Below are 56,442 nucleotides of genomic sequence, written 5' to 3'. Positions count from 1 at the left end.
GGTATCGGCACCCTCGGGAACGACCACCTCCTCGCCCCACGGCTCGCCCGTGCGCCAGCCGGCGCGGGCCAGGTAGTTGGCGGTGGATGCCAACGCATCGGGCACGCTGCCGACCAAATCGCGGCGGCCATCGCCGTCGCCATCCACCGCGATGCGGCGATACGTCGTGGGCATGAACTGCGTCTGCCCGAAGGCGCCCGCCCATGAGCCGGTGGGTGCCACCGCCAGGTCGCCGTCCTGCAACAGCTGCAACAGGGCGAACAGCTCGCCGCGGAAGAACGGCTGGCGTCGCCCTTCGCACGACAACGTGGCCAGCGACACCAGAAGCGGTCGTTTTCCCGTCACCCGGCCGTAATCGCTTTCCACGCCCCACACGGCCACGACGGTTTCCGCGTCCACTCCATACTGCGCGGCGATGCCGTCGAGCAATCCCCGGTAGCGCGCGAGGAACGCCTTGCCATCCGCCACCCGCTCGTCGTCGACCAACGCGGCGAGGTAGTCCCAGAGCGGCGTGGTGAATTCGGGTTGGGCATCCAGCAAGGCCAGCACGCTGGGGTCGGCCTGCACGCCGGCCATGTGCTGGTCGAAGACGTCGAGGGTAATGCCCTGAGCCTGCGCGCCCGCCCGCAGCGTCGACAGGCAGCGCGCCCAGGTGGCATCGCCCGCGGCCGAGGCCGGTAGCGCTAACGCCAGGCCGGCGACCAGGCCGAGCCGCCCGGCCCAGCCCACTTCACGCCAGATCGCGGAAAACCTCCGGACGCCGCGCCAGTTCATCGGCCCGCTCCGGCCCGACCACCATCCGCCGCGCGGCCGAGCCACCGGGGGGGCGCCGAATCATCCAGGCCGCCAAGGCACCCGGCACCAGCACGCCGAATACCGCCACCGCGATCAACATCCATAACCAGAGACTGAGGTTGCCCATCGCCGTCCCTTTGCCGAACCACGGCCCTGCCTATCCCGGGGCCCAGCATAGCCAGCGCGCGCGAACGCGGCGTGCAGATCGCCGTCACGCCGGCCCGGCTCACACCGCGTCCAGGTAGTACCACTGGCCCTCCTCGCGGACGAAGCGGCTGTGTTCGGACATGCGCACCGCGCTGCCGCCACCGACCCGGTAACGCGCGCGGAATTCGACCTCGGCGGTGTCCGGGCCGGTCGACGCGGCACGCTGCACGTCCAGCCCCAGCCACACCGTTCGGGCGCCGGCCGGCGCTTCCAGCGACAGCTCAGCCGGGCGCGTGGATGCATGCCAGGTGCGCAGCAAATAATCCGCATCGCAGCGCACATAAGCGCTATAGCGCGAGCGCATCAGCGATTCGGCGTCCGGCGCGGGTTCGCCTGCATGGTAGCGCCCGCAACAGGCGGCGTAAGCCAGCGGGCGGCCGCAGGGACAGGGTTCGAGGGTCGGGCGGCGCGCGGCATTCATGGCCCGATTGTGCGGTTTGCACGCGGCCCGTGCACCCCTTGCCGGGCGCATGGGCAGCCCGCGGCACAGCGCGTATGCTGGCGCGCCCTCGCCTTCACCCTTCGCATCGTGCTCGACGTCCTGCCTCCTGAACTGCCCTGGCTGCTGTGCATCGCATTCGCCGCCGGCCTGGTCGATGCCGCCGTCGGCGGCGGCGGGTTGATCCAGCTGCCCGGCCTGTTCGCCACGCTGCCGCGCGAAGTACCGGCGGTGCTGTTGGGCACCAACAAGTTCAGTTCGATGTTCGGCACCGGCATGGCGACCTGGCGCTACGCGCGCAACGTGCGCTTCCCGTGGCGGCCCGTGCTGTATGCCGCCGCCACCGCCTTCGCGTTCTCCTTCCTCGGCGCCACCGCGGTGAGCCTGCTGCCGCGCGAGGCGGTCCGCCCGCTGATCCTGGTGCTGCTGCTGGCGATGCTGGCCTATACGTTGGTGAAGAAGGATTTCGGCGCCCTGCACCGCCCGCGCGCGATCGGCCGCAGGGAACTGGCGATGGCGCTGGCGATGGGCGCGGCCATCGGCTTCTACGATGGCTTCTTCGGCCCGGGGACCGGCAGCTTCCTGATCTTCCTGTTCATCCGTTTCTTCGGGCTGGATTTCCTGCGTGCCTCAGCCGCTTCCAAGGTCGTGAATCTGGCAACGAACGTCGCGGCGCTGGCGTTCTTCCTGCCGAGCGGAAAGATCCTGCTTGCCGCCGCCATCCCGATGGCGGCGGCGAACGTGGCCGGCGCGTTCACCGGCACGCGGCTGGCGCTGCGCGGCGGCACGCCGTTGATCCGCCAGCTGTTCCTGGTACTGGTGGTGGTGCTGATCGCCCGCATGGGCTGGGACACCCTGCGCGGCTGAGCAGGGCGCCACCGGCGCCCGCTGCCCTCAGCGTTTGGGCTTCGCTACGTTGGGCTTCGTCGCCTTGGCGGGCGTCGCGGGCTTCTTCGCGGTCTTCTTCGCGACCTTGGCCTTCGCGGGCTTGGCCGCCTTCGCCTTCTTCGCCGCTGCCGGCTTGGGCTTCGGCACGCTCGCGGCCTTGCGCGCGGCCGGCGTGTCACCCGGCAATTCCACAGCGTTGGCGGCCAGTGGCGGCGCGTGCTCCTCCACCTCGCGCGCGCCGGCCCGCGCGCGCTCGGGCAGCTTCAGCCGGTGGGCCTCGTCGTCGTATTCGACCAGCAACACACCGGAGGTATGCCGCCCGCTGATCTCCACGAAGCAGGCCCCGCCGATGAACGGCTCCAGCGTCATCACCGATTTCAGCGGCGTGGCCACGATCATCTGGAAGCCGAAGTTCTCGAAGATGTTCATCGCCAACGCGGTGAATTCGTTGTCGGCCTTGTCGAACGCCTCGTCCAGCACCACCGCGCAGTAGCGCGGCAGCTCGCCGTCCTCGCCGCCGAGCTGGTAGCGCAGCGCCGCGGCCAGGCAGGTGGTGGCCAGCTTCTGCCGCTGCCCGCCGGACTTGCCCGCGCCGCTGCGGTAGATCTCCACCTGCGCGCGCGTGCGTGCATCCAGCTCCACGCCGATGAACTCCACGTGCAGCCGCACGTCCAGCACCTGTTCGCGCCAGCGGCGCTGTTCGCCGTCGTCGGCGCCCAAGCGCGCAACCAGGCCGCGCAGCGTATCGAACTGCGCCTCGGCCATCGCACGGTCTTCGGTCTGCTGTTGCGCCAGCACCGAGCGCAGCTGCTGCTGGAACTCCTGCACCTCCGGCAGGCGCCGGTCGCTGACTTCGATGGTCAGCACGGTGTCGCGGTTGAACGGCACCTGCTCCAGGCTGGCATTGACCTCGTCCATGCGCTGGCGGATACCCTTGTGCGCCTCGGCGGCGTGGCGCTGCAAGGCGAGCAGGTTGTTCTTGCTCTGCGTCTGCAGCAGCTCGAAGAAGCGGTTCTCGTGGCGCGGCAGGCCATCGCTCTCCAGCCGGTCCAGGCGGGCGAGGAAGTCGTCGGCGCTGGCCACGCTCACCGTGAAGTCGCCGCTGTCCTCCGGCCACTGCTGGCAATACTTGCGGAAGCAGTCGACCAGCAACTGGCTCAACCGGCTGTCGCGGCCCTGGCTTTCGGCAAGTTGCTCGGCCAGCCCGCGCTCCACGACACGGAAGTGGGCTTCCAGGTTGTCCAGGCTCAGGGGCGGCAGTTCGGCCAGCCGCTGCTGCAGGCCCTGCAACTGGGTGGGCGTCAGCGAGCCCGGCCCGCGCCCCTGGCTGGCCTGCTGCAGGTGTTCCAGGCGCGCGCGCTCGCGGGCCAGCTGCGCGCGCTCCAGGCGCACGTCCTCGTAGGTGCGGCGGGCCTGGTCGCGCAGGCCGCGCGCGTGTTCCAGTGCCTGGCCGAGCGCGCGCAGGCCGGTGTCGCCCTCGCGCAGCTGGCGCAACTGCGCGTCGATATCCGCCAGCCGCTGCAGCTTCGGGGCGACGTCGATCTCCTCCCAGTCCCGCTCCACCAGCGTATGCGCGGCGAGCGTGCGCTCTTGCCCCTGTTCGCGCTGCGCGCGCAACGCGGCGACATCGGCGTCGCAGGCGGCGATGCGCTGGGCCAGTTGCTGGCCTTCGCGCTCGAACACCTTGAGCTTGTCGCGGTTGTCGTAGCCCAGCAGCCAACGCTTGCGGTCGCCGACGGCGTGGCGGTCGTCCTTTTCGTAGCGATCGCCAGGGTGCTTGACCTGCCCCTCGCGGGTGATCGCCTTGTCGGCATTGCGCAACGCCGTGGCGTTGTCCACGCAGTCGTAGTCGAAGCGCCGCGCCAGCTCGTGGCGCAGCCAGTCGGCATAGGCGTGATCGCGCAGCAACAGCTTGCCCGGCAAGCTGCGCGGATGCGCCTCGCGCGCCTGCAGGCCGTCGTTGCGGCGCACGCGGAAGTACACCAGCCGGGTACCGAGGTGGGTGCGGTTGACCCAATCGGCCACTTGCGCGTGGTGGCGTTCGTCCACCAGCAGCGATTGCGCGAAACCATGCAATACGCGCTCGATGGCACCACGCCAGGCGATCTGGTCCTCGCGTACCTGCAGCAGCTCGCCCACGAACGGCAACGCCGCCTCGCTCAGGCCGGTGTCCTCGCACAGGCGGGCGCGCAGTGCCTGCATCGGCGCGGGAATGCTGGAAGGTGCCTTCTTCAGCGCTTCGATCTCGGCGCGGATGGCGGCGAAGCGGCGCTCGTCCTCGCGCCGTTCGGCCATGCGCTCGGCGATCGCTTCGTCCACCGAGCCGGCCTGTTCGCGGTTGCCGGCCAGCAGTTCGCGCGCATGCGCGACCTGTTCCGCGAAACCCGTCGCGCTGCCGGCCAGGCCAGTGCCGAGCTGGCGGCACGCCTGCTCGATCTGGCTGCGCCGGCGCGAGCGCTCGTCGCGCTCGCGCTCGATGCGGATACGCTCGCGCTCCAGCGCCTCGATCTGCTCGCCGCCCTGCGCACGCTGCTCGCGCTCCAGCCCGGCAAGCTTTTCCTCGTGGTTGTCCAGGGCTTCGCGGCGCTGGCCTTCCTCGCCGGCGAGCCCGCGGTCCTGCGTATCCAGCTCCAGCCGCCGTGCCTGCAACAGCTCGGCGCGGCGCTGCTCGCGGTAGGCATCCACGCCCAGTTGCAGCTCGCGCAGTTCGCCCACGCTGCGACGCAGGGCCATCAGCGCGGCATGGTGTTCGCGTGCCGGGGCCAGGGTCTCGACCTGCCGCCGCGCGGTCACCACCGCCTGGTGCGCGCCGTCGAGCTCGGCGAAATCCTCCACCAGCCGGTCGGCCGCCTCGAACGTGCGGGGCTCGTCGAGCATGAAGCCGCGCAGGAACGCGTTGAGGTCGCCCAGGTTCTTGGCCGACTGCGTCTTGTGCAGCAGGCGCAGCGCCATCTCGTTGCCGATGCCCAGCAGCTCGCGGAAATGTTCGGCATAGCCGGCGAAGCTGTCGAAGTGCTGCACGTCATCGCCGAGCCGCGCGCGCAGGCGGCGCAGGTCCAGGTCGAATCCATCCAGTTCGCGGGCGATGTCGAACGGCCGCCGCGCCACCAGGTAATGCCGGCGCACGTCCGCCGCCGCGTTGCCGCTGCCGGCGATCCAGAACAGCCGGACCAGGCTGACCACCTCGCCCAGCGCGTTGTGGTACTCCAGCGCCAGCGCGGTCCACGTGGCACCGGTGCGCAGGTACTGGGTGGCGATCTCGCCGGAGTTGCTGTCCTGCTGGTCGGCCCAGGCGCCGCGCACATAGGAGACCAGATTGCGGTCGCGCCCGCTGCGCTCGGCCTCGCGCGCGGCGGCGTTGAAGTCCACGATGCTCGGCGGGGTCAGCATCGCCGACATCGCATCGAGCAGCGTGGACTTGCCCGAGCCGGAGCGGCCGACGAACAGGAAGCCGCGCTCGGCGATCGGCACGTCGGTCAAGCCACTGAACGTGCCCCAGTTGTGCACTTGCAGGCGGCGCATGCGGAACTGGCGCGCACGCGGGTCCAGCGTGGCGTCGTGGAACAGGCCGCGAGGTTGCAGCACAGGCGTGCCGGTCAGCTGGTTCATCGGCTCACTCCTCGTCGGCCGCGACGATGCTCAGGCCGGCGTGGCCTTCGCGTAGTTCACGGTAGGCCTGGGACAGCGCCTGCACTTCCTCTGCGGAGAACAACAGCTTCAGCACCGGCGAAACCTCGTAACGGTCCTCGCTGCCGCGCAAGCGCGCCAGCAGCTGGTTGTCGCGCATCTTGGCGATGGCGGTCAGCACGCGGCGCGCATAGCCGGCGCGGTCGGTGGACACATGGCGCTCGTAGACGGACATCGCCTCCACCAGCTGCGCTTCCTCCACTACGGCGCGCTCGCCGCGGGTATCGGCCTCGGCCAGGCGCTGGCGCAGGTGCAGCAGCAGCGCGGACTCGATGAAGGTCAGCGGCGCGGCGCGCAGCAGCGTGGGCGATTCCAGCTCGGCGGTGTCGGCCTGGCGGGTGAAGGCCACGCCGCCTTCGCGGTCGAGCACCAGTTCCAGGAACAGCTCGCACAGCACGCGGCGGATGTCCTCCTCGTGGCGCAGCAGGGCCGGCCACAGTGCGCCATGGCGTTGGGCGTCCACGCTGGGGCCGGCCAACAGCTGGCACAGCGCACGTCGGGCGGCGAACGGCAGCGTGCCGGTGTCGCCCAGGAACAGCGGCTTGCCGGCGGCGCTGGCGGCTTCGCCGAGCCGCAATGCCTGGTGTTCGCGGTCTTCCGCGTCGAGGTCTTCAGACCAGTTCATCTCGTTTCTCCTGGACGAAGCGCACCAGCGGGATGCGCGCGCGCCGCGCGCGTCCGTCCCCGCCCTGCCACGCCACGATTTCCCATTCGTTTTCGCTGAGCACGCCATGCCGCGTGCCCAGCGACAGGTAGCCAATCACGGTGCCCAGGCCCTGCGCCGCCGGGCGGTGGCGCAGCGCATCGCCAATGCTCAGGCGCCGGTGCTCGCCCAGCAGTTCGTGCAGGTCGCGGCGCAGGCCGCGCACGTCGATCTCCGATTGCGCCACCAGGTCGCCGACGCTTTCCAGCGAAATCGCCGCCACCTCGGCCGCATGCACGCGCCCGTCCACGCGCACGCTGCGCGGGTCGTGCAGCCGCCACTGCGCCAGCGAGCGCAGGCGGCTGCCGCTCAAGGGCAGCGTGTATCCGGTCTGCGTGGTGGCATGCAGCCGCTCGCGCAGCTGCAGCGCTTCGCCCTGCGCCTGCCGCAGCAACTGGTGCAGGCGGCGTTGTTCCAGGTAGCCGCGGCTCTGCACGAAGCCGCGCAAGCTGCGGGCGAAGTGCTGCATCACCGCGTGCACCTCGCCACCGCGTTCGAGCAGCGTGGCGGTGAGCCCGCGCAGGAAGGCGCGTTCGCCGCGCGCCAGCCGGCGGGCGAAGCCGCGCGCCAGCAGGGCGTCGAGCGCCTCGTCCAGGCGGCCACTTTGCTCGTGATCGTTGAGCAGGTTCCAGAACGCCTGGAAGCTGCGGCCGGCCTCGCTGTCGGCGATGACGTCCACGCCCTCGAACAGGCGTTCGAGCACGTCGCCGCGCGCGCCTTCGTCGTCGATGATGCGCTCGCGGAATTCGCGGTTGAGCCGCTCGAAGTCGTCGCGGACGCGGTGGAAGTCCTCGGCCAGTTCGTCGGTCAGGTGGATCAGGTCGCGAGTGCGTTCCAGCGCGCGCTTGCCGTCCAGCGCGGCGAGCTGGCCGGCCTGCACGCGGGCGATCTCCTCGTCCAGCCGTGCGCGCTCGGCCTGCAGGGCCGCCAGGCGGGCATCGGGATCCGACTCGGTCTGCCCGGCCAGCTGCACGAGTTGCTGGATCACCAGCGACAGGCGGCTCTCGGTCGCGCGGCCGGCCTGGCCATCGCCCTGCCCGGCGATGAAGCGGATCGCCTGGGCGGCGGCGCGGGAGAGTTCGTATTCCTCTTCCTCCGCGCCTTCCGGCAGCCGGCGCTCCAGCCAGCCCTGGGCCAGCCAGTGGGCGACATAGGCCTGCGCGGTGCGTGGCAGCTCGCGCGACAGCTCGTCGGCGCGCAGCGCGTCGAGCTGGCGCTGCAGGCGTTCGTGCAGCACGGCCGAAGGCAGCCGCCGCTCGTGGTCGAGCAGCAGGCCTTGCAACAGGCCGATCAGTTCCGGCGCATGGTCGGCCGCCAGCAGCTTCCACAGCGGGCGTTCGCGCAGCTGCCGGTAGGCGGCGATCCGTTCACGATGCTTCATGCAGGGCGGCGGTGCGCGTGCGGCGGCCTCAGCGCTTGCCGCCGACCTCGATGAAGCGCAGGAACTCGGCGCGGGTGCGCGCGTCCTCGCGGAAGGTACCCAGCATCTTGGAGGTCACCATGCTCACGCCGCGCTTGTGGATGCCGCGGGTGGTCATGCACTCGTGCGCGCCCTCCACCACCACGCCCACGCCACGCGGGCCCAGCACGTCCTGGATGCACTGGGCGATCTGCGCGGTCATCTTCTCCTGCACCTGGAAGCGGCGGGCGTAGGTTTCCACCACGCGCGCCAGCTTGCTGATGCCCACCACCTTGCCGTCCGGCAGGTAGCCGACGTGGACCTTGCCGATGATCGGCGCCATGTGGTGCTCGCAATGGCTTTCGTATTCGATATCGCGCAGCACGATCAGCTCGTCGTAGCCGGCCACTTCCTCGAAGGTGCGGGCCAGGTACTCGCGCGGATCGTCGCGGTAGCCGCTGAACCAGTCGCCGTAGGCCTCGGCCACGCGGCGCGGGGTGTCGAGCAGGCCTTCGCGGGCCGGGTCCTCGCCAGCCCAGCGCAGCAGGGTGCGCACGGCGTCTTCGGCCTGGGCCTGGGTGACATCGGAAGGGGGGGTGTTCTTGGAAGCGGACATGGGTACGGAGCGCCCGTGACGGGGCATGCATGGTACCCGAGGAGGGGGTTGCGCCCCTACCCGGCCGGCGCACCCCCGCCCGGGGGCGCGCCGGCCGCGCGGGCCGGTGTCAGCGGCGACCGGTGCCGTGCCGCTGGTGCATGACGTCCTCGTGGTCCAGCCAGTTGGAGCCTTTGTTGGTCAGGAAGAAGATGTAGACGAACAGGGACACCGCGATGACGGCCGTGGCGTAGATCACGAAGTCGTTGACGCGGTCCGAATGCAGCGCGGCCTGGTAGAGCAGCGGCGCGGTACCGCCGAAGGCCGAGTTCGCCAGCGCGTAGCCCAGGCCCACGCCCAGCGCGCGCACGTGGGTGGGGAACAGCTCGGCTTTCACCACCGCGTTGATCGACGTGTAGCCGGTGAGGATCACGAAGCCGATGGTCAGTATGGCGAACGCCACTCGCCAGTCGGTCTGCTGGGGCAGGTAGAGCACCAGGTACCAGGTGTAGAGCACGCCGCCGATGCCGAAGAACACCAGCAACGTCTTGCGGCCGATGATGTCCGACAGCCAGCCGCCCACCGGCTGCATCAACATCAGCACGATCAGCGCGGCCAGGTTGATCCACGTGCCTGCCATCACGTCGTCGCCGGCGAAGGCGGTCTGGATCATCTTCGGGCCGGTCACCGAGTAGGTGTAGAAGGCGATGGTGCCGCCGGCGGTGATCAGGAAGCACAGCAGCAGCGGGCGCCACTGGTTGACGAACAGCTCATGCAGCGAGCCGGAGGCGCGCGCCTTGCCTTCCTTGGCCGCGGCGATGGATTCCGAGCCCAGCGACTCGTCCATCGTGCGGCGCAGCCAGAACACCACCAGTGCGCCGACGCCGCCGAGGGCGAAGGCCACGCGCCAGCCCCATTCGGAGATGTGCTGCTTGTCCACGAGGTGCAGCATCACCAGCAGCACCGCCTGGGCGATGACGTGGCCACCCACCAGGGTGACGTAGTGGAAGGAGGAGAGGAAACCGCGCCGCCCGGTGATCGCCGCCTCGGACATGTAGGTGGCGCTGGTGCCGTACTCACCACCGGTGGCGAAGCCCTGCACCAGCCGCGCCAGCAGCAGGATGGCCGCCGCGGCCGCGCCGATGCTCGCCACCGTCGGGGTGATCGCCACCACGAACGAGCAGGCGGCCATCAGCGACACCGATACCGTCAGCGCCAGCCGGCGGCCGTAGCGGTCGGCGAAGCGGCCGAAGTACCAGGCGCCGATCGGGCGCATCAGGAACGTCACGGCGAAGATCGCCCACACGTACAAGGTGGCGTTCTTGTCCTCCTTGGAGAAGAACTGCGACTCGAAGTAGCTGGCGAACACCGAATAGACGTAGACGTCGTACCACTCGACGAGGTTGCCGGCCGAGCCCTTCAGCGTGTTGGAGATGGACCGGCGCAGCGCGCCGGGCGCCGGGCTGTCGGTGGCGAGCGGTGACGAGGGGGAAGCGCTCATTCAGGGCAAACCTTTTCGATGGACCTGCCCGGGAGTATAGGTGCCCGCCCGTGTGCACCCCGCTCACCTCGGGCACGGGCCGCCGCGCACCGCCGCGGCGCGGATTCGGGCAGCGCCTGCCAAACGCGCGCAGCCGCATACGCGCTACGATGCCGCTCCCCACTGCCGCACGCCATGCCGCTGTCCCATGAAGGCCTGCCACCTCGACGCATCCCCTTGGGCATGAGCAAGGCACCGCAGCGCGCCGAGGGCCGCACCGAGCCCAGGATCGACCGCCTGCAACCGTGGATCGCCGCGCTCATCAGCGCGCTGCTGCACGTGTTGCTGCTGCTGGTGCTGCTGTTCTCCTCCAAGCCCACGGTGACCACGCCCCAGGGCGCCAGCGGTGGCAGCCGCATGAAGGTGGATTTCCTCGGCGAGCCGCGCGAGACCCAGCCAGCCCCCCCCAGTCCGCCACCGCCGGCCGCGCCCGTGCGCAAGCGCCGGGCGACCTCGCAGGTGCGCACGACGCTGGTCGCCACTTCGGCCGACCCGGTGCCGCCGGAAGCCCCACCCGAGCCGGAGCCGCAACGCGAGATGCCGCAACCGCCGCAGCCCAGCCCGTCGGACGACGACTGGTCGCGGCTGACGCGCCGCCCGGCGGCCAGCCCGCCCGCGCCGCGGCGCACCCAGGCCTGGACGGGCCATCCGCCCGGGTGGGCGCCGCAGGACACCGCGCCGGACAACCAGGGCATGGAGAGCGGCCCCGGCTATTCGCAAGGCCGCGGCAACGAGGCCGGCGGCCCTCCCAGCATGGAAGTGGGTGGCTACCAGGTGTACTACGACCTGCGCAGCGAGACCCTGCTGCGGACCTGGAAGGCGCAGGGCATGAAGGAACTGGCGATCCCGCTGCCGGGCACCTCCTATCGCATGGTGTGCGAGCTGGACATCGCCATCCGGCGCGGCTCGGGCAAGTGCCGCCTGCTCGACCCCGGCTCGCCGGAAATGCAGTCCATCGGCGATGGCCGCGAGGTCATCAACATGATCCAGGTCTACAAGCAGGGCGAGATCGTGTGGCGCGGCCCTGGCCCGTACCGCTGACGACGGCCTAGAACAAGGTGCCCTGCTCCGGCGGCGAGGCGGGCGCGGTGTCCACCGGCGCGGCGGGCGCCGGCGCGCCCAGCCGCCACGCCAGGCCGGAAATCCGCTGTGCGTGCCGGGCCAGCGCGGTGCGCAGCACCGCCTCGCTGCCGGCCAGGTGCAGCCGGCGGCGCGCGCGGGTGAGCCCGGTGTAGACCAGCTCGCGGCTGAGCACGCGAGCCTCGCGGGCCGGCAGCTGCAGCCACACCTCGTCGAACTCCGAACCCTGCGCCTTGTGTACGGTCATCGCGAACGCGCTTTCGTGCGCCGGCAGCGCGGCGGGATGGAAGCCGCGTACCGGCGCGTCGCCTTCGCCGGCGAACCACGCCACCAGCGTGCCCTGGGCATCGCGCAGGCAGATGCCGACATCGCCATTGAACAGGCCGTGGCGATAGCTGTTCTCGGTGACTAGCAGCAGCCGGCCCTGGAACCACGGCGAGGCGCCGCCCAGGCGACGCGCGCCCGAGCCGCTCTCGGCCAGCAGCTGTTCGATGCGCGCATTGAGCGTGCGTGCGCCCTGCGGGCCGGCGCGCACCGCGGTGAGCAGGCGCAGGCGCCCGGCCTCGCGCAGCGCCTGCGCGGGGTCGGCCGCGGTGGCCAGTGCGCGCCAGTGCGAGAGCAAGGCGTCGCCGTGCGCCTGCAGGGGGTCGTCCACGTCCTCGTGGAATTGCACGCCCTCCAGCGTGCCGCCTCGCAACCAGGCCAGTGCCGTGTCGGCGTCGCCGGTACGCACGGCGTCGGCCAGCGGTGCGAGGGCAAACCCTTCGGCCTGGCGGTAGCCGCGCAGCAGGTGCACGCGATGCCCGGCCAGGCCACCCGCCTCGCCCGGCGGCGCTTCGGCACCGCCGCCAATCAACGGCGCCAGCGCGCGGGCATCCTGCGGTTCCGGCGCATCGCCGGGGCCGGTGGCTTGCAGGATGGCCGCGAGCACGTCGCCCGCTTCCACCGAGGGCAGCTGGTCGGCGTCGCCCAGCAGGATCAGCTGCGCGCCGTCGGCCACGGCTTCCACCAGCTTGCACATCAGCGGCAGGTCCACCATCGAGGCTTCGTCGACCACCACCAGGTCGAACGGCAACGGGTTGTCGGCATCGTGGCGGAACCGCGGCAGGCCGGGAATGACCCCGAGCAGGCGGTGCAGCGTGCTGGCCCCGGCCGGCAAGGCCGCGGCGACGGCGGGATCGATTCCTTCGGCCACCGCCTGCGCCACGGCGGCGCGCAGGCTTTCGGCCATGCGCTCGGCGGCGCGGCCGGTGGGGGCCGCCAGCGCCACGCGCGGCACGGCGGCGCCGGCGGCCAGCGCCTGCGCGATGCGCAGCAACAACAGGCGCGCGATGGTGGTGGTCTTGCCGGTACCGGGCCCGCCGGTAACCAGCAACAGCGCACGCCGCAGCGCCAGCGCGGCGGCCAACGCCTGCCGGTCGCTACCCGTGGCCGCGGCGGGGAAAAGCTGCGCGAACAGCGGCGCCAGGCCGCCCGCGTCCAGGGACGGCATCGGTTGCGCGGCGATGCGGCGCAGGCCGGCCGCCAGCAGACGCTCGTACTCGCGATAGCGGCGCAGGTAGAGCAGGCCCGCTTCCAGCACCAGCGGCCGATCCGCGGCGGCGGCTTCGTCCGCGTCGGGTTGCGCTACCCAGGAAGAGGCGGCCAGCGCGCGCGCCCATGCCTGCGGTTCGGGCAACGGGGGCGGCGAGCCCTCGCGGGTCTCGACCAGCACGCTTGCGCGCGCCGGATCGAACCCGGCATGGCCGCTGGCCACCGCCAACGACGCCAGCGCCGCGCCGGCTAGCGTGGCCTCGTCGGTATCGGGCGCATGCCGTTGCAGGGTCTGCGCCAGCGACAGGTCCAGCGTGCGCAGTGCGCCGGCGCGATACAGGGCGTCGAGCAGGCTCATGCGAGGGCCTCCGGCAGGGCCTGCCCGGCGAACAAGGCGTCGATGCCTTCCACCAGCCGGGGATCGAAGCGCCAGGCACGCACGCCGGGCGAGGGATCGCGCGTGGCGTCCAGGCCGCGGCAGAACAGGTAGCGCACGCCGCCGAAATCGCGCGCGTAGTCGTAGTCCTCGCCCAGCCGGAAGCGCAGCCAGCGATGCAAGGCCACGGTGTAGATCAGCGCCTGCAGGTCGTACTCGCTGTGCGCCATGGCCGCGTCCATCGAGGCGGGGTCGTAGGCCGGCAGCCGGTTGGATTTGTAATCCAGCACGTACCAGCGGCCCTCGTGCTGGTAGGTCAGGTCGATCAGGCCGGTCATCAGGCCTTCCAGCCGGTGCCGCGCGCCGAAGGCCTGGCGCGCGGGCAGCAGGCCGTGGCGATGCAACAGGCCCAGCAGCGCGTCCACCCGGGTCGGGCGCATCGCGAAGTGGAACTCCATTTCGTTGCGCCGCGCCGTCGCCGGCACGCTGGCCAGGGGGCTCCCCTCGGGCAGGCGCACCGTCAGCGTCTGGCCCACCAGCATCGTGAGCATGGCCACGCCATCGGCCCATGCGTCCTGCGCGTAGCCGCCGCGTTGCAGGCACTGCAGGATCACCGCGGCTTCGCCCGCCGGCGCGGGCTGGCCGGGCTTCCATTCGCGCCACGCGGCGAAGTCGCAGGCTTCCAGCACTTCGTGCATCACCACACCAAAGCGGTTGCCGGCAAAGCGCGGGTCGAACGGTTCGGACTCGACCGGTGCCACTGGCGTGTCGGTGGCGGGCGGCTCGTCGCCGCCGCCCGTGCTTTCCACCGTGGCGCTGGCCATCGGGTCGTGGGCGAGGCCGGCATCGGCATTGGCCAGCTGGGTGAAGCTGTAGACCCACCAGTCCGGGGCCACGGCCCGCTGCGGCACGCGCGCGGGCGGCACCTGGCGCTCCTCGGCGGCGGGCAGGCGCGGCAAGGCGGCCGGCGGCGGCGTGCGGTCGATGGCGATTACGCCGTTACCGGTGGCGGCCTGCAGGGCGCCAACGTCGGCCACCATGCCGCGCAAGGCGGTGCGCTCGTGGCCGTGGAAGCAGCCGGTCGCAATCCACAAGGCATGCTCGGCGCGGGTAAGGCCGACATAGAGCAGGCGCGCGTCCTCGGCGCGTTGTTCCTCGCGCCAGGCGGCCTCGGCGGCGCTCCAGTCCGGATCGTCCTTGCCGACATTCCAGTGCAGCACGCGGTGTGCGTCCTGGCCGGGGACGATGCAGTAGTTGCCCGGGCCCGCGGCGCGGCGGCCGATGCCCACGTAGGGCAGGAACACCAGCGGATATTCCAGGCCCTTGCTCTTGTGCAGGGTGACGATCTGCACGCGGTGCGCATCCGATTCCAGGCGCAGCTGCTGGGCTTCGTCGCCATCGTCGGCATTGGCGATGCGGCGCGCCAGCCAGTCGACCAGGCCATGCGGGCCCAGCGCGCGCGCATCGGCTTCCTGCAGCAGCTCGGCCAGCTGCAGGTAGTTGGTGAGGCGGCGCTCGCCGTCCAGCAGCGCCAGCAGGCGGGGGCCTTGTTCGGCGCCGATGTCCCCCACCAGCGCCAGCGGCCCGCCGCGTTGCCAGCGCTCGCGCCAGTCCAGCGCGCGCTGCTGCCAGCGGCGATGGCGTTCGCCGTCGTGTTCCAGCGCGGCGATCGCCGCGGCGTCCTCGCCCACCAGCACGGTGGCCAGCGCGGCGCGCAGCCGCGCGTCGTCGCCCGGATCGAGCAGCGCCTGCAGCAGCGCGAGCAGTTCGTGGGCCTCGGCGGTGGCGAACAGGCTGCGGCGGCCGGCGGCGACGGCGGGAATTCCCGCCGCGCCCAGCGCCTGCTGGATGCGGCTGGCCTGCCGGTGGTCGCGCACCAGCACAGCGATATCGCCGGCCTGCACGGTGCGGTCGCCGACCGTGGCGGTGCCGGCACGCGCGGCGGCGAGCCAGCCGTGGATGGCCGCCACGCACGCCGCCGTGCACAGGTCCGCCGCAGGTCCGGCGTTGAAAGGCTTGGGCTTGCCCTTGCTGTCGAAGGCGGTGGGCTCCGGTGCCTGCCAGAGCGTCAATGCCGGCGCGGGCGCGCCATCGCGTTGCAGGTCGGCGTCGGCGCGCTGCGTACCCGCCTGGACCGGCTGGAAGGCGATGCCCTCGGTGACGAAGGCCGCCTCGTAGCCGGCCTGCGCGTACATCGCATCGATTGCCGCGAGCAGGCCGGGCCGCGAGCGGAAGTTGTGCGCCAGCGGCGGCGCGCGCACGGCGGTGCCGGCGGCGGCGAGGTAGGTCCGCACGTCGCCGCCGCGGAAACCGTAGATGGCCTGCTTGGGATCACCGATCAGCAGCAGCGCCGGCACGAGCCCGGCCTCGCGCGCCAACGGCCCCTCGCCGAACACGTTGGAGAAGATCGTCCACTGGCGAGGGTCGGTGTCCTGGAATTCGTCGACCAGCGCGATGGCGTACTGCGCCCGCAGGCGCTGCGCCAGCGTGGCGCCCTGCGGCCCTTGCAGCGCTTGCGCCACGCCTTCGACGAGGTCGTCATAGGTCTGCACCCGGCGCTGGCGCTTGAGCAGCGCCAGCCGCGCGATGGCGTCCCGGCGCAGGGCGTGCAACAGGCGGATGCGGCGGCGTCCGCGCCATTCCTCGATACGCGCCCGCGCGGCGAGGTAGCCGTCGATCTCGTGGCTCAGCGGCGAGGCGGGGGTGCGCCCGGCGGAATTCTTGTTGGTACCGCGCGCCAATTCGTCCACGACGAGCTTGGCCAGCTTGGGATGCGGCGGCGGCGCGCTGCCGGGCGGCATGGCGGCGAAGCCCTCGAACCAGTGCCACAACGAGGTGAGCCAATCGGCCTTGTAGCTCACCTTGCTGAGCACGCCGCCTTCGATGGCGGCGAACACGGCTTCGAAGAACGCGGTGCCGTGCGCACGGAACGATGCGCCCAGCGCGGCGGCGGCGTCGAGCGACGCCTGCACGAGCGCGACGCCATCGGCATCGGCCTGCGGTGCGGGCTCTGCGGGCAGCAGCGCCGGGTGGCGCACCAGGTCGGCGAGGTCGCGCGCCAGCGCATCCGGCCCGCCCGGCCACAGCGAAATAAGGTCTTCGGCCATTGCCGGATCCACCGCACGGGCACGCCACAGGTCGGCGGCGGCTTCGGCGAGGAGCTCGCGGTCATTGGGCAGCAGTTCCGGCGCGGCCAGGACCTGCCCGCTTTCCAGTGCGTATTCGCGCAGCACGCGGGCGCAGAACCCATGGATGGTGAAGATCGCGGCCAGGTCGATCTCCTCGACCGCCTGTTGCAGCCGCCGGCGAAGGCGCGACGGTGCCTCGGTCCCTTGGGCCAGATGCGCGCGCAGCAGCTCGGCGGTCAGCCGCGCGTCGGGCGCGTCGGGCAGGTCCGCAACGGTCGCCTCGTCCGGGACCAGTTGCAGCGCCAGCACCAGCCGCTCGCGGATGCGGCGGCGCAGCTCCTGGGTGGCGGCCTCGGTGAAGGTCACCGACAGGATCTGGCCGATGCGCAACCCGCGCTCGACCACGAGCCGGGTGAAGAGCGTGGCCAGAGTGAAGGTCTTGCCGGTACCGGCGCTGGCCTCGATCAGCTGCACGCCGGCCAAGGGCAGATCGAGATAGGGATCGCGGGTGGCGGGCGCGCTCACTCGGCGTCCTCCTGCGTGCCGCGCCAGGCGCGCCAGCGCTCGGCCAGCTCGGCCGGGTCCACCGGCGCGCCGGAGTGGCCGGTTTCCAGCAGGGCGTAGAGGCGGTGGCTGGTATCGGCGAAGTCGATGAAGTCGTGCACGTCGGCGAACGGATCGCGGCCACGGTTCACCAGCGCGATGGCGGCACCGGAAGATTCGCCCCAGCCGTGGTTACCCTGCCATTGGGCGGCGGCCTCGCGAATCGCCTTGTCGTAGTCGCCCGTGCGCGCGGCGCGGTAGTACTTCCAACTGGTGTAAGGCGCGAAAGCCAGCGGCACCTGCACGCCCCGGCGGTACAGCGCGAGCAGCTGCGAAAGGGCGGCGCGCGCCTGCGCCGGCGGCAGCGGCTCGATATCCATCGGGTGCGGCCCCACGCCTTCCTCGCCCTCGAAGAAGCGCTGGAAAGGCGCCTGTTCGCCGGCCGCGCGCAGCAGCAACCATTCCAGGCCGTGGCGGATGGCCGCGCGCCCGGTGAGCGGGCCCAGGTTCACCCGGCCGACGCCCGCCGGATACCACGCGTGCAGGCGGCCATGCAGCGGCACGCCGTCGATCTCCACCTGCAGCCGCCGCGACTGCGCCGCGCCGGCGCCGCCCCACTGCTTGAATGCCTGCACGTAGGGCAGCAGTGCGTGCAGCTGCTGTTCGAGGTCACGACGGCCCAAAGGCCCGGACGGCAGCAGCGCGCGCGCGCGCAGGCGTTCGTAAAGACCGTCCACCTCGCCGGCGAGCGCGGCGGCGAACACTTCCTGCTGCAAGGCGTATTGCGTCAGGCCGCCACTGGCCGGGCGCAGCGGTTCCAGGTCGCGGTCGATCTCGCCGGGCGCGGGCAGCCGCAGGCCGAGGCGATGACGCAGGAACTGGCCCGCCGGATCGCCGAAGAGCCGGCGCAGGTCGTCGATGGCGAGGCTGTCGGGCGGCGCGTGGGCCTCGGTGGAAAGGTCCGCATCGACCCACGGCGCGAGCAGCTCGCGTTGCCCGGCCAGGCTGTCCACGGCCGGGCGCCAGGCGGCGCGGTAACTGAAGCGGCGCGGGTCGGGTGCGCCTTCCTCGGCCGCGCCGAAGGCGGTGGCGGCGAAGGGTTGCAGCGGGTGGCGCACGATGAGCGCGTCCCTGGCGGCCTGCGGATCGGCATGCGCCTGCGCGGCGCTGGCCAGCAGTTCGCTGACCAGCACGGAAGGTTCGCGGGCGCTGCCGTCGCGCGGGTCGGCGCCGAGATAGCTGAGGTAGAACACGTCCTGCGCGGAGGCAAACAGCTGCAGGAACAGGAAGCGGTCGTCCTCGCGGGTGGACCGGTCGCCGATGCGGCGGCGCTGCGTGCCGAGCTCGGCGGTGAGGCGGTTGAGCCCGGCGGCCGGGTCGCGGCGCGGGAAGTCGCCGTCGTTCATGCCGAGCAGGCAGATGACCCGGAACGGCAGCAGGCGCATTGGCACCATGCGCCCGAAGCTGATGCCGCCAGTCAGCAGCGGGGCGCGGGTATCGGCCTGGGCCAGCACGGCGGCGAAATGCGCGCGCACCACTTCCGGCGCCATCGGTGCGGTGAAGCCGGCACGTTCCGCGCTGCGGGCGAAATCGTCGATCAGGCCGCGCAGGCGCTCCAGCGCGCGCTGGGCGCGCGGCGCAGCGGGATTCACCGGCACCAGCGCGGCAAGCAATTCGAGCAGGCGTTCGCGGGCGAGCGCCGGCGGCATCGGTTCGGCCAGCGCCAGCTGCTGGCGTTCGAGTACGCGCAACAGGCGCAGCAAGGTGTCCAGCGCATCGAGCGCGCTGCCTTCCAGGTGCGGCCACGGCGCGATGCCGTCGATGTCGTGCTCCTCGCCGGACGCATGGCCCAGCAGCAGGCGATCGAGCGCGAAGCGCCACGTATACGCGTCGTCGGCGGGCGCCTGGTGCCGGGCGCGGTGCGCCGCGTCGATGCCCCAGCGGGCACCGGCGGCGTGCAGCCACTCGCGCAGCCGTTCGAGCGCGGCTTCGTCCAGCGCGGCGGCCTCGGCGATCGGCGCACTGGCGAGCAGGTCCAGGATCTCGTGCAGGCCGAAGCGCGACACCGGCAGCGCGAGCAGGGAAAGAAATACGTCGGCGAGCGGCTCGCTCGCCAGCGGGCTGGTGTCGGCCAGGGCGTAGGGCAAGGCGCCTTCGCCGGCGTGGCCGCCGAACACCGCGTCCAGGTAAGGCACGTAGGGGTCGATGTCCGGCGCCAGCACCGCGATCTGGCGCGGTTCCAGCGGCGGATCGAAACGCGGGTCTTCCAGCAGTGCGCGCAACTGGTCCTGCAGCACCTGCAACTCGCGCAGGCGGGTGTGGCAGGCGTGCACCTGCAGGCTGGGATCGTGCCGGTCGACCTGCGCGCGCGGCGGCGCGGCGGGCAGCGCGCGGCGATGGAACAGGTCGCCCTGCAGGCGCTGCAACAGGCCGGGCGCACCCTGCGCGCCTTGTTCGGGGTCCGCGTAGGCGGGGAAATCGCCGGTGGGGTGGACGACCTCGTAGCTGCCCAGCAGCGCGGCGAAGTCCCGTCCCGCCGCGCCCCAGGCCTGCAGCAGGGGGTTGTCGGCCACATCCGCTTCCCCGCCCGCGCCGCGCAGCTCGCCGCGGGTCTGCAGGTCGCCCCAGTAGGTGCGCGTGGGGCTGGGCATATAGAAGTGCAGCGTGCCGACCCGCGCCTGGGTGGCGAGCACGCGCAGCACGTCGGGGGAGATGTTCAACGTGGCGAAGGCGAACAGCCGCGGCGGCAACCCGCGCGGCAGCGCCGCCGCGCCCTCGCCGAAGCGGCCCAGGTACTCGTGGATGCGCCGGGCGCGATAACCGTGGCCTTCGGCCACGCGCCGCCACAGGATCGCCTGGGGGTCTTCCGGATCGGCGCCGGCTTCCCAGCGCAGCAGCCAGTCGCGGCGCCAGGCCTGGTACTTCTCGAACACCTCGCCCAGTTCGGCGGCCAGCGCCCAGGCCTTGAGCGGGTCGTCGCCGGCGAGATAGTCGGCCAGCGCGCGCATCGGCGGGCGCGCCATCAGGCGGGCATCGCGCAGGGCGGCGTATAGATGCCAGTGCAGGGTGTCGGCGTCCAGATCGTCCGCGCCGCCCTCGACATTGGCGTCCAGCGCGCGCGAGACGAACTCGCCGGGGGTGAGGAATTCGAGGTTGGCCGCCACGCCGTGCTCTGCCGCGAGCGAGGCCTGCAGCCAGCGCCGCATCGCCACCTGCGGGATCAGCACCAGGTCCGGCACCAGCAGCGATTGTCCCGGCGCCGGGCGTCGCAGCTGCTCGGCCAGCAATCCGGCGAGGACTTCCAGCGAGTTGGAGTGGTACAGGCGGAAGTCGGGAACGGCCAGCGTCATCCCGTCATCTTGCCCCAGCGGCCAGGAGCGGACGAGCCCCGGCCGTCGGTGCCCGTTGCCTGTGGCACATGCGATTGGCCCGCACGAGGGACACGGTGTTTCGGCCTGGATGCGCCTTCGGCCTTTGTGCCGGCCGGAAGCGGATGCGACAATACTGCACGGTCCAGTTCGGTTAAGTTCAGCCGCCGCGACCAATTCTTCCGCGAATCCCTGTGTCCAAGAAATGTCGGTGAACGATACCCCTGTCGTCCAGTTGTCCGGTGTGCGCATCGATCGTGGCGGCCGGGCGATCCTGCGCGACGTTTCGCTCGACGTGCCGCGCGGCAGCATCACGGCGGTGCTGGGCCCCTCGGGCAGCGGCAAGTCGACGCTGCTGGCTGCGCTCACTGGCGAGCTGCACCCGGTGGCCGGCAGCCTGCGCCTGTTCGGCGAGCCGGTGCCGCGCGATTCGCGTGCGCTGCTGCAGATGCGCCGCAACATCGGCGTGCTGCTGCAGGGCAATGGGCTGCTCACCGACCTCACCGTGGCCGAGAACGTGGCGCTGCCGCTGCGCACGCATACCCGGCTGCCGGCGCCGGTGCTGCGCCGCCTGGTGGAGATGAAGCTGCAGGCGGTCGGCCTGCTGGCCACCGCCGATGCGTGGCCGCGCGAGCTGTCCGGCGGCATGGCCCGGCGCGTGGCGCTGGCCCGCGCGCTGGCGCTGGACCCGCCGCTGATGATCTACGACGAACCGCTGACCGGGCTGGACCCGATCGCCAGCGGCGTGATCATGAGCCTGATCCACCGCCTCAACGAGAGCCTGGGCCTGACCAGCGTGATCGTGAGCCACCACGTCCACGAGACCTTGCCGATCTGCGACCAGGCGGTGGTGATCGCCAATGGCGGCATCGTCTTCGCCGGCACGCCCGCGCAGTTGCGCGAGAGTACCGACCCGCTGGTGCTGCAGTTCCTGCACGGCCAGCCGGATGGTCCGATCCCCTTCGACGCCGTGCCGCGCACGCCCCAGCGGAGCGCCGCCTGATGCCCGTCGTGTCCTCCATCCAGTCGCTGGGCCGCGCCGGCCTGTTCTCGCTGAGCGTGCTGCGCCGTTCGGTGCCCACGGCGGACTTCTTCGCCGAGCTGACGCGCGAGATCTACAAGGTGGGCGCGCGCTCGCTGCCGATCATCGCGGTGGGCGGTGCCTTCGTGGGGCTGGTGCTGACCCTGCAGGGTTATCGCACGCTCACCACGTACGGCGCGTCCGACGCGCTGTCCACGCTGCTGGGCCTGTCGCTGTACCGCGAGCTGGCGCCGGTGCTGACCGCGCTGCTGTTCATCGGCCGCGCCGGCAGCTCGATCGCCGCCGAGCTGGGCCTGATGCGCGCCACCGACCAGATCAAGGCGCTGGAGCTGATGGCCATCGACCCGGTGGCCAAGGCGGTGGCGCCGCGCTTCTGGGCCGCCGTGCTCACGGTGCCGTTGCTCACCGCGGTGTTCTGCTCGCTGGCGATCAGCGGCGGCTACTTCGAGGCGGTGCACGTGCTGGGCATCGACAACGGCACGTTCTGGTCCGGGCTGCGCGGCAGCGTCGACCTATGGGACGACTTCGGCGTGGCGCTGCTCAAGTCGGCGATCTTCGGCGGCACCGCCGCGCTGGTGGCCGCCTACGTCGGTTTCCATGCCGAACCCACCATCGAAGGTACCTCGGTGGCGACCACCCGCGCGGTGGTGAACGCCTCGCTGCTGGTGCTGATGTTCAACTTCGTCCTTTCCGCGATGCTGTTCCAATGAGCATGCGGAAGGCTCCCGACCTGTCAGGACTGTAATGGCCATGCGTGGACCCAGACTCGAATTTTCCGTTGGCGCGTTCCTGCTGCTGACCTTGGCCTCGCTGCTGGTGCTGGCGGTGGCCTCCACCAACCAGCGCCTGGGCTTTGGCCACAGCGAATACACGTTGATGGCGCGCTTCACCCAGATCGGCCAGCTGCGCCCGCAGGCGCCGGTGCGCATCGGCGGCGTCAATGTCGGCCGCGTGTCGGACATCAGCCTGGACCCGAAGACCTTCGAGTCGGTGGTGACGCTGGCGCTGGACGACCGCTACAAGGACCTGCCGGCCGATACCTCGGCGGGCATCTTCACCAGTGGCCTGCTGGGCGAGAGCTATATCGGCCTGCAGCCGGGCGGCGACCCGGACGTGCTCAAGCCCGGCGAGGAAATCGCCTTCACCCAGCCGGCGGTGGACCTGCTCCAGCTGGTCGGCAAGTACATGTTCAGCGGTGGCGGCACCGGCGGCGGCGAGAAAGCCGCGCCCGAAGACGCCACCCCATCCCCCGCCTCCACGGAACCGCAACCATGAAGATCCGACTGACCACCTCCCTCCTGGCCGTCGCCCTGGCCGCGGCCACCCCCGCCCTGGCCCTGGCGCAGAACGCGCCGGCCGCGGCCGCCACCTCCAACGGCGCGGCCACCCGCACCGTGATCGACACCAGCACGCGCATCCTGACCACGCTGGAACAGCGCCGCGCCGAGTTCCGCAAGAACCCGACCGCGCTGCGCCAGTTCATCGACGGCGAGCTCAACAAGTCCTTCGACCGCGACTACGCCGCCCGCCTGGTGCTGGGCCTGCACGGCCGCGGCGCCTCGGACGCGGACATCAAGCTGTTCGCCGATGCGATGGCCGACAACCTGATGCAGCGCTACGGCGATGCGCTGCTGGAGTTCGAGGGCAAGCCGACTTTCCGCGGCAAGTCCGAGAGCGCGCTGCCGGGCAACCGCGGCGTAGTGGTGGCGACCGAATTGCTGCGCCCGGGCAACGACCCCACGCCGGTGGACTACCTGATGCGCAATGTGGATGGCGTCTGGAAGATCTTCGATGTGCGCATCGAAGGCATTTCCTACGTGCAGACCTTCAAGACCCAGTTCGACGCCCCGCTGCGCCAGAAGGGCATCGCCGAGGTCGCCAAGGAACTGCGCGACGGCACCTTGCAGGCCGGCCAGCAGGCGGGCGGCAAGAGCAGTGGCAAGTAACGCCGCCCTGCGTCGTAACGGCGATGCGCTGGTGCTGACCGGCGCGCTCGACCGTGCCGCGGCCACCGCGCTGTGGCCCTCCGCCAGCACGTCGCTGGCCGGCGTGCGCACGTTGGACCTGCGCGGCGTCGAGCGCGTGGACAGCGCGGGCGTGGCATTGTTGGCCGAGCTGGCCGCGCGCCTGCGCGCGAGCGGCGGCGAGCCGGCGCTGCTGGGCGAACCCGCCGGGCTGGCCGAGCTGATCGCCGCGTATCGTTTGACCCCTTCTCTGGATTTCCAGGCGTCCCCTCCGCCTGTCGCGAGCTGACATGAACGTCCTTCGCCTTCCGCTTCTTGCCGCGATCGTCCTGCTGGCGGCCTGTGCCAGCCAGGGTTCCCGCACTGCGTCCGCGCCCTCGCCCGGCACGCCGGTGCCTGCGACGGCCGTCCCTCCGACGCCCGCCGCCGACGCCGCGCCCCCGCCGCCGCCCGCGGACAACGCGCCGCCCACCGCCCCGGTGGAAGACACCGCGGCGAGCGCATCGGTGCCGCCGGCCACGGACGCCGGCCCCTCTTCGGCGGCCCCGACGCAGGCCGAAGACGATTTCGCGGCGCTGTACGGCGGCCCCGCGCCGGCGGCCGGCGACACGGCCGCGAGCGGGGGTGCCAACGCGGCCGCCTACGACCCATGGGAGGGCTACAACCGCAAGATGCACCGCTTCAACCTGGCCATCGACCGCGGCATCGCCCGCCCGCTGGCGAACGCCTACGTCAACGTCACCCCGCAGCCGGTGCGCCTGGGCGTGAGCAACTTCTTCGAGAACCTGCGTTCGCCGCTGACGATGGTCAACCAGCTGCTGCAGGGCCACCCGGTGTTCGCGTTGCAGACGCTCGGCCGCTTCGTGATGAACTCCACGCTGGGCATCGGCGGCCTGATGGACCCGGCCAGCGCGGCGAAGATTCCGCGCCGCACCGAGGACTTCGGCCAGACGCTGGGCGTGTGGGGCTGGAGCAACTCGCGCTATTTCGAGCTGCCGCTGTTCGGCCCGCGCACCGTGCGCGATACCTTCGGCCTGGCCGGCGATGCGCCGCTCTCGCCGCTGCGCCAGGTGGACGACAGCGCCGTGCGTTTCGGCCTGCAGGGCCTGCAGCTGGTCAACACCCGCTCGCAGCTGCTGGCGGTGGACGCGCTGCGCGACCAGGCGGTGGACGAGTACGCGCTGACCCGCGATGCGTGGCTGCAGCGGCGCAACTACCAGATCCAGAGCGATCGCCGCGGCAGCCGCGACGCGCAGGACGACGGCCGGGATACCACCGTGCCGGTGGATGCGATGCCGATCCCCAACTTCGGCAACTGAGCGCCGCCAAGGCATGCGAAAAGGCCCGGGTCTCCCCGGGCCTTTTCTTTTGCGCCGCGGTGCGGCGCGATGCGGTGGCGTCTGAAACCGCGCGCCGGCTCAGGCCGCCAGTGCGCGGTCGATCGCGGCCAGCAGGCCGGCGTCGTCGGGCTTGGTGTTCGGCGCGAAGCGCGCGATCACCTCGCCGTCGCGGCCGACCAGGAACTTCTCGAAATTCCACACCACGCCGGGCGCGGGATTCGGGTCGATGCCGTAGCCCACCAGCTGCTGGCGCATGGCCGCATCGCCCACGGACTCGGGCTGCGCGGCGATCAGCGCGCGGTACAGCGGGTGCGTGCCGGCGCCGGTGACTTCGATCTTGGAGAACATCGGGAAGCTCACGTCGTAGGTGAGCTGGCAGAACTGCTGGATTTCCGCGTCGCTGCCGGGCTCCTGGCCCTTGAAGTCGTTGGCCGGGAAGCCGAGCACTTCCAGGCCCGCCTCGCGCTTGGCGCGATACAGCTGCTCCAGGCCCTCGTACTGCGGGGTGAGGCCGCACTTGGAGGCGACGTTGACCACCAGCAGCACCTTGCCGCGGTAGTCGCCGAGCTGGGCCGGCTGGCCATCGATGGTGTTCAGGGGGATGTCGTAGAGCGACGTGGCCATGCGGAAAACTGCTCCTCGTTGCGGGGTGCCGCGCGGGGGGAAACGCCAGCGCGCCCGCGGGGCGGTCGGCCGCGGGCACGCCCTGGCACAGAAGGCCAGCAGGGAGGTCAAAAATCAGTCGGAATCGTCGCCGTGCTCGATCTCGGGCGCGCCGAGCGCGTCGAGTGCGGCGTCTTCGAACAGTTCGCGCGAGTCCTCCACCGACAACGATTCCACGCCGCGCAGGCGGCGCTCGATGGTGCGGGTCTTGCGGCCGGCCTCGCCCAGGCTCTTGCCGACGGTGGCGATCTGCTTCTCGGCCTTTTCCAGGATGCCGGCGAACTTGCCGAACTCGCTCTTCACCGCACCCAGCAGGCTCCACACCTCGCTGGAGCGCTTCTCGATGGCCAGCGTGCGGAAGCCCATCTGCAGGCTGTTGAGCAGGGCGGTGACCGTGGTCGGGCCAGCGATCACCACGCGGTGCTCGCGCTGCAGAAGGTCCACCAGCCCGGGGCGACGGATGACTTCCGCGTACAGGCCTTCGGTGGGCAGGAACATCACGGCGAAATCGGTGGTGTGCGGCGGCACGATGTACTTGTCGCCGATCGACTTGGCCTGGATGCGGATCGCCCGCTCCAGCTGGGTGCCGGTGGATAGCACCAGTTCCTGGTCGCCCTGCTCCTGCGCATCGAGCAGGCGCTCGTAGTCCTCGCGCGGGAACTTGCAGTCGATCGGCAGCCATACCGGCGCATCGTCCTGGGCGCGGCCGGGCAGGCGGATGGCGAAATCCACCGCTTCGGCGCTATCGGGGCGCACGCGCACGCTGCGCGCGTACTGCTCCTGGATCAAGGTCTGCTCGAGGATGTTGTCCAGCTGCACCTCGCCCCAGCCGCCGCGCGTCTTGACGTTGGTCAGCACGCGCTTGAGGTCGCCCACGCCGGTGGCCAGTTGCTGCATCTCGCCCAGCCCGCGCTGCACCTGTTCCAGCCGCTCGGACACCAGCTTGAACGAAGCGTCCAGGCGGGTGTTGAGCGTGGTCTGCAACTTCTCGTCCACGGTGGCGCGCATCTGTTCCAGCTTGGCGGCGTTGTCGGCCTGCAGGGACTGCAACTGCTGGTCGAGCGTGGCGCGCATCTCGGCAATGCGCTGTTCGTTGCGCTGGGTCAGCTCGGACAACCGCTGGCCGAGCTGTTCGGCGAAACGCTGCTGGGACTGCGCGCCTTCCACGCGCCCGGTGCGCGCATCCTCGGCCAGCGACTGGCGCAGCGCCTGCAGCTGGGTGTCGGTACGCGCGGTGAATTCGGCCAGCTGCTGGCCGAATGCATGGATGCGCGCCTCCTGCTGCTGGCCGAAGTGTTCGAGCTGCGCGCGCACCTCCCCCAGCCGCTGGGCCTGCATCTCGGCGGCACGCTGTTGCGCTTGGCCGCCTTCTTCGCGGGCGCGACGGGCTTCTTCGCCGAGCGTGTCGCGTAGCTGGTCCAGGCGCTGCTCGGTGCGGGTGGAGAGATCGGCCAGCTGCTCGCGCAGTTCGCCACGGCCCTGGCGCTGTTCCTCGCGCAGGGTCTGTTCGAGGGGGCCATGGGACGGGCGGCGGAACAGTGCGGCCAGCTGCAGCGCGATGACTGCGCAAAGCAGGCCGGCAAGAACGAGGGTTTCGGCGGACATGGGCACAGTGTAGCCGGCTGCGTCTCACCGGCTGCGTCGGCGCTAAGCTGGCGGCTGCTTTCCGGGTGTCCCCACCATGCTCGAACTGTTCGGCAAGGCGTCCTCGATCAACGTGCGCAAGGTGCTATGGACGCTGGACGAGCTCGGCCTGGACTACCGGCGCCACGACGTCGGCAGCGGTTTCGCCTCCCCCGACACGCCCCCGTTCCGCGCGCTGAACCCGAATGCGCTGGTGCCGGTGCTGCGCGACGGCGATGTCGTGCTGTGGGAGTCCAACACCATCTGCCGCTACCTGGCCGGGAGCGCGCGGCGCGAAGACCTGCTCCCGGCTGCGCCGCCGGCGCGAGCGCGGGTGGAGCAGTGGATGGACTGGCAGGCGACCGAGCTCAACACCGCGTGGCGTTACGCCTTCATGGCGCGGGTGCGGCACAGCCCACGGCATGCGGACCCGGCCGCCCTCGCCGAGAGCGTCGCCCAATGGAACCGCCTGATGGGCATCCTGGATGCGCGGCTGGTGGCCACCGGCGCCTACGTCGCCGGTGCCGACTTCACGCTGGCCGACGTGGTGGTCGGCCTGTCGGTGCAGCGTTGGCGGCAGACGCCCATCGAACATGCCACCCTGCCGGCGGTGGCGGACTACTTCGCGCGCTTGCAGGCGCGCGAAGCCTTCCGCCGGCATGGCGACAACGGCCTGCCTTGAGACGCTACAGCCAGGTGAAGACCTGGCCGCGCGGCAGGCGCGACTTGGGCAACGTAGCGTTGAAGTCACCCGCCCCGCGATGGCCGAGCGCCACCAGCACCACGCTGCCCAGTCCCTGCGCCGGCAGGCCGAGCGCGTTGTCCAGCACCGCCGGGTCGAAGCCTTCCATCGGCGTGGCGTCGATCCCCATCGCGCCGGCGGCAAACAGCAGCCCGCCCAGCGCCAGGTAGACCTGCTTCTCCATCCAGTGGCGGGCGTCGTGCAGCTGCGACCGATGCAGCTCGACGAACCCGGCGCAGCTCTGCGCGCGTTGCGCCCGCGCCTCCTCGCTGGCGAAGCGGCCATCGGCCTGCTCCTGGTCGAGCACGGCGGCGATATGGTCGTCGGTCATCTCGCGGCGGGCCGCCAGCACCAGGACCAGCGATGCGCCGCGAACCTTGGGTGCGTTGTAGGCGTAAGCGCCTTGCGTGCCTTCAGCGACGCGCGCACGCGCCTGCGCGTCGGCGGCGATGAGGAAGTGCCACGGCTGGGAGTTGATGGACGAGGGCGAGAGGTACAGCACGTCCAGCAGTTCTTCGACCTGGGTGGCGGTCAGCGGGCGCGCGGGGTCGTAGGCCTTGGTGGTGTAGCGGGCGCGGGCGATCTGCCCAGGCGTGCGGGTGATGGACATGTCCATGCTCAGAAGCCCTCCAGCACGATCTTGCCGCGCGCGCCGTGCGCTTCCAGCGCAGCGTGGGCGCGGCGCAGGTTGGCGGCGTCGATGCGGCCGTAGTGCTCGCCCAGGGTGGTCTTGAGCACGCCCTGCTCCACCAGGTCGGCCACCCGCCGCAGCAGGTCGTGCTGGGCCTGCATGTCCGGCGTGCCGAACAGCGGCCGGGTGAACATGAATTCCCAGTGCAGCGACAGCGACTTGCGCTTGAGCGGCACGGCGTCCAGCGTGGCCGGGTCGTCGATGAGGGCGAGGTGGCCCTGCGGCGCCAGCACCTCGACCAGCTGCGCGTAGTGCTGCTCGGTGTGGGTCAGGCTGGCGACGTGGGTGACGGCCTCGATGCCCAGGGCCTGCAACTGCGGCGCCAAGGGCGCGTGGTGATCGATGACATGGTGCGCGCCCTGCGCCAGCACCCACTCGCGCGTTTCGGGCCGCGAAGCGGTGCCGACCACCGTCAGCCCGGTGAGCCTTCGCGCCAGCTGGACCAGGATCGAACCCACGCCGCCGGCCGCCCCCATGACCAGCAGCGTTTGCCCGGCGCCGCCGCCTTCGGGCACGCCGAGGCGGTCGAACAGCAGTTCCCACGCGGTGATCGCGGTCAGGGGAAGCGCGGCGGCCTCGGCGGCGGACAGGGTGCGGGGGGCCACCGCCGCGATGCGCTCGTCGACCAGCGTGTATTCGGCATAGCTGCCCGGGCGGTTGATCGCGCCAGCGAACCAGACGGTCTCGCCGGGGCGGAACAAGGTGACCTCGCTGCCCACCGCGTCCACCACGCCGACCGCATCCCAGCCCAGCACGCGCGGGCCTTCGGTGGGGGAATTCATGCGGACCTTGGTGTCGGCCGGGTTGACCGCGATGGCCTGGACGCGCACGCGCAGGTCGCGCGGGCCGGGCTGCGGCTGGGGCAGTTCGATGTCCTGCAGCGCGCGCGGATCTTCCGCGGGCAGGCCGTGCTGGAGATAGGCGATGGCTTTCATGGCATCCGGTGGCGGGGAAAGGAGCAGGCATCCTGCGCTGGCGCCGGATTCCCGGAAAGCGGCAAAATCGGTCAACACTTTCTTCCCGGAAGGGAAAATGATCCGCCTCGAAGATCTCGCCCTGTTCGTGCGTACCGCGGCGCTGGGCAGCTTTTCCGCCACCGCGCGCGAAACCGGGCAGACGCCAGGACAGGTGAGCGCAGCGGTGGCGCGGCTGGAGCACACGCTGGACCTGCGCCTGTTCGCGCGCACCACGCGCAGCCTGCGGCTCAGCGCCGAGGGCGAGCGCTACTTGCCCTATGCGCAATCGGTGCTGGCAACGCTGCGCGAAGGCGAGGAAGCCTTGCACGGCGCCGAGTCGGCGCTGCAGGGCCGCCTGCAGATCGCCGCGCCGTCGGACCTGGGGCGGCACGCGCTGCTGGGCTGGCTGGCGGAGTTCCGGCAACTGCATCCGCGGCTGGAGTGGCGCTTGCTGCTGTCCGACCAGGTCGCCGACCTGTTCCGCGATCCGGTGGACGTGGCGATCCGGCTCGGGCGGCTCGACGACGCGGACTACGTGGCGCTGCCCTTGGCCAGCGAGAATCGCCGCGTGCTGGTGGCTGCGCCGTCCTACCTGGCGCGGCGCGGCACGCCGGCGTCGCTGGATGCGCTGCGCGAGCATGATTGCCTGCTCTACCAGCTGGGCCGGCGCGCGCATGACCGTTGGGCGTTCCAGGTCGACGGGCGCCGGCAGGTGGTGACGGTACGCGGCACGCTGGTCTGCGACGACGCCGAGGTGGTGCGACGCTGGGCCGTGGCCGGCGAGGGCATCACCTACAAGTCCTGGCTGGACGTGAGCGACGACGTGGACGCGGGCCGGCTGGTGCCGCTGTTCCCGCAGCACGGCGAATCGCTGCCCCTGCAACTGGCGTGCCCGCATCGCAAGCAGTTCTCGGCGGTGGTGCGCGAATTGCACGCCTTCCTCGCCGAACGCTGCGCGGCTCGCGCGGCCAGATTGCAGCGCCATCTGCGCTCGCCTTGAACCCCGCGGTGCCGGACAATGGCGCCCCTCTCGCACGTGGAACCGGCGTCATGCCGTGGATGGGCATCCAGGATGTAGGCGCTTTCGTGGCCGCGGTGCTGGTGTTCCTGGCATTGCCCGGCCCCGGCACGTTCACCCTGTTGACCGCCAGTGGGCGTAGCGGCATCCGCGGCGGCTACACCGCGCTGGCCGGGCTGCTGGTGGGCGACCAGGTCCTGATGTGGCTGGCGGTGGCCGGCGTGGCCGCGTTGCTGCAGGCCAACCCCCTGTTGTTCCGCGGCGTGCAGTACCTGGGGGCGGCGTACTTGGTGTGGGTCGGCATCGGGCTGTTGCGCACCCCGCAGGCGCGCGGCGCCAGCCACATCACGCTGCGTCCCGGGCACTACTTCCGCCAGGGTGTGTTGATCACGCTGCTCAACCCGAAGGCGATCATCTTCTACATGGCGTTCTTCCCGTTGTTCATCGACCCGGCGCGGCATCAGGGCCTGGCGACATTCGCCACGATGGCCGCGCTGATCGCCCTGCTCGGGGTGGCGTACTGCTCGATGCTGATCTTCATTGGCCACGCGATGGCGCGCAGGCTGGCGCAGCACCCGCGGACCGGCGTGTGGCTGCGGCGCTGCGCGGGCGTGGGCTTGATCGGCTTCGGTGCGCGGCTGGGCGCGGGCTGATTCGCCCAAAAAAGTGGGGGGCCGCCCCCCACGAGCGGCCCCCCGGGTGGTCCGGCTAACGCCGGTCCTGAGTGGTCTGCAGGCCGCTGCCGCGTTGCGACACCCGTGTTCCTGCAGTGGGGTCACTGTAGGCCGCGTGACATTCCCGCGATATGCGACAAATCAAATTCGAAGATGGATGTGGGGCGGATCACCCCACGGCATACTGCGGGCATGGAGATCCGTCCCGGCGACCTCGACCATCCCGCGGTGATCGGCCTGCTCGAAGCGCACCTGCGCGACATGCAGGCGATCACCCCGGCCGAAAGCGTGCACGCGCTCGACCTCTCCGGCCTGCGGGCGGGGGACGTGCGCTTCTGGTCGGCGTGGATCGGCGAGGAGGCGGTGGGCTGCGGCGCGCTGCGCGACCTGGGGCAGGGCCACGGCGAATTGAAGTCGATGCGCACCTCCAACGCGCACCGCAACCAGGGCGTGGGCAGCGCGATGCTGGCGCACCTGCTGGCGACGGCGCGGGCGGGCGGCTACCGGCAACTGTGGCTGGAAACGGGGGCGAGCGCGCCGTTCTTCCCGGCCCACCGGCTCTACGAACGCGCCGGCTTCACAGCCTGCGGCCCGTTCGGCGATTACACCGACGATCCGCACAGCGTGTTCATGACCCTGCGCCTCTGACCGGCAAGGGGGTACTTCCGGGCGTGGCTTTGCTGCACCGCGTTCGGCGAAACTCGGGGTTTCCTTACGCATCCACGAGGTCCGCATGCAGTCCTGGCTCCGGCGCAAGCCATTGGATCTGGTCACCGTCCACGAGGAAGGGCGGCGGCTGGTCCCTACCCTGAGTTGGCCGCATCTGGTCGCCCTGGGCATCGGCGCGATCGTCGGTACCGGTATCTACACGCTGATCGGCGTGGGCGCGGACAAGGCCGGCCCGGCCGTGCTGCTGTCGTTCGTGGCCGCAGGCATCGTCTGCGCCTGCGCGGCGTTGGCCTATGCCGAGATGGCCACGATGATGCCCGCCGCCGGCAGCGCCTATACCTATAGCTACGCGGCCCTGGGCGAGACCATCGCCTGGGTGGTGGGCTGGAGCCTGATCCTGGAGTACTCGCTGGTCGTCAGCACGGTGGCGGTGGGCTGGTCGGGCTATTTCGTCGGCTTCCTGCAATGGGTGCAGCAGCAGACCGGTTGGAACGTGACGCTTCCCGCGGCACTGGCCGCCGGCCCGCACGCGGGTGGCATCGTCAACCTGCCGGCGGTGGTGATCACCTTCGTGGTCGCCGGCGCGCTGATCGCCGGCACCCGCGAGAGCGCGACGATCAACGCGTTCCTGGTGGTGTTCAAGCTCATCGCGCTGGGCATCTTCATCGCCGTGGCGCTGCCGGCGTTCAATGCCGATAACCTGCATCCGTTCATGCCGTACGGCTTCTCCAAGGCGGTGGGCCCGGATGGCGTGGAGCGTGGCGTGATGGCCGCCGCGGCCATCATCTTCTTCGCCTTCTATGGCTTCGATGCGATCTCCACCGCGGCCGAGGAAACCAAGAATCCCGGGCGCGACCTGTCGATCGGCATCGTCGGCTCGATGATCGGCTGCACGATCATCTACGTGCTGGTCGCACTGGCCGCGGTGGGCGCGATGAGCTTCACCGTGTTCGCCAAGAGCGCCGAGCCGCTGGCGTTGATCATGCGCGAGCTGGGCCATGGCACCGCGGCGCTGGCCATCGGCGTGGTGGCGATCATTGCCTTGCCGACCGTGTTGCTGGCGTTCTTCTACGGGCAGAGCCGCATCTTCTTCGTGATGTCGCGCGATGGCTTGCTGCCGCGCGGCCTGTCCAAGGTCAGCCCGCGCACCGGCACGCCGGTGACGATCACCGTGTTCACCGCGGTGCTGGTGGCGGCGCTGGCGGGCGTGGCGCGCCTGGACGAGATCGCCGCACTGGCCAACGCCGGCACGCTGGCCGCGTTCACTGCGGTGGCGGCGTGCCTGCTGGTGCTGCGCAAGCGCGAGCCGAACCGCGAGCGCAAGTTCCGCACGCCGCTGGCGTGGCTCGTGGGGCCGCTGGCGATCGTTGGCTGCATCTACCTGTTCTGGAGCCTGCCCACGCGCACGCAGTTGTGGTTCGCCGCGTGGAATGTGTTCGGACTGGTGGTGTACGTGCTCTACAGCCGCGGCCGTGCGGTGCTGGCCAGGCAGGGCTGAGGACTCGGCGCGCCGCCGGCATGGGCCGGTGGCGCGTGGGGCAATGCGCGCGCGACCCGTGCGCGCGGCTCCAGGCGCGACCGGTGGCTACTTGCACCGATGGATGCCTGGGCCCGGATCGTCACCGCGTCGCGGCTGAAGCCGCTCCTGCAACGATCCGATCTGATCCGGTTCGGGCATCACGGCGGCGCTCAGGGCGCAGCGCCGCCCCGCTTCTTCGCGTAGTCCTCGGCCTGCCGCAGCACGCGCATCACGTTGCCGCCCCAGATATCGGCGATCTGCTTTTCGCTGTACCCACGCCGCAGCAGCCACGCGGTGATCTTCGGCAGCTGGCTGACGTCCTCCATGCCCTGCACACCGCCGCCGCCATCCCAATCCATGCCGATGCCGGTGTGTTCCGGCCCGACGAGGTCGAGGATGTGGCGAAGGTGGGCGAAGAAGTCGTCCAGCGTGGCCTGCTTCACCGGATAGCGCGCATCCAGCGCCTTCAACGCGTCGCCATAGGCCTGTGCCTGCGCCATGCTCATGGCGTCGTACTCGCCGAAGCGCGCTTCCAGGGCCTGCTCCGCGGCCTGCCGCTCGGGCGACTTCTGGATCTCGGTGAGGTAGCCGCCATAGGCGTTTACCTGGATCACTCCGCCTTTCGCCGCGAGCTTGCGCAGGCGCGCGTCGTCGAGGTTGCGCGGGTGGTCAAACACCGCGCGCGCACCACTGTGCGAGAGGATGAAAGGCACCTTGGAGGCGACGAGCAGATCGTCGAACACCGCATCGGAGGCATGCGACTCGTCGATCAGGATGCCGCGCGTGTTGGCGTCCTCGACCAACCGGCGGCCCGCCGGGCTCAGGCCCTTCCACTCCGGCCCCTTGGGGTCGGTTGCCGAATCGGCGAATTCGTTGTTCTTGAAGTGCGCCAGGCTGAGCATGCGCAGGCCCGCGCGCTGGTAGAAGCTGAGCAGGCTGGGGTCGGCCACCAGCGGGCTGGCGTTCTCCATGCTGATGAACACCACGCGCCGGCCGCTGTCCTTGACGCGCCGGGCATCGTCGGCGGTCAGCGCCAGGCCGAAGCGGTCCGGGTGTGCGGCGATCATCGCGCGGATGTCGAGCAAGCGTTCCAGCCCCGCATCGCGGTCGCGCAGGTGCGCGGCTTCGCTGCGGTCGCCCTGGCCGGTGTAGATCGCCCAGAAACCGCCGTCCAGCGCGCCTTCGACCATGCGCGGATAGTCCACCTCCGATACCGCGCTGCCGCTGTGCCGCTGCAGGATGTCGAACCCTTCGCGGGGCAGGTTGGCGGGCGTATCGAGGTGGGTATCGAGGGTGAGCAGGCGCTGCTGCAGGGCCTTGGCGCGCGCCAGCTCCTCGGCGCTGAAATCGACCGCGGCCGCCGAGAGCGGCCACGCGAGCAACAGGGAAACCAGCAACGGCAGGGTGCGACGCTTCATCGGATCTCGCCTTGGAAGACTCACCGCACCCTAGCGCCCGGGAGGGCGCGCGGCCAGTGCTTCAGTCGAGCACCCGGCAGAACACCGCCTTGAGGTAGCGCGATTCCTGCACGTGGGCCATGAACGGATGATCCGGGCCGGCTCCGGCGACCTTGAGGATCTGGATCGTGCGGCCGGAGTAGAACGAGGCGCGGCGCAGCATGTCCAGGAACTCCTGCTCGGACACCAGGCCGGTGCAGGAGAACGTGGCGAACAGGCCGCCGGGCTTCACCACGCCCAGCGCGAGCTTGTTCATGTCCAGGTACTTCTTCAGCGCGGTGATGACCTGGTCGCGGTCGCGGGTCATCTTGGCCGGATCGAGGATCACCACGTCGTACTGCTCGCCGCGGTTGGCGGCATCGCGCAGCCACGGGAAGATGTCGGCCTGCACGAACTTGGGCCGCACGTTGTTGAGCTTGGCGTTGCCCTTGGCGATCTGGATGACGTCCTGGTCGATGTCCACGCCGAGCACTTCCTCGGCGCCGCGCGCGGCGGCGTACACGGCAAAGCCGCCGGTGTTGCAGCACAGGTCGAGCACGGACTTGCCCGCCACCTGCTCGCTCAGCCACTGCCGGTTCTCGCGCTGGTCGGCGAAGAAGCCGGTCTTGTGGGCCCCGGCCGGATCTGCGCGGAAGCGGATGCCGTGCTCGGTGATCACCGCTGCCTCGGTGCCGGTGGTGTTGTGGAAATCGAAGCTCTCCTGCTTCTGCACGTGCTCGTCGGCGAAACTGTGGAAGCGGCAGCCCGGGAACTGCTCGCGCAGCGCCTCGTAGATCCATTCGCGGTGGCGGAACATGCCGGCGGCGAAGAACTCGACCACCACCAGGTCGCCATAGCGATCCACGACCAGGCCGGACAGGCCGTCGCCTTCGCTGTGGACCACGCGCCAGGCGTCGGAGACCTGGTCCAGCTTCAGCACGTCACGGCGCAGCTCCACGGCCTCGGCGATCTTCCGCGAGAACCAGCCGGCGTCCACCGGCACTTCCTGCCGGGTTTCCAGGATGCGCACGGCGATACGTGAATGGCCGTTGTAGAAACCGCGGCCGATCCATTCCCCATCCACGCCGACCACTTCGACGATGCTGCCCGGCTTGGGCCGGGCGGCCGGCTTCTCCACCAGCTTCTGGAAGATCCACGGGTGGCTGGAGCGCCAGGCGTTCTTGAGGCGTACGACGGGGTTGGGGGTATTCATCCGCCTATTGTACCGGCGGTTTGACGCCCTCCCCGGCTGTCGGCAGAATGGCCGCCAAGAAGGGGAGTAGCTCCCAAGCGTTGTCGCCGTCAATTCGAGCCCAGGCCATTCGGCCGCCGGCTCCGGTGCAACGGCAGCCGGTTCGCCGGCTGTGAGCGAGACCTTCGCCGCGATGGCGAAGGTCTGTATTCCCGGAGAAGGATTCCGTGTGCAGCGCCTCGACCATCCGGTTCGAGGCGTTTTCACTTTCTCACCGGGACTCTCTCATGCAAACCATCGGCAACATCTGGCTCTGGAGCGGCTTTGCGATCGTCGTGATCGTGGCGCTCCTGGCCGACCTCGTCCTCATGCGCCACGGCGGCCCGCACAAGGTCACCTTCAAGGAAGCGTTGTGGTGGAGCGTCGGCTGGATCGCCCTGGCCCTGGTCTTCAACGCCGGCCTGTGGTGGTACCTGCACGAAACCGCCGGCAGCGTGCTGGCCAACCGCATCGGCCTGGAATTCCTCACCGGTTACCTGGTGGAGAAGTCGCTGGCGGTGGACAACATCTTCGTGTTCCTGATGGTGATGACCTATTTCGCCGTGCCCGAGGAGCAGCGCCAGCGCGTGCTGGTGATCGGCGTGCTGGGCGCCATCGTGCTGCGCGCGATCATGATCTTCGCCGGCGCGGTGCTGCTGACCAAGTTCCACTGGCTGCTCTACGTGTTCGGCGCGTTCCTGCTGCTGACCGGCATCAAAATGTGGTTCTCCGCCGGCAAGGAACCGGACCTGGAGGCCAACCCGGTGTTGCGCTGGATGCGCGGCCATCTGCGCATCAGCCCGCAGTACGACGGCAACCGCCTGACGGTGCAGAAGCAAGGCGTGCGCTGGTTCACGCCGCTGTTCGTGGTGCTGATCCTGATCGCGGTCACCGACGTGATCTTCGCGGTGGACAGCATCCCGGCGATTTTCGCCATCACCACCGACCCGTTCATCGTGCTGACCTCCAACGTGTTCGCGGTGCTGGGCCTGCGCGCGATGTTCTTCCTGCTCGCCGGCATGGCCGACCGCTTCCACCTGTTGCCGTATGGCCTGGCGGTGGTGCTGGTCTTCATCGGCGTGAAGATGCTGGCCATCGACCTGGTGAAGCTGCCGGTGTGGGTCTCGCTGGCGGCGGTGGCGCTGATCATCGGCACGACCGTGGTGCTGAGCCTGGTGCGCCCGGCCAAGCCCAAGCTGTCTTGATATTCGGCCGGCCCGGCGGGATTGTCCCGCCGGGCCGCTGCATTCTCCCGAGACGCGGGGCCTTGCAATCGTCGGCCGCGCCGCCATCCGCTGCTTATGGACCTTTCGCTCCCTCCTTCCGATCCCGCCACCGAGGCGCGCGAACAGCGCGGCCGCGTGGTGCGCGCGTTCAACCTGAGCTTCGGCGCGGTGCTGGTGATGGTGGCCGTGCTCGCCAGCCAGGCCGGCTTCGACTGGCGCCCGTTCGCGGTACGCCCGCACGAGTGGGTGGGCCTGTGGGGCCTGCTCACCGCGCCCCTGCTGCATGGGTCGCTGGAACACCTCGGCGCCAACGCCTTCGCGATCCTCATCCTCGGCACGCTGGCCGGCAGCGTGTACCCGAAGGCGACGCTGCGCTCGCTGCCGCTGATGTGGCTGGGCTCGGGCCTGGGTGCGTGGTGGCTGGGCGACGTGGGCACGTTCCACCTGGGCGCCAGCGGCGTGACCCACGGATTGATGTTCCTGCTGTTCGTGCTCGGGCTGATCCGCCGCGATCGCGCGGCCATTGCCACGAGCATGATCGCGTTCCTGTTCTACGGCGGCATGCTGCTGGCGATCCTGCCGCGCGAGCCCGGCATTTCCTGGCAGTCCCACATGGGCGGCGCGATGGCCGGCGTGATCGGCGCGCTGTTGTTCCGGCACCTGGATCCGTTGCCGCCCCGCAAGCGCTATAGCTGGGAGGACGAAGAAGAAGAGGATGCGCTCGCGCCGGAAGAGGATGCTGACGGCAGGGAACCGCCGCGTCCGCGCGAGGTGCCGGTGCTGTGGCAGCCCGCACCGGACCCGAATGGCGTGGTGATCCGTTTCCGTCCGCGCGAGCCCTCGCAGGACTGAGCGCGGTTTGCACGCCGGCCAGGGAAGGACTAGAACTGGACGCCCTGCCTCTCCCGGCACGCGGACGGATGCCATGGAACCGCAATTCAGCGTCTTCGGCCATATCGGCCAACCCGTCGTACGGGTCTACGAGGCAGTCGCCGATCCTGACCAGCTCGCGCGCTATTTCACTACGGGGGGTGCCCGCGGGCGACTCGTCTCGGGCGCGACGGTGTGGTGGGATTTCCACGATTTCCCGGGCGAGTTCCCGGTACAGGTGATCGAGGCCACGCCGCCGGAGCGCATCGTGCTGGAGTGGGATTCCAACGAACCGGTGCCCGAGGGCGAGGCACCCCGCCGCACGCGGGTGACGTTCGCCTTCGACGCCACCGACGATGGTCGCACGCGCGTGGAAATCAGCGAGAGCGGCTGGGCCGGCACCGATACCGGTTTTCGCGCGTCTTACGGCAACTGCATGGGATGGTCGCAGATGCTGTGCGCGTTGAAGGCGTGGCTGGAGTACGGCATCAACCTGCGCGAAGGCATGTACCGCTGATCGTTAGCGGGAGTGGGAGTGCACGTTCGCCGGACAGCGCGAGGGCGCGGCACGCGCGCTATTTGCCGATGCAGAAACTGGAGAAGATCCGCCCGAGCAGGTCGTCGGCGGTCATCCGCCCGGTGATCTCGCCGAGCGCGTCGTGCGCCAGGCGCAGTTCCTCGGCGGCCAGCTCCAGCTGCTCGTGGTCGAGTTGCGCCTGCGCGGCGGCAAGGTGTTCGCCGCTGCGCGCCAGGGCATCGACATGCCGCGCGCGTGCGGTGAACTCGCCCTCCACGCTCTCGCCGGCATCGGCGCCGGCGATCTGCGCCAGGCGCTCATGCAGTTGGGCGAGCCCCGCGCCGGTCGCGGCGGATACCGCGATGGCATTCGGTGCCGCCGGGGCCGGCGTATCGCCGAGCAGATCGGCCTTGTTGTGAATCCACAGCGTGCGCGGCACCTGCGCCACGTCCGCCGCGACGGCGGCGTGGCCGGCCTCGGGATCGCGCGCGTCGATCACCACCAGCGCGAGGTCGGCACGCTGCAATTCGGCACGCGCTCGGCGCATGCCTTCGCGCTCGATCGCATCGCCGCTATCGCGCAAGCCCGCGGTGTCGACCAGGGTCAGTTCCAGGCCGTCGATACGGATGGTTTCGCGCAGCGTGTCGCGGGTGGTGCCGGCCACGTCGGTGACGATGGCGCGTTCGCTGCCGGCCAGCGCGTTGAGCAATGAACTCTTGCCTGCGTTCGGCGGCCCGATCAGCACGGCGTGCAAGCCATCGCGCAGCTTGCGGCCGCGTTCGGCATCGCGCTGCAGCTCGGCCAGCGTGGACTGCGCGGCCGCCAGGCCGGCGCGTACTTGCGCGCCGCCCAGCGTTTCGATCGGTTCGTCGGCGAAGTCGATGGCCGCTTCGATGTGGATGCGCAGCACGGTGACCTGCTCGCCCAGTTCCCCGACGCGACGCGAGAACACGCCGTCGAGCGAACGCCGTGCTGCGCGCGCGGCGCGCGTGTCGCCGGCGGCGATGAGGTCGGCGATGGCTTCGGCCTGGGCGAGATCGAGCTTGCCGTTGAGGAAGGCGCGTTCACTGAATTCCCCCGGCCGCGCCTGGCGCGCACCGAGCGCGATGCAACGGGAAAGCAGCTGGCGCAGCACCACGGCACCGCCATGGCCCTGCAACTCGACCACCTCCTCACCGGTAAAGCTGTTCGGCGCGGGGAACCACAACGCGAGGCCGTCGTCGATCACTTCACCGCCCGCATCGCGCCAGCGCGCGTAGTGGGCGTGGCGCGGCCGCAAGCGCGGCGTGCCAAGCGCGGCCGCGATGCGCGCGGCCTGGGGGCCTGACAGGCGGATGATGCCCACGCCACCGGCACCGGCGGCGGTGGCAATTGCGGCGATGGTGTCGGTCTGCGCCATGGGGACAGGTTACAGCGGCCAAAGCATGCGAAGCAGCCGTGCGTGGCCCGCCTGCATGCTGGGCGGAAAAGGAGATACCGGGTGCGTCAAAAGCGGAAGGCCCGCCGGGTGGCGGGCCTTCCATGCATCACTGGTTGTGCAGGTTGGACTGGACGATCTTGCTCGGCGATTCGCCGTGCTGCTTGATCATCCACCACTGGATCAGCAGGCCCAGGCCGCCGTTGACCACCCAGTACAGCACCAGGCCGGCCGGCATGAAGGCCATCATGACGCCGAACACCAGCGGCATGAACTGCATCATCTTCGCCTGCACCGGATCCATGCCCGGGGTGGGCGTCAGCTTCTGCGTCAGCCACATGATCACCATGTTGATGATCGGCAGGATGAAGTACGGGTCGCGCGCGGTGAGGTCCTGGATCCAGCCCAGCCACGGCGCCTGGCGCAGTTCGACCGACTCCACCAGCACCCAGTACAGCGCGAAGAAGATCGGCATCTGGATGAGGATCGGCAGGCAGCCGCCCATCGGGTTGATCTTTTCCTTCTTGAACAGCTCCATCATCGCCTGCTGGTACTTCTGGCGATCCTCGCCGTAGCGCTCCTTGAGCTGGGCCAGGCGCGGCTGGAACTTGCGCATCTTCGCGCCGGACTTGTACTGCGCCGCCGACAGCGGATACAGCGCCAGGCGCAGCAGCACCACCAGGCCGATGATCGACCAGCCCCAGTTGTGCAGCAGGGTGTACAGGTGGCTCAGCACCCAGAACAGGCCCTGGCCGATGATGGCCATCAGCGAGAAGCGGCTGTAGTCGACGACGCGATCCAGGCCCGGCACCTGCTCCTTGGCGATCAGGCTGACCAGCTTCGGGCCCACCCACAGGCGCGCTTCGGTGGTGGCCTTCTGGCCGGGCGCCACGGTGAAGCCGGGGCCGCGCAGTTCGAGCACGTCGGCGCCATTGGCTTGCGAGAGCTTGAGCAGGGAGCTGTTGTCCGGGCTCGGAATCCAGCCGGTGAAGAACTGGTGCTGCAGCATCGCGATCCAGCCGCCCTGGATGACGCGATCGACGCTGCCGTCCTTGAGGTAGTCCTGGAAGGCGCGGCGCTCGTAGCCGTTCTCGCTGGTGAACCAGGTGGCGCCGTTGAAGCTCAGGCTGTCCGGATTCATCATGCTGCGGCTGAGGATCGTCGGCACGCGGCTCAGCTTGCGATACACGTAGGCATTCCACGTGTTGCTGCCGGCGTTGGTGACTTCGTCGCGCACTTCGATGGCGTAGCGGCCACGCTCGAGCGTGAACGTGCGACGGATGGTGACACCGTCCGGGCTGGTCCACACGAACGGAACCACCAGCTTGTCCTGGCCCTTCGGCAGCGCGAACTCGGTGCCTGGCTGCTCCGGACGGAAACCGCCGTTACCGGGGACCGGGGCGCCCTTGTCGCTCGCCCAGCCACTCGCCGCGTTGTACGGGTGCGCCGGATCTTCGGTCAGCAGCTCGACCGGCGGTGCGCCTGCCTGCTTGGTCTGCGGGAACTGCAGCAACTCGGCGTCCAGCACGCTGCGGCCGTCCAGCTTCAGGCGCAGCACGTCGGTGGTGACCGTGACGACTTGCGCCGGTGCCGCCGGTGCGGTGACGGTCGGCTGCGCGGCGGCACCACCCGGCACGGCGGCCTGCGGGACCCCGTTGCCATCGGCGGACGGCACGGCCGTTTGCGCGGCGGGCGTCTGCGCGGGTTCGGGCACGGCCTTCTCACGGCCCCACTCCATCCACAGGAAGGCGGCCACCATCAGCCAGGCAAGCAACAGGATTACGCGGGTCTGGTTCATCAGGCAGCAACTCGGCTCAGTCGGAACGGCGTTCCGGCTCGGTCAATGGAGAGGATGAAGGGTGGGCATCCTGGCGCGGCGGCATTGTGACGCCCGCCGCAGGCACGGGCAATGCGCCCGCACGGTGCAACACGCGCAGGAAAGCATCACGCAGTTCGGAATGGCTGGCGCGCGCGGCCGCGGAACGGGCGACCACGACATAGTCCCCACCTGCCAGCGAAGCCGGCAGATGACGGAAGGTCTCGCGGAGCACGCGCTTGATGCGGTTGCGCCCGACCGCGCGCTTGTCCACCTTGCGCGACACGGCCATGCCGAGTCGGGCCGGGCCCTCGACGGGGCGCCAGTGCAGGCTCATGAGCGGGTCGGAGCAGCGGTGGCTGTTATCGAAGACGACAGCATATTCCGCGCGCGAACGAACCCGCGCAGAGCGAGGAAATCGCCTGCGCGGGTCGGAATCGATCACGGTCGGGATTGCCTGGGCCGCGTTCAGCGGCGCGGCAATCAAGCGCTCAGGCGCTTGCGGCCCTTGGCGCGGCGACGGGCCAGCACCTTGCGGCCGTCGGCCGTCTTCATGCGGGCACGGAAGCCGTGGTCGCGCTTGCGCTTGAGGTTGCTGGGCTGGTAGGTGCGCTTGGTGGCCATGGGGGCCTCTGTAGGTAAAGGGGTACGAAAGAACCGGAAATTCTAGAGGTGCCGCCCGGGCTTGGTCAAGTCGCGCCTTGCGCTCGCGTGTGGGAGCCTGTGGATGTGCCTGTGAATAAATATGGGAAAACCTGCCCCCCGGTGGTAGTCTGGCCCATCCGTTTTCTGCCTCCCGTGCCGATGCATGGCGGATGCCTGCGCGCCCGGAAGGCCCATGATGAATACACTTTGATGGATGCTTGGCCCCGTTGCCTGGAACGTCTTGAAGCGGAATTCCCGCCCGAAGATGTCCACACCTGGTTGAAACCCCTACAGGCCGACGAGCGCGCCGACAGCGTCGTGCTGTACGCCCCGAACGCCTTCATTGTCGAGCAGGTGCGCGAACGCTACCTGTCGCGCATCCGCGAGCTGGTGAGCCACTACGCCGGCAACAGCGAGGTCGCCCTGGCCGTGGGTTCGCGCCCGAAGCCCGTCGAGCCGCTGGCGCAGGCCGCCCCGCTGGCCGCCGCAGTGGCCCAGGCGGTCGCCCCGCAGGCCGCGCCGGTACCCTTCGCCGGCAACCTGGACACCCACTACACGTTCGACAACTTCGTCGAGGGCCGCAGCAACCAGCTGGGCCGCGCCGCCGCGCTGCAGGCGGCACAGAAGCCCGGCGACCGTGCCCACAACCCGCTGCTGCTGTACGGGAGCACCGGCCTGGGCAAGACCCACCTGATGTTCGCCGCCGGCAACGCGATGCGCCAGGCCAACCCGAACGCCAAGGTCATGTATCTGCGCTCGGAGCAGTTCTTCAGCGCGATGATCCGCGCGCTGCAGGACAAGGCGATGGACCAGTTCAAGCGCCAGTTCCAGCAGATCGATGCGCTGCTGATCGACGACATCCAGTTCTTCGCCGGCAAGGACCGCACGCAGGAGGAGTTCTTCCACACCTTCAACGCGCTGTTCGATGGGCGCCAGCAGATCATCCTGACCTGCGACCGCTACCCGCGCGAGGTCGAAGGCCTGGAGCCGCGGTTGAAGTCGCGCCTGGCCTGGGGCTTGTCGGTGGCGATCGACCCGCCGGACTTCGAAACGCGCGCGGCGATCGTGCTGGCCAAGGCGCGCGAACGCGGCGCGGAAATCCCGGACGATGTGGCCTTCCTCATCGCCAAGAAGATGCGCTCCAACGTGCGCGACCTGGAAGGTGCGCTCAACACGCTCACCGCACGCGCCAACTTCACCGGCCGCACCATCACCGTGGAGTTCGCCCAGGAGACGCTGCGCGACCTGCTGCGCGCCCAGCAGCAGGCCATCGGCATCCCGAACATCCAGAAGACCGTGGCCGACTACTACGGCCTGCAGATGAAGGACCTGCTGTCCAAGCGCCGCACCCGTTCGCTGGCCCGGCCGCGGCAGGTTGCCATGGCGTTGGCCAAGGAACTCACCGAACACAGCCTGCCGGAGATCGGCGATGCATTCGCCGGCCGCGACCACACCACCGTGCTGCACGCCTGCCGGCAGATCCGCACGCTGATGGAAACCGACGGCAAGCTGCGCGAGGACTGGGACAAGCTGATCCGCAAGTTGAGCGAGTAAGCCGAACGTAAGTGCCCGCGCGCATGCACAGGCGGGAAAATTCAGTGCATGATTTGCGCGCAAGGCCGGGAGAAACTGTGGATAAGATTCGTCGGGGACGAACCTGAAAATTTATCCACAGGTTTTACCCCAAGGGCCGGGGCAGTAATCCCAAGGGTTTCGAGCGCATTAAATCCTTACGGAACAACAGGTTAAGGTAGTTTTCCGCCAAAAGCGCGCCTACCATCACCACCAAGCTTTTGATTTATTCCACATCTTTAAAAGCATAGGGGCACGGAACCACATGCGTTTCACACTGCAGCGCGAAGCCTTCCTCAAGCCACTGGCCCAGGTGGTCAATGTGGTTGAACGCCGCCAGACACTGCCCGTGCTGGCCAACTTCCTCGTCCAGGTGCAGAACGGCCAGCTCTCGCTGACCGGCACGGATCTGGAGGTGGAGATGATCTCGCGCATCGCCGTGGAGGATGCGCAGGACGGCGAAACCACGATTCCGGCCCGTAAGTTGTTCGAAATCGTGCGTGCACTGCCCGACGGAAGCCGGGTCACGGTGTCGCAATCGGGCGAAAAGGTCACCGTGCAAGCGGGCCGCAGCCGTTTCACGCTGGCGACGCTGCCTGCGAACGACTTCCCGTCGGTGGACGAAGTGGAAGCCACCGAGCGCGTGGCGGTGCCCGAAGCCGCACTGAAGGAGCTCATCGAGCGCACCGCCTTCGCGATGGCGCAGCAGGACGTGCGCTATTACCTCAACGGTCTGCTGTTCGACCTGCGCGATTCGACGCTGCGCTGTGTCGCCACCGACGGCCATCGCCTGGCGCTGTGCGAGACCGCACTCGAAGGTAGCAGCGGCACCAAGCGCCAGATCATCGTGCCGCGCAAGGGCGTGACCGAGCTGCAGCGCCTGCTGGAAGGCGGCGATCGCGCGCTGGAACTGGAGGTGGGCCGCAGCCACGTGCGCGTGAAGCGCGACGATGTGACCTTCACTTCCAAGCTGATCGATGGCCGCTTCCCGGATTATGAGGCGGTGATTCCGATCGGCGCGGACCGTGAGGTCAAGGTGGACCGCGAGGCGTTGCGCGCATCGCTGCAGCGTGCGGCCATCTTGTCCAACGAGAAGTACCGCGGCGTTCGTGTCGAGGTCTCGCCGGGCCAGTTGAAGATCAGCGCCCACAACCCTGAGCAGGAAGAGGCGCAGGAAGAAATCGAGGCCGACACCAAGGTGTCCGACCTGGCAATCGGCTTCAATGTGAACTACTTGCTGGATGCGCTGTCTGCCCTGCGCGACGAGCACATCGTCATCCAGCTGCGCGATGCGAACTCGTCGGCACTGGTGCGTGAGGCAAGCAGCGAGAAGTCGCGGCATGTGGTGATGCCGCTGCGCCTCTGACGCGTGTTCCACGTGGAACTGAAGGGCCCGGGATCAAACCCGGGCCTTTTTCTTTTCGGCTGCCCCTTACCGCTTTAGAAGTAGATATAAATCAAGAGCTATGTGGTGCTTGGTAGGGCAAATTTCGTTGGAAAACCCATTAAGTGCATGATTTTTATGGAGAAAGTGGCATGGAAACCCCCTTAAAAAGTGGGCCTGAGGGTTGGGGATGGGCTGTGGACAGGTCTCCGCGCCGGGCGATTCGGTTGCTTTGTCCACAAGCTGTCCCCATGTTTGGCCAAGATCACGAAAAAGCGTCGGTCTCCCCTATGCTCGGCTCTCGCGTCTCGCCCTGCCTGTTTCAGCCGAACATTCCCCCATGTTGATCAGTCGAATCTCGCTCCATCGCTTCCGACGTTTCGACAGCGTGGAATGGCGACCCGGCCCGGGCTTGAACCTGGTAGTGGGAGAAAATGGGGCCGGCAAGACCAGCCTGCTGGAGGCCCTTCATCTGATGGCTTACGGCCGCAGCTTTCGGGGGCGCGTTCGCGACGGTCTCGTGCGCCAGGGCGCGGAAGACCTGGAAGTGTTCGTCGAATGGCTGGAGCACGGCGACCCTGCCCTGACCCGGAAGCGTCGCGCTGGCTTGCGTCACAGCGGCCAGGCGTGGAAGGGGAGGCTCGATGGCCAGGACGTGCAGCAGCTGGGCAATCTATGTGCCGCTATCGCCGTGGTGACATTCGAGCCGGGTAGCCATGCATTGATCAGTGGCGGCGGAGAGTCACGGCGCCGTTTCATGGATTGGGCGCTGTTCCACGTGGAACCGGATTTTCTCCCTCTTTGGCGGCGCTATTCGCGTGCATTGAAGCAACGCAATGCGCTGCTGAAGCAAGGGGGGAGCGGCGCCACGCTCGACGCGTGGGACCGGGAGCTGGGCGAATCAGGCGAGCTGCTGACCCTGCGGCGCCGTGCCTACCTGGAACGCTTGCAGGACAAGGCCATCCCACTGGCCGCGGATATCGCCCCGTCCCTCGGCATGGCCGCACTCGCCTTCCAGCCCGGCTGGCGCCGGCATGAAGTACCGCTTGCCGACGCGCTATTGCTGTCCCGCGAGCGGGACCGGCAGTACGGTTACACCTCCGTCGGGCCGCACCGCGCGGATTGGCAACCCGAATTCGATGGGCTTCCCGGTCCTCAAGCCCTCTCCCGTGGGCAGGCAAAGCTCACCGCCCTGGCTTGCCTCCTGGCGCAGGCGGAAGACTTCGCCGACCAACGCGGCGAATGGCCGGTCATCGCGCTGGACGACCTGGCGTCCGAGCTGGATCGCCAGCACCAGCATCGCATCCTGGCGCGGCTGCTCGACGGGCACGCCCAGGTCCTGATTACGGTCACGGAGGCGCCCACGCTGCTGGAGGCGTGGAGCCCCGCCCGGTTCCACGTGGAACACGGAGCCATCTCCCCCGCCGAATGAATGGGGAGTTGGCTATTCACCCGGTCCGGGCCCGCAAGGCCTGGCTGCTATAATTCACCCGCTATCCCCCTATTCCGGAGTGGCGCGCTCCCCGCGCCGCCCGCGCAGTGGAGCCTACGGCCAAGCGCATGACCGACGAACAGAACACCCCCGCCAACAATGGCAACTACGACGCCAACAGCATCACGGCCCTGGAAGGGCTGGAGGCTGTCCGCAAGCGTCCCGGCATGTACATCGGCGACGTCCACGACGGCACCGGTCTGCACCACATGGTGTTCGAGGTCGTCGACAACTCCATCGACGAAGCGTTGGCCGGCCACGCCGACAACGTGTCAGTGACGATCCACGCAGACGGTTCGGTTTCGGTCTCGGACAACGGCCGCGGTATCCCCGTGGGCAAGCACGAGCAGATGAGCCGGAAGCTGGACCGCGAGGTTTCCGCAGCCGAGGTCGTCATGACCGTGCTGCACGCGGGCGGCAAGTTCGACGACAACAGCTACAAGGTGTCCGGCGGCCTGCACGGCGTGGGCGTCAGTGTGGTCAACGCGCTGTCGGAGAAGCTGCTGCTGGATATCTTCCAGGGCGGTTTCCACTACCAGCAGGAATACAGCAACGGCGCGGCGGTCACCCCGCTCAAGCAGCTGCAAGCCAGCAGCAAGCGCGGCACCACCGTGCGCTTCTGGCCGTCGGTGAAGGCGTTCAACAACAACGTCGAATTCCACTACGAGATCCTGGCGCGTCGCCTGCGCGAGCTGTCGTTCCTCAATTCGGGCGTCAAGATCATCCTGGTGGACGAGCGCGGCGAAGGCCGTCGCGACGATTTCCACTACGAAGGCGGCATCCGCAGCTTCGTGGAGCATCTGGCGCAGTTGAAGAACCCGCTGCATCCGAACGTCATCGCGGTCAGCGGCGAGCACAACGGCATCACCGTCGAAGTGGCGCTGCAGTGGACCGACTCCTACCAGGAGACGATGTACTGCTTCACCAACAACATCCCGCAGAAGGACGGCGGCACGCACCTGGCCGGCTTCCGCGGCGCGCTGACGCGCGTGTTGAACAATTACATCGAGCAGAACGGCATTGCCAAGCAGGCCAAGATCACCCTGACCGGCGATGACATGCGCGAAGGCATGATCGCCGTGCTGTCGGTGAAGGTGCCCGACCCGAGCTTCTCCTCGCAGACCAAGGAAAAGCTGGTCAGCTCCGATGTGCGTCCCGCAGTGGAAAACGCCTTCGGCGCGCGCCTGGAAGAATTCCTGCAGGAAAACCCGAACGAAGCCCGTGCCATCGCCGGCAAGATCGTCGATGCCGCGCGCGCGCGCGAGGCGGCCCGCAAGGCGCGCGACCTCACCCGTCGCAAGGGCGCGCTGGACATTGCCGGCCTGCCCGGCAAGCTGGCCGATTGCCAGGAAAAGGATCCGGCGCTGTCCGAGCTGTTCATCGTCGAGGGTGACTCGGCAGGCGGCTCGGCCAAGCAAGGCCGCAACCGCAAGAACCAAGCGGTGCTGCCGCTGCGCGGCAAGATCCTCAACGTGGAACGCGCCCGCTTCGATCGCATGCTCGCCAGCGCCGAGGTCGGCACGCTGATCACCGCGCTGGGCACCGGCATCGGCAAGGACGAGTACAACCCGGACAAGCTGCGCTACCACCGCATCATCATCATGACCGACGCCGACGTCGACGGTTCGCACATCCGGACTCTGCTGCTGACGTTCTTCTACCGCCAGATGCCGGAGCTGATCGAACGCGGCCACGTCTACATCGGCCTGCCGCCGCTGTACAAGCTCAAGCAGGGCAAGAGCGAGCTGTACCTGAAGGACGATGCGGCACTCAATGTGTACCTCGCCAACAGCGCGGTGGAAGGTGCCTCGCTGGTGCCGGCGGCCGGCGAGCCGGCCATCGAGGGCGTGGCGCTGGAGAAGCTGCTGCTCGCGTATGCCAACGCGAAAGAAGCCATCGCCCGCAATGCGCATCGCTACGACACGCGCCTGCTCGATGCGTTGATCGACTACGCGCCGATGGACCTGGAGCACCTGCGCAATCCCGCGCCGGGCCAGGGCCTGGAAGCGCTGGCCAACAGCCTCAACCAGGGCAGCCTGGGCACGCCGCGCTACGTGATCACCCTGCAGGAGCCGAACGACCAGCGCCCGGCCGCGCTCGAAGTCGTGCGCCGCCACATGGGCGAGGAAGCGCGCATCTTCATTCCGCTGTCGGCGTTCGAGAGTGGCGAGCTGCGTCCGCTCAACGAGGCGGCCAAGCTGTTCCATGGCCTGATCCGCGAAGGCGCGCAGATCGTGCGCGGCAACAAGGCGCAGCCGGTGGAATCGTTCGCGCAGGCGCAAGCCTGGTTGCTGGACGAGGCCAAGAAGGGCCGGCAGATCCAGCGCTTCAAGGGCCTGGGCGAAATGAACCCCGAGCAGCTGTGGGAAACCACGGTCAATCCGGATACGCGCCGCATGCTGCAGGTTCGCATCGAAGACGCCGTGGCCGCCGACCAGATCTTCAGCACGCTGATGGGCGACGTGGTCGAGCCGCGCCGCGACTTCATCGAGGACAACGCGCTCAAGGTCGCCAACCTCGATATCTGACATCATCGGTGCAGCCGCCGCATCGGGGAGCGATGCGGCGGCCATCATCCCGCCGCGCAGGAAAGCGATGAACGATCTTCCCGTGTCCCCGCCGCCTGCCGCGGAGGGGCTGTCCGTGCATGCACCGGCCGCGCCCACCGCTGACCGCGCGCCCGTCCTCAACTTCTTCCTCGATGCCCTAATCGCCCTGGTGATCCTGCTGCTGGTCAGCATCGCCGCCGGGATGGCCTGGGGCGTGTTGCGCGGCTTCCAGCTGGTGTTCGAGGCGCGCGCCCGCGGCGTGGAGATCGATCCTTCGCAAGTCGCGCACCAGCTCGGCCAGCCCGGCGCGATGGCGCAGCTGTTGATGGCCCTGGTCAGCACCGGCACCGCGGCGCTGGTGGTGTACTTCTGGCGCCGCCGGGCCAGCCGTGCCGAACGGCAGCAATCCTGGGCCGCGCTGCGTGTCCCGCGCACATGGGGCCTGGCGAGCCTGGTCGCGGTGGGCGTGTTCTGCTTCAGCACCGCTACCGGCATGCTGGCCGAGCGCCTCGACATCAAGCCGGTGCCGACCAACCTTTCGCTGATGAGCGACCTGCTCGCGCAATGGCCGTGGTCGGCGGTGGTCTTCGCCGTGCTGCTGGCACCGGCGTACGAGGAATTGCTGTTCCGCCGCGTGTTGTTCGGGCGCCTGCTGGCCGCCGGCCGGCCGGTGCTGGGCATCGTGCTGAGCAGCGTGGCGTTCGCGTTGCTGCACGAAATCCCGGGCCTCAGCGGCAATGGCGTGCTGGCGATCTGCCAGCTGTGGCTGGTCTACGGCAGCATGGGGGCCGCCTTCGCCTGGCTGTACTGGCGCACCGGCTCGCTGTGGGCGGCGATCTTCGCCCACGGCCTCAACAATGCCATCGCCATCGCGGCGCTGTACTGGTTCGGTTTGCAGTAGTTTGCTTGACGAAAAGTTAAGCCGGGCCTGCCAGAATTCCTCCGAACCCCCGGGGGATCCACATGAAGAAACTCGTGACATTGGGCGTCGCCGCCGCACTGACGTTGTCGGCCTGCGCCACCACCACCTCGCCGACCGGGCGCAAGCAGATGGTCGGCGGCGTATCGCAGCAGCAGCTCGACCAGCTGGGTGCGCAGGCGTTCGCCGAAACCAAGTCCAAGGAAAAGATCAGCAGCGACGGCAAGCAGATCGCGTACGTGAAGTGCGTGGTCAATGCACTGGTGGCGCAGCTGCCGCCGCAATGGCGCAACACCGCGTGGGAAACCGCGGTCTTCGTTGACGACGAGCCCAACGCATTCGCGCTGCCGGGCGGCAAGGTCGGCGTCAACACCGGCATCTTCAAGGTCGCCAAGACCCAGGACCAGCTCGCCGCGGTGCTGGGGCACGAAATCGGCCATGTCATCTCGCGCCACCACGAGGAACGCATCACCCGCCAGCTGGGGGCGCAGACCGGGTTGTCGGTGATCGGGGCGCTGGCCGGCGCGGCCTATGGCGGCAATGCCGCCAGCGCGGTCAACCAGATCGGCGGCATGACCGCGCAGACCGCCTTCCTGCTGCCCGGCTCGCGTACCCAGGAGAGCGAGGCCGACATCGTGGGCCAACGCCTGATGGCCGATGCCGGCTTCGATCCCTCACAAGCGGTCAACCTGTGGCAGAACATGATGGCTGCGAGCGGAGCGCGTTCGCCGCAGTGGCTGTCCACGCACCCGGACCCCGCCAACCGGATCAGAGAACTGCAGCGGGATGCGCCGTCCTTGATGCCGGTCTATGAACAGGCCAAGCGCGAGGGCAGAAATCCCCGCTGCGGCTAGACGGTGGCGTATTGCTGCACCCCAGCATGGAAAGCGTTTTCTGTGCGTGAAAGTTTCTGCTAAGTTTGCCGGCTCGTTTTCTTGTACGGCCAGCGTTTCCTTCCAGCATCGCCCTGGCGATGCCCGACCGAGGTGATCATGAAACAGCCCTATCGCAACAAAGCTCTGCTGACCCTGCTCATTGCCGCTGCCTTGGGCGGTGCCGTTGTCACGGATGCGATGGCGCAATCGGATTCCGGTCGCAAGAATTCCCGCTCGGCGAAGGCCGAAGTGCTGTTCCCGAACGCCACGCGCGAGGAGCCGAAGGAAAAGACCTCGGCCAAGCTGGGCAGCAAGCTGCAGAAGCTGGTCGATGCCTTCAACAAGGGTGACGACTACGCCGCGGTGCGCGCCCAGGCTGACGAGATCCTGGCCAACCCGGCCGCGAACAACGCCGACAAGTCCATTGCCGCGCAGCTCGCCGCGCAGTCCGCCTACAACCTGGACGACACCGCCGGCGCGAAGACCTACCTGCAGCAGGCCATTACGCTCAACGGCCTGGACAACAACGGCCACTACCAGTCGATGCTAATGCTGGCCCAGCTGCAGTTGCAGGACAACCAGTACACCGAAGGCCTGGCCACGCTGGACAAGTATCTGGCCGAGACCAAGTCGCAGAAGCCGGAAGACCTGATCCTCAAGGGCCAGGCGCTGTACCAGGCCGAGCGCTACCAGGAAGCGATCCCGGTGCTGAAGCAGGCCATCGCCGCCTCGCCGGAGCCGAAGGACAACTGGAACCAGCTGCTGATGGCCGCCTATGCGGAAGCCGGCCAGACCGGCGAGGCCGTGGCCTCGGCCGAACAGCTGGCCGCCAAGAACCCGAACGACAAGAAGGCCCAGCTCAATCTGGCCAGCATGTACATGCAGGCCGACCAGATGGACAAGGCCGCCGCGGTCATGGACAAGCTGCGCGCCAGCGGCCAGTTGACCGACGAGCGCGAGTACAAGCAGCTGTACTCGATCTACGCGAACACGGACAACAAGGAAAAGGACGTCATCGCGGTCATCAACGAGGGTATCTCCAAGGGCATCCTCAAGCCGGACTACCAGACCTACCTGGCGCTGGCACAGTCGTACTACTACACCGACCAGCTGCCGCAGGCGATCGAGAACTGGCAGAAGGCCGCTCCCCTCTCCAAGGACGGCGAGACCTACCTGAACCTGGCCAAGGTCCTCAAGAACGAGGGGCGTACCGCCGAAGCCAAGCAGGCGGCCCAGCAGGCGCTGGCCAAGGGCGTGAAGAAGCCCGACGACGCCAAGAAGATCATCAACGGCAAGTAAGGTCGCAAAAAAACGCCCAGGTCCCTGTGTATAAGTGGTTACAGGGCCCGGGATTGGTATAAGCTTGGAGGTTCCTGCGGTGTCAGAGCCGCCCGATCAGGGGATCACGCCAGTGGTCCAGGCCCCCACAGATAGAGTCATTGGCGCATGACGGAACAATATGTTGTCCACAGGTATGACCAGGATACCGGGAACCAGGGTTTGAGCTGGCCCCGTATCGTTGGTATTGCCTTCGTAATCGCTTTGCATCTGGCTGCCCTGATGCTGCTGCTGATTCCCGCCGTCGCGCCCAAGGCCGTCGCCGAGAAGGAGCGCAACGTCATGGTGACGATCGTCGACGCTCCGCCGCCGCCGCCACCCCCGCCGCCGCCGCCGCCGCCGCAGGACAAGCCGCCGCCGCCGGTGAAGAACCTGGCGCCGCCGCGTCCGTCGCCGGTGCCGCCGCCGCCGGAAGCTCCGGTGGTCGACGTGCCGGAACCGCGCCCGTCGGACATCGTGACGCCGCCGTCGCCGCCGTCGCCGCCGCAGCCGTCTCAGGACATCGGCGCCAGCGTGGACATCTCGTCCAAGAACATGAATCCGCCCAAGTACCCGCCGGCCGCGTTCCGTGCAGGCGTGCAGGGTGAAGTGATCCTGATCGTGGACGTCGACGCGAGCGGCAACGTGACCAACGTGGCCGTCGAGAAGTCGAGCCGCAACCGCGATCTGGACCGTGCGGCCATGGATGCCGCCCGCAAGTGGCGCTTCAACCCGTCCGTCGTGAACGGGCAGAAGACTGCCGGCCGTGTCCGCGTGCCGGTCAACTTCGCGCTCAATTGATTGTCAGGGCCGGGCCTCCGGCCCGGTTCCCACTGTCGTTCTTAGCACCACCCTTCATCACCACACACAACAAAGGTAAGCGTCATGCTGCAGGATCTCTTCATCGCCGCCGCTGCCGGGGGCTCCAACCCGTCGGCTGCCCTCTCGCAGATGGGCTTTGAGCACCTGATCGGGGAAATGACCTCGCATCCGGGTGACTTCGCCGTCTCCTGGGTCGTTCTGGTGACCCTGATCGCCATGTCGGCCATGTCCTGGTACTGGACCGTCATCAACATCTTCCGTTCGGTCCGCCTGAAGAGCGCCGCCGATCGCGTGACCAGCCTGTTCTGGGAAGCCCCGAACGCGCAGGAAGCCATCCGTGCGATGGAAGAGCAGCCGGCTTCCGAGCCGTTCTCGAAGATCGCCCTGGACGCCGCCCAGGCTGCCGCCCACCACCAGCGCGCCGAAGGCAGCAACACCGGCCTGGGCGAGAACCTGAGCCGCTCGGAGTTCGTGGACCGCGCCCTGCGCCAGGCCGTGACCCGCGAGAGCACCCGCCTGCAGTCGGGCATGACCCTGCTGGCCACCGTCGGTGCGACCGCGCCGTTCGTCGGTCTGCTCGGCACCGTGTGGGGCATCTACGGCGCGCTGATCAAGATCGGTGCGACCGGTTCGGCCTCGATCGACGCCGTTGCCGGCCCGGTGGGTGAGGCGCTGATCATGACCGCCATCGGTCTGTTCGTCGCGATCCCGGCCGTGTTCGCCTTCAACTTCTTCTCGAAGGTCAACAGCTCGGTCATCGCGAAGTTCGATTCGTTCGCCCACGACCTGCACGACTTCTTCGCCACCGGTTCGCGCGTCAAGTAAGACGCGCCCCCGGGCATCGAACAAAGTCACCGCAACCGATTTAGACGGAGCCTGTTATGGCCTTCAGTAGTGGAAACAGCGGCGGCCCGATGGCCGACATCAACGTCACGCCCCTCGTGGACGTGATGCTGGTGCTGCTGATCATCTTCATCATCACGGCCCCGCTGATGTCCCACAAGGTCAAGGTGGAGCTGCCCGAGGCGAACCTGGCGCAGAAGCCGGACGAGCAGAACGAGCGCAAGGGCCCGATCACGCTGGCGGTCAAGGAAGACGGTTCGCTGTATTGGAACGACGAGCCGATCAGCAAGGAAAGCCTGGAATCGCGCCTGTCCACCGCCGCCCAGCAGACCCCCCAGCCGCCGATCAACCTGCGTGGTGACAAGACCACCAAGATGAGCACGATCAACGAGATCACCAAGATCGCGCAGAATCAGGGCATGCTGGACATCGGCTTCGTCGCGACCAAAGAGAAGGGGCAGTAAGCCATGGCTTTTTCAAGTGGTAGCGGCCGCGGCCCGATGGCCGACATCAACGTCACGCCCCTCGTGGACGTGATGCTGGTGCTGCTGATCATCTTCATCGTCACCGCGCCGATCATGACGTACCCGATCGCCGTGGATCTTCCGCAGCGCGTGCTCAACCCGCCGCCGGAGAACGTGGAACCGCCGCCGCCGATCGAACTGCGCATCGACGCCAGCAACCAGGTCTACTGGAACAACAGCCCGGTGGCGGTGAGCGAGCTGCAGCAGCGCATGGAGGAAGAGGTCCAGCGTGACCCGACCAACCAGCCGCAGCTGAAGATCGACGCCAACCCGGATTCCGAGTACGAGGTGATGGCCCGGGTGCTGGCCGCCGCCAAGAATGCTCAGATGAAGAAGATCGGCTTCGTCCAGTAAAGAAATACCGCAACACCGCAATACTCAGTCATGACGCGACTGGAAACGCCACCGGAGACGGTGGCGTTTTTTTATGCGTGATGCGGTGCCGAATCTGTGTGCCGATGCCCGCGCTTCAACTGCGGGGCGCAAGGAGGTCCAGGTACGCGCGCACGGTGTGGTCCAGGCCGTCGTAAAGCGCCTCGCCGATCAATGCGTGGCCGATCGACACTTCCAGCACTTCCGGCACGGTGGCCACGAACGCGCCGAGGTTGGCCTGCGACAAGTCGTGCCCGGCGTTGACGCCCAGTCCCAGCGCCTGCGCGCGACGTGCGGTATCGGCGAACAAGGCCAGCGCTTCGTCGGGCGTTCCGTTGGCGAATGCCTCCGCGTAAGGCCCGGTATACAGCTCGACCCGGTGCGCGCCGATGCGCGCCGCCTCCGCCAAGCCGGGACAGCCGGGGTCCACGAACAGACTCACCCGGCAGCCGATCTCCCGCAGCTCGGCGATCAGCGGCGCGAGCCGTTCGGCATCGCGGCCGAAGTCGAAGCCGTGGTCGGAAGTGAGCTGCCCATCGCCGTCGGGCACCAGCGTCGCCTGGGCCGGCCGGGTTTGCCGGCACAACGCAACGAAACCCGGATAGCCTTCGCGTGGCGGCGCGAACGGATTGCCCTCGATGTTGAACTCGACCCCGCGGCGGCGGGTCAGCGCCGACAGCGCGTAGACGTCGTCGGCGCGGATGTGCCGCTGGTCCGGGCGCGGATGCACGGTGATGCCGTGCGCGCCGGCGTCCAGGCAGGCTACCGCGGCGCGCACGACGTCCGGGTCCTGACCGCCGCGCGAGTTGCGCAGCACGGCGATCTTGTTGACGTTGACCGACAGCAGGGTGGGCACGCGCGCCTCAGGCGTCGGAAGGCGGCTGTTCGGCCGCGGCCGCCTTGCGCGCGGCGGCGAGGGTACGCAGGCGGTGCAGTTCGACCGGGTCCACGATATGCCCGGCCTCCTCCGCCTCGCCCATGCGCGAGACGTACCAGCCGCGCGCCCACGCCATCATCAGGGCGAGCGCGGCCAACAGGGAAAGCACCAGCAGCCACATGTAGGGCGTGCTGAACGCCAGGATCAGCGCACCCAGCGCCAGGAGCAGGAACAACCAATGCATGACGATCTCCCCAATAGTCCGGCGCAGTGTAGCGCCGCCTCCGGCCCCGGTTCCACGTGGGCCGGTCACGCAGCGGGGTTAGAGCAACGGCGAGGTAAGCCGTGCGACCGCCTCCGGCACCCGTGAGCGCCACAGGGGCCGGTGCCGGTTGAACTGCACCTCGCGGGCGGTGGCCATCTCCTGCGCCAGGTACTCGGCCAGCTGGCCGGTGAGCCGCTTGTCGCGGTACATCATCGACAACTCGAAGTTGAGGCGGAAGCTGCGGTTGTCGAAGTTGGCGCTGCCCACGATGCACAGCGCATCGTCGGCGAC

The 56,442-nt window shown here is 69.2% G+C and carries 50 protein-coding genes and 1 pseudogene (2 of these 51 running past the window's edge); 27 read left to right on the top strand and 24 right to left on the bottom strand.

The genetic code is table 11. The annotated features are described in order from the left end of the window. The 3 genes from P6166_RS01860 to P6166_RS01850 all read right to left on the bottom strand — a co-directional run. A protein-coding gene (locus P6166_RS01860; protein ID WP_277762827.1) for a lytic murein transglycosylase crosses the window boundary here: on the bottom strand, positions 1-774 show its beginning. Its footprint begins 1,437 nt before the window's first position; the window shows 774 of its 2,211 coding nt (coding positions 1-774); its start codon is at positions 772-774; its stop codon lies beyond the left edge, outside the window. After that, positions 731-922, bottom strand: coding sequence for a hypothetical protein (locus P6166_RS01855; RefSeq protein ID WP_277762826.1), 192 nt, complete (start codon positions 920-922; stop codon positions 731-733). Before P6166_RS01855 ends, P6166_RS01860 begins: the two co-directional genes overlap by 44 nt. A gap of 99 nt (positions 923-1,021) precedes the next feature. Continuing rightward, positions 1,022-1,423 (bottom strand): YchJ family metal-binding protein, encoded by a 402-nt coding sequence (locus P6166_RS01850; RefSeq protein WP_277762825.1) that lies wholly within the window; start codon positions 1,421-1,423, stop codon positions 1,022-1,024. A gap of 108 nt (positions 1,424-1,531) precedes the next feature. Here P6166_RS01850 and P6166_RS01845 point away from each other — a divergent pair, with 108 nt between their 5' ends. After that, positions 1,532-2,308: a sulfite exporter TauE/SafE family protein gene (locus P6166_RS01845; RefSeq protein WP_277762824.1), complete on the top strand. Its 777-nt coding sequence runs from the start codon at positions 1,532-1,534 to the stop codon at positions 2,306-2,308. Between the two features lie 264 nt (positions 2,309-2,572). On the opposite strand, the pseudogene P6166_RS01840 reads toward P6166_RS01845, so the two are convergent. The 5 genes and pseudogenes from P6166_RS01840 to P6166_RS01820 all read right to left on the bottom strand — a co-directional run. Next, positions 2,573-5,851: pseudogene (locus P6166_RS01840) on the bottom strand (SbcC/MukB-like Walker B domain-containing protein); the annotation flags it as partial. A 91-nt stretch (positions 5,852-5,942) separates the two neighbouring features. Next, the gene (locus P6166_RS01835) at positions 5,943-6,641 is read right to left on the bottom strand and encodes a DUF4194 domain-containing protein (protein WP_277762823.1); all 699 of its coding nucleotides are present in this window, start codon (positions 6,639-6,641) and stop codon (positions 5,943-5,945) included. Beyond that, entirely contained in the window at positions 6,628-8,100 is a 1,473-nt protein-coding gene (locus tag P6166_RS01830; RefSeq protein WP_277762822.1) for a DUF3375 domain-containing protein, read from the bottom strand. Before P6166_RS01830 ends, P6166_RS01835 begins: the two co-directional genes overlap by 14 nt. A 28-nt stretch (positions 8,101-8,128) precedes the next feature. Further along, entirely contained in the window at positions 8,129-8,734 is a 606-nt protein-coding gene (folE, locus tag P6166_RS01825; protein WP_277762821.1) for a GTP cyclohydrolase I FolE, read from the bottom strand. A gap of 109 nt (positions 8,735-8,843) precedes the next feature. Next, positions 8,844-10,214, bottom strand: coding sequence for an MFS transporter (locus P6166_RS01820; protein WP_277762820.1), 1,371 nt, complete (start codon positions 10,212-10,214; stop codon positions 8,844-8,846). A 222-nt stretch (positions 10,215-10,436) separates the two neighbouring features. Between P6166_RS01820 and P6166_RS01815 the strand changes: the two genes are divergently transcribed. After that, positions 10,437-11,294 carry a type II toxin-antitoxin system RelE/ParE family toxin gene (locus P6166_RS01815; RefSeq protein WP_277762819.1) on the top strand — a complete coding sequence of 286 codons (858 nt, stop codon included), beginning with the start codon at positions 10,437-10,439 and terminating at the stop codon, positions 11,292-11,294. 7 nt (positions 11,295-11,301) lie between these two features. Here the strand turns inward: P6166_RS01815 and recD are convergent, their stop codons facing one another. From recD to recC, 3 genes are read right to left on the bottom strand one after another with little or no spacing between them, the layout of a single operon-like run. Further along, positions 11,302-13,224, bottom strand: coding sequence for an exodeoxyribonuclease V subunit alpha (gene recD / locus P6166_RS01810; RefSeq protein ID WP_277762818.1), 1,923 nt, complete (start codon positions 13,222-13,224; stop codon positions 11,302-11,304). Further along, complete coding sequence (gene recB / locus P6166_RS01805; protein WP_277762817.1) at positions 13,221-16,895, bottom strand: exodeoxyribonuclease V subunit beta; 3,675 nt, start codon at positions 16,893-16,895, stop codon at positions 13,221-13,223. Before recB ends, recD begins: the two co-directional genes overlap by 4 nt. After that, positions 16,892-20,263 carry an exodeoxyribonuclease V subunit gamma gene (gene recC / locus P6166_RS01800; protein WP_277762816.1) on the bottom strand — a complete coding sequence of 1,124 codons (3,372 nt, stop codon included), beginning with the start codon at positions 20,261-20,263 and terminating at the stop codon, positions 16,892-16,894. The genes recB and recC overlap by 4 nt, the downstream gene beginning before the upstream one ends. Positions 20,264-20,486: 223 nt before the next feature. On the opposite strand from recC, the gene P6166_RS01795 reads away from it, so the two are divergent. The 6 genes from P6166_RS01795 to P6166_RS01770 are packed head-to-tail and all read left to right on the top strand — an operon-like array spanning position 20,487 to position 24,606. Further along, complete coding sequence (locus tag P6166_RS01795; RefSeq protein WP_277762815.1) at positions 20,487-21,284, top strand: ATP-binding cassette domain-containing protein; 798 nt, start codon at positions 20,487-20,489, stop codon at positions 21,282-21,284. After that, positions 21,284-22,033 (top strand): MlaE family lipid ABC transporter permease subunit, encoded by a 750-nt coding sequence (locus P6166_RS01790; RefSeq protein ID WP_057649047.1) that lies wholly within the window; start codon positions 21,284-21,286, stop codon positions 22,031-22,033. Before P6166_RS01795 ends, P6166_RS01790 begins: the two co-directional genes overlap by 1 nt. Before the next feature lie 34 nt (positions 22,034-22,067). Continuing rightward, complete coding sequence (mlaD, locus tag P6166_RS01785) at positions 22,068-22,598, top strand: outer membrane lipid asymmetry maintenance protein MlaD (RefSeq protein ID WP_277762814.1); 531 nt, start codon at positions 22,068-22,070, stop codon at positions 22,596-22,598. Further along, positions 22,595-23,269, top strand: coding sequence for an ABC transporter substrate-binding protein (locus P6166_RS01780; RefSeq protein ID WP_277762813.1), 675 nt, complete (start codon positions 22,595-22,597; stop codon positions 23,267-23,269). Before mlaD ends, P6166_RS01780 begins: the two co-directional genes overlap by 4 nt. Continuing rightward, positions 23,259-23,576: an STAS domain-containing protein gene (locus tag P6166_RS01775; RefSeq protein WP_277762812.1), complete on the top strand. Its 318-nt coding sequence runs from the start codon at positions 23,259-23,261 to the stop codon at positions 23,574-23,576. The genes P6166_RS01780 and P6166_RS01775 overlap by 11 nt, the downstream gene beginning before the upstream one ends. 1 nt (position 23,577) lies before the next feature. Further along, positions 23,578-24,606 (top strand): VacJ family lipoprotein, encoded by a 1,029-nt coding sequence (locus P6166_RS01770; protein WP_277762811.1) that lies wholly within the window; start codon positions 23,578-23,580, stop codon positions 24,604-24,606. Between the two features lie 99 nt (positions 24,607-24,705). Here the strand turns inward: P6166_RS01770 and P6166_RS01765 are convergent, their stop codons facing one another. Both P6166_RS01765 and rmuC read right to left on the bottom strand, forming a co-directional pair. Then, positions 24,706-25,251: a glutathione peroxidase gene (locus tag P6166_RS01765; RefSeq protein WP_277762810.1), complete on the bottom strand. Its 546-nt coding sequence runs from the start codon at positions 25,249-25,251 to the stop codon at positions 24,706-24,708. 114 nt (positions 25,252-25,365) lie between these two features. Then, entirely contained in the window at positions 25,366-26,895 is a 1,530-nt protein-coding gene (gene rmuC, locus P6166_RS01760) for a DNA recombination protein RmuC (protein ID WP_277762809.1), read from the bottom strand. Positions 26,896-26,971: 76 nt separating this feature from the next. Between rmuC and P6166_RS01755 the strand changes: the two genes are divergently transcribed. Further along, entirely contained in the window at positions 26,972-27,595 is a 624-nt protein-coding gene (locus P6166_RS01755; protein ID WP_277762808.1) for a glutathione S-transferase, read from the top strand. Positions 27,596-27,599: 4 nt separating this feature from the next. Here P6166_RS01755 and nfsB read toward each other — a convergent pair whose 3' ends face one another. Both nfsB and P6166_RS01745 read right to left on the bottom strand, forming a co-directional pair. Beyond that, on the bottom strand, positions 27,600-28,265 hold the full coding sequence (gene nfsB, locus P6166_RS01750; RefSeq protein ID WP_277762807.1) for an oxygen-insensitive NAD(P)H nitroreductase: 666 nt from the start codon (positions 28,263-28,265) through the stop codon (positions 27,600-27,602). 8 nt (positions 28,266-28,273) lie between these two features. Further along, positions 28,274-29,281: a zinc-binding alcohol dehydrogenase family protein gene (locus P6166_RS01745; RefSeq protein ID WP_277762806.1), complete on the bottom strand. Its 1,008-nt coding sequence runs from the start codon at positions 29,279-29,281 to the stop codon at positions 28,274-28,276. Positions 29,282-29,378: 97 nt separating this feature from the next. Here P6166_RS01745 and P6166_RS01740 point away from each other — a divergent pair, with 97 nt between their 5' ends. The 4 genes from P6166_RS01740 to P6166_RS01725 all read left to right on the top strand — a co-directional run bounded on the left by P6166_RS01740 (position 29,379) and on the right by P6166_RS01725 (position 33,161). After that, entirely contained in the window at positions 29,379-30,302 is a 924-nt protein-coding gene (locus P6166_RS01740) for a LysR family transcriptional regulator (protein ID WP_277762805.1), read from the top strand. 50 nt (positions 30,303-30,352) lie between these two features. After that, entirely contained in the window at positions 30,353-30,973 is a 621-nt protein-coding gene (gene leuE, locus P6166_RS01735; RefSeq protein WP_277762804.1) for a leucine efflux protein LeuE, read from the top strand. Positions 30,974-31,186: 213 nt separating this feature from the next. Beyond that, complete coding sequence (locus P6166_RS01730; protein WP_277762803.1) at positions 31,187-31,642, top strand: GNAT family N-acetyltransferase; 456 nt, start codon at positions 31,187-31,189, stop codon at positions 31,640-31,642. Between the two features lie 85 nt (positions 31,643-31,727). Next, positions 31,728-33,161 carry an amino acid permease gene (locus P6166_RS01725; protein WP_277762802.1) on the top strand — a complete coding sequence of 478 codons (1,434 nt, stop codon included), beginning with the start codon at positions 31,728-31,730 and terminating at the stop codon, positions 33,159-33,161. 191 nt (positions 33,162-33,352) lie between these two features. Here P6166_RS01725 and P6166_RS01720 read toward each other — a convergent pair whose 3' ends face one another. After that, the gene (locus P6166_RS01720) at positions 33,353-34,600 is read right to left on the bottom strand and encodes a dipeptidase (RefSeq protein WP_277762801.1); all 1,248 of its coding nucleotides are present in this window, start codon (positions 34,598-34,600) and stop codon (positions 33,353-33,355) included. Positions 34,601-34,661: 61 nt separating this feature from the next. Continuing rightward, complete coding sequence (locus tag P6166_RS01715) at positions 34,662-35,831, bottom strand: class I SAM-dependent rRNA methyltransferase (protein WP_130316859.1); 1,170 nt, start codon at positions 35,829-35,831, stop codon at positions 34,662-34,664. A 266-nt stretch (positions 35,832-36,097) separates the two neighbouring features. On the opposite strand from P6166_RS01715, the gene P6166_RS01710 reads away from it, so the two are divergent. The 3 genes from P6166_RS01710 to P6166_RS01700 all read left to right on the top strand — a co-directional run bounded on the left by P6166_RS01710 (position 36,098) and on the right by P6166_RS01700 (position 38,462). Next, a complete protein-coding gene (locus tag P6166_RS01710) occupies positions 36,098-37,054 on the top strand; it encodes a TerC family protein (RefSeq protein ID WP_277762800.1) in 957 nt (318 codons plus the stop codon). A 96-nt stretch (positions 37,055-37,150) separates the two neighbouring features. Continuing rightward, complete coding sequence (locus P6166_RS01705; protein ID WP_277762799.1) at positions 37,151-37,927, top strand: rhomboid family intramembrane serine protease; 777 nt, start codon at positions 37,151-37,153, stop codon at positions 37,925-37,927. A 73-nt stretch (positions 37,928-38,000) separates the two neighbouring features. After that, complete coding sequence (locus P6166_RS01700; protein WP_277762798.1) at positions 38,001-38,462, top strand: SRPBCC domain-containing protein; 462 nt, start codon at positions 38,001-38,003, stop codon at positions 38,460-38,462. A gap of 58 nt (positions 38,463-38,520) precedes the next feature. On the opposite strand, the gene mnmE is transcribed toward P6166_RS01700, so the two are convergent. The 4 genes from mnmE to rpmH form a co-directional block, all read right to left on the bottom strand. Beyond that, positions 38,521-39,861, bottom strand: a complete 1,341-nt coding sequence (mnmE, locus tag P6166_RS01695; RefSeq protein WP_277762797.1) for a tRNA uridine-5-carboxymethylaminomethyl(34) synthesis GTPase MnmE — start codon at positions 39,859-39,861, stop codon at positions 38,521-38,523. Positions 39,862-39,988: 127 nt separating this feature from the next. Continuing rightward, positions 39,989-41,677, bottom strand: coding sequence for a membrane protein insertase YidC (gene yidC / locus P6166_RS01690; RefSeq protein WP_277762796.1), 1,689 nt, complete (start codon positions 41,675-41,677; stop codon positions 39,989-39,991). Positions 41,678-41,693: 16 nt separating this feature from the next. Then, positions 41,694-42,140, bottom strand: a complete 447-nt coding sequence (rnpA, locus tag P6166_RS01685; protein WP_277762795.1) for a ribonuclease P protein component — start codon at positions 42,138-42,140, stop codon at positions 41,694-41,696. Between the two features lie 38 nt (positions 42,141-42,178). Then, on the bottom strand, positions 42,179-42,319 hold the full coding sequence (gene rpmH, locus P6166_RS01680; RefSeq protein ID WP_057649007.1) for a 50S ribosomal protein L34: 141 nt from the start codon (positions 42,317-42,319) through the stop codon (positions 42,179-42,181). 231 nt (positions 42,320-42,550) lie between these two features. Here rpmH and dnaA point away from each other — a divergent pair, with 231 nt between their 5' ends. From dnaA to P6166_RS01625, 11 genes are all read left to right on the top strand, one after another. After that, complete coding sequence (dnaA, locus tag P6166_RS01675; protein WP_277762794.1) at positions 42,551-43,894, top strand: chromosomal replication initiator protein DnaA; 1,344 nt, start codon at positions 42,551-42,553, stop codon at positions 43,892-43,894. 283 nt (positions 43,895-44,177) lie between these two features. Then, entirely contained in the window at positions 44,178-45,278 is a 1,101-nt protein-coding gene (gene dnaN / locus P6166_RS01670; protein ID WP_277762793.1) for a DNA polymerase III subunit beta, read from the top strand. A 358-nt stretch (positions 45,279-45,636) separates the two neighbouring features. Beyond that, positions 45,637-46,728, top strand: a complete 1,092-nt coding sequence (gene recF / locus P6166_RS01665; protein ID WP_277762792.1) for a DNA replication/repair protein RecF — start codon at positions 45,637-45,639, stop codon at positions 46,726-46,728. 128 nt (positions 46,729-46,856) lie between these two features. Next, positions 46,857-49,316, top strand: coding sequence for a DNA topoisomerase (ATP-hydrolyzing) subunit B (gene gyrB / locus P6166_RS01660; RefSeq protein ID WP_277762791.1), 2,460 nt, complete (start codon positions 46,857-46,859; stop codon positions 49,314-49,316). Positions 49,317-49,383: 67 nt separating this feature from the next. Then, entirely contained in the window at positions 49,384-50,238 is an 855-nt protein-coding gene (locus tag P6166_RS01655) for a CPBP family intramembrane glutamic endopeptidase (protein ID WP_277762790.1), read from the top strand. Between the two features lie 62 nt (positions 50,239-50,300). Then, positions 50,301-51,110 (top strand): M48 family metallopeptidase, encoded by an 810-nt coding sequence (locus tag P6166_RS01650; RefSeq protein ID WP_277762789.1) that lies wholly within the window; start codon positions 50,301-50,303, stop codon positions 51,108-51,110. Between the two features lie 138 nt (positions 51,111-51,248). Further along, entirely contained in the window at positions 51,249-52,430 is a 1,182-nt protein-coding gene (locus tag P6166_RS01645; protein WP_277762788.1) for a tetratricopeptide repeat protein, read from the top strand. Positions 52,431-52,691: 261 nt separating this feature from the next. Beyond that, a complete protein-coding gene (locus P6166_RS01640; RefSeq protein WP_277762787.1) occupies positions 52,692-53,249 on the top strand; it encodes an energy transducer TonB in 558 nt (185 codons plus the stop codon). An 84-nt stretch (positions 53,250-53,333) separates the two neighbouring features. Next, positions 53,334-54,095, top strand: a complete 762-nt coding sequence (gene exbB / locus P6166_RS01635) for a TonB-system energizer ExbB (RefSeq protein WP_057649265.1) — start codon at positions 53,334-53,336, stop codon at positions 54,093-54,095. 56 nt (positions 54,096-54,151) lie between these two features. Continuing rightward, positions 54,152-54,577 carry a biopolymer transporter ExbD gene (locus P6166_RS01630; RefSeq protein ID WP_277762786.1) on the top strand — a complete coding sequence of 142 codons (426 nt, stop codon included), beginning with the start codon at positions 54,152-54,154 and terminating at the stop codon, positions 54,575-54,577. A gap of 3 nt (positions 54,578-54,580) precedes the next feature. Continuing rightward, on the top strand, positions 54,581-54,991 hold the full coding sequence (locus P6166_RS01625) for a biopolymer transporter ExbD (RefSeq protein ID WP_277762785.1): 411 nt from the start codon (positions 54,581-54,583) through the stop codon (positions 54,989-54,991). 115 nt (positions 54,992-55,106) lie between these two features. Here the strand turns inward: P6166_RS01625 and P6166_RS01620 are convergent, their stop codons facing one another. The 3 genes from P6166_RS01620 to cls form a co-directional block, all read right to left on the bottom strand. After that, on the bottom strand, positions 55,107-55,865 hold the full coding sequence (locus P6166_RS01620; protein ID WP_277762784.1) for a pyridoxine 5'-phosphate synthase: 759 nt from the start codon (positions 55,863-55,865) through the stop codon (positions 55,107-55,109). A 7-nt stretch (positions 55,866-55,872) separates the two neighbouring features. After that, positions 55,873-56,130 (bottom strand): hypothetical protein, encoded by a 258-nt coding sequence (locus P6166_RS01615; protein ID WP_277762783.1) that lies wholly within the window; start codon positions 56,128-56,130, stop codon positions 55,873-55,875. Positions 56,131-56,208: 78 nt separating this feature from the next. Further along, positions 56,209-56,442, bottom strand: the 3' portion of a protein-coding gene (cls, locus tag P6166_RS01610) for a cardiolipin synthase (protein WP_277762782.1). The gene runs 1,227 nt beyond the window's last position; 234 of the gene's 1,461 nt are visible here — the last part of the coding sequence; its start codon lies off the right edge, out of view; its stop codon occupies positions 56,209-56,211.

This window comes from Stenotrophomonas sp. HITSZ_GD, assembly GCF_029543105.1.
Taxonomy (GTDB): domain Bacteria; phylum Pseudomonadota; class Gammaproteobacteria; order Xanthomonadales; family Xanthomonadaceae; genus Stenotrophomonas_A.
This window is presented reverse-complemented; position numbering and strand designations above follow the sequence as displayed.

Coding starts and splice junctions, on each gene's coding strand:
- dnaA (WP_277762794.1), top strand. CDS start 42,551: ATGGATGCTTGGCCCCGTTGCCTGGAACGTCTTGAAGCGGAATTCCCG.
- P6166_RS01725 (WP_277762802.1), top strand. CDS start 31,728: ATGCAGTCCTGGCTCCGGCGCAAGCCATTGGATCTGGTCACCGTCCAC.
- P6166_RS01855 (WP_277762826.1), bottom strand. CDS start 922: ATGGGCAACCTCAGTCTCTGGTTATGGATGTTGATCGCGGTGGCGGTA.
- gyrB (WP_277762791.1), top strand. CDS start 46,857: ATGACCGACGAACAGAACACCCCCGCCAACAATGGCAACTACGACGCC.
- P6166_RS01745 (WP_277762806.1), bottom strand. CDS start 29,281: ATGAAAGCCATCGCCTATCTCCAGCACGGCCTGCCCGCGGAAGATCCG.
- P6166_RS01730 (WP_277762803.1), top strand. CDS start 31,187: ATGGAGATCCGTCCCGGCGACCTCGACCATCCCGCGGTGATCGGCCTG.
- rmuC (WP_277762809.1), bottom strand. CDS start 26,895: ATGTCCGCCGAAACCCTCGTTCTTGCCGGCCTGCTTTGCGCAGTCATC.
- P6166_RS01630 (WP_277762786.1), top strand. CDS start 54,152: ATGGCCTTCAGTAGTGGAAACAGCGGCGGCCCGATGGCCGACATCAAC.
- P6166_RS01720 (WP_277762801.1), bottom strand. CDS start 34,600: ATGAAGCGTCGCACCCTGCCGTTGCTGGTTTCCCTGTTGCTCGCGTGG.
- rpmH (WP_057649007.1), bottom strand. CDS start 42,319: ATGGCCACCAAGCGCACCTACCAGCCCAGCAACCTCAAGCGCAAGCGC.
- leuE (WP_277762804.1), top strand. CDS start 30,353: ATGCCGTGGATGGGCATCCAGGATGTAGGCGCTTTCGTGGCCGCGGTG.
- P6166_RS01820 (WP_277762820.1), bottom strand. CDS start 10,214: ATGAGCGCTTCCCCCTCGTCACCGCTCGCCACCGACAGCCCGGCGCCC.
- P6166_RS01615 (WP_277762783.1), bottom strand. CDS start 56,130: ATGCATTGGTTGTTCCTGCTCCTGGCGCTGGGTGCGCTGATCCTGGCG.
- P6166_RS01770 (WP_277762811.1), top strand. CDS start 23,578: ATGAACGTCCTTCGCCTTCCGCTTCTTGCCGCGATCGTCCTGCTGGCG.
- P6166_RS01850 (WP_277762825.1), bottom strand. CDS start 1,423: ATGAATGCCGCGCGCCGCCCGACCCTCGAACCCTGTCCCTGCGGCCGC.
- P6166_RS01795 (WP_277762815.1), top strand. CDS start 20,487: ATGTCGGTGAACGATACCCCTGTCGTCCAGTTGTCCGGTGTGCGCATC.
- recD (WP_277762818.1), bottom strand. CDS start 13,224: ATGAGCCTGCTCGACGCCCTGTATCGCGCCGGCGCACTGCGCACGCTG.
- P6166_RS01640 (WP_277762787.1), top strand. CDS start 52,692: ATGCTGCTGCTGATTCCCGCCGTCGCGCCCAAGGCCGTCGCCGAGAAG.
- P6166_RS01765 (WP_277762810.1), bottom strand. CDS start 25,251: ATGGCCACGTCGCTCTACGACATCCCCCTGAACACCATCGATGGCCAG.
- P6166_RS01705 (WP_277762799.1), top strand. CDS start 37,151: ATGGACCTTTCGCTCCCTCCTTCCGATCCCGCCACCGAGGCGCGCGAA.
- P6166_RS01650 (WP_277762789.1), top strand. CDS start 50,301: ATGAAGAAACTCGTGACATTGGGCGTCGCCGCCGCACTGACGTTGTCG.
- recC (WP_277762816.1), bottom strand. CDS start 20,263: ATGACGCTGGCCGTTCCCGACTTCCGCCTGTACCACTCCAACTCGCTG.
- P6166_RS01835 (WP_277762823.1), bottom strand. CDS start 6,641: ATGAACTGGTCTGAAGACCTCGACGCGGAAGACCGCGAACACCAGGCA.
- P6166_RS01700 (WP_277762798.1), top strand. CDS start 38,001: ATGGAACCGCAATTCAGCGTCTTCGGCCATATCGGCCAACCCGTCGTA.
- P6166_RS01830 (WP_277762822.1), bottom strand. CDS start 8,100: ATGAAGCATCGTGAACGGATCGCCGCCTACCGGCAGCTGCGCGAACGC.
- nfsB (WP_277762807.1), bottom strand. CDS start 28,265: ATGTCCATCACCCGCACGCCTGGGCAGATCGCCCGCGCCCGCTACACC.
- recF (WP_277762792.1), top strand. CDS start 45,637: ATGTTGATCAGTCGAATCTCGCTCCATCGCTTCCGACGTTTCGACAGC.
- P6166_RS01710 (WP_277762800.1), top strand. CDS start 36,098: ATGCAAACCATCGGCAACATCTGGCTCTGGAGCGGCTTTGCGATCGTC.
- P6166_RS01645 (WP_277762788.1), top strand. CDS start 51,249: ATGAAACAGCCCTATCGCAACAAAGCTCTGCTGACCCTGCTCATTGCC.
- mlaD (WP_277762814.1), top strand. CDS start 22,068: ATGGCCATGCGTGGACCCAGACTCGAATTTTCCGTTGGCGCGTTCCTG.
- yidC (WP_277762796.1), bottom strand. CDS start 41,677: ATGAACCAGACCCGCGTAATCCTGTTGCTTGCCTGGCTGATGGTGGCC.
- dnaN (WP_277762793.1), top strand. CDS start 44,178: ATGCGTTTCACACTGCAGCGCGAAGCCTTCCTCAAGCCACTGGCCCAG.
- P6166_RS01815 (WP_277762819.1), top strand. CDS start 10,437: ATGAGCAAGGCACCGCAGCGCGCCGAGGGCCGCACCGAGCCCAGGATC.
- exbB (WP_057649265.1), top strand. CDS start 53,334: ATGCTGCAGGATCTCTTCATCGCCGCCGCTGCCGGGGGCTCCAACCCG.
- P6166_RS01715 (WP_130316859.1), bottom strand. CDS start 35,831: ATGAATACCCCCAACCCCGTCGTACGCCTCAAGAACGCCTGGCGCTCC.
- folE (WP_277762821.1), bottom strand. CDS start 8,734: ATGTCCGCTTCCAAGAACACCCCCCCTTCCGATGTCACCCAGGCCCAG.
- P6166_RS01755 (WP_277762808.1), top strand. CDS start 26,972: ATGCTCGAACTGTTCGGCAAGGCGTCCTCGATCAACGTGCGCAAGGTG.
- P6166_RS01780 (WP_277762813.1), top strand. CDS start 22,595: ATGAAGATCCGACTGACCACCTCCCTCCTGGCCGTCGCCCTGGCCGCG.
- P6166_RS01740 (WP_277762805.1), top strand. CDS start 29,379: ATGATCCGCCTCGAAGATCTCGCCCTGTTCGTGCGTACCGCGGCGCTG.
- P6166_RS01625 (WP_277762785.1), top strand. CDS start 54,581: ATGGCTTTTTCAAGTGGTAGCGGCCGCGGCCCGATGGCCGACATCAAC.
- P6166_RS01655 (WP_277762790.1), top strand. CDS start 49,384: ATGAACGATCTTCCCGTGTCCCCGCCGCCTGCCGCGGAGGGGCTGTCC.
- mnmE (WP_277762797.1), bottom strand. CDS start 39,861: ATGGCGCAGACCGACACCATCGCCGCAATTGCCACCGCCGCCGGTGCC.
- P6166_RS01790 (WP_057649047.1), top strand. CDS start 21,284: ATGCCCGTCGTGTCCTCCATCCAGTCGCTGGGCCGCGCCGGCCTGTTC.